Raw genomic sequence first — 43,528 nt, forward strand, 5'->3', positions numbered from 1 at the left:
ATTTTAATCATTCTGCTGGGGGGTGTTTTTGATTTTTTCTTAACAATACCCATTGTGGCACTGTATATTTCTTTTATCAAGCGTTTGATATCGTATTACAAGGTTACGCGGCAATTAAATGCAGCGCTGAAAAAGCGCATGTAGTGCTCGTGTCATGGGGGGAGGTGTGAGTTTTAGATCATGCCATTGCTTCATGACGTGGGAGGAGGGCATCGATTGTTTTTCTCATTTTACGCTGATCTCTGGGGGAAAAGGGTTGATGGCAATGAATAGGCTGATGGTAGGTTTGTAATAGGCTGGTGATAGGCTTGTATAGGCTTTAATGGGGCGGTTTATCGACAGTTTGCTTGTTTTCTGTAAATTTTCAAAATCGTAAAAGCGTGAAACTGTAAAAGCGGGTGTGGTTGGTCAAGGGCTGTGACGGTTGTGGGGCGGTTGGGGAGAAGAGGGCGCCAATGGAGAGGCGTAAAGGCTGGATTGTGAAATGCGTCAAAATTGGAATGTGGGAATGGGGGATTGGGGGAATGGAGGGTGTTGGGGGAAAAGGGCTGTTGGCAATGAATAGGCTGGTGATAGGTTTGTAATAGGCTGGTGATAGGCTTTAATGGGGCGGTTGATCGGAAGTTTGCTTGTTTTCTGTGAATTTGCAAAATCGTAAAAACGTGAAACTGTAATAGGGTATGTGGTTGCTTAAGGGCTGTGATGGTTGTGGGGAGGGGATAAGCCCGTGTGAGGAGGAAAAAAGTTTGGTTCTGAAGCTGTTGATATAAGGATGCTGTTTAGAGGCGTAAAGGAGGGGAACTGTTCGTTCTCAAAGCTTATGATGTAAGAGAGTATGGGCTATTCAAGAGGATGTTTGGGTATGGATAGAGATTGAGGGGGCTCGGCTTCTTTGCATGGCAAGAGGTATTGATCATAAGTTTTGTTTATTCATATGTGTTTTTATGGCATCCAGTACCTGTTGGCTTATCTCCTGTTGGGGCAGCCTTCGTGAACCTTTTGTCATTGTTTTTTGTCCTAATTGAATGGGGATAAAATCAACCTTGTTTTTGCGCGCGCACTCGAGGATCATTTGATCATGCGTGTTGGAACCAAAAATATGAAGAATACATGGTGGTTTAGGTAAAAGAGCTAACTGCTCAATTAATGCGCAAGAAAATGCATGGGCGGGTGAATGAATCCATAATATGCAATATTTTAGATTATGCCATTGCTTCACAGCTTCTAAAAATTGTGCCTTTGATGCCGCACAATCATAATTCAATGGCACACACATATGCTGTTTTTGCAATGCCTCAAGCTGAACTTTATGGGAAAGAAAGCGTGCAGCAATAATCACTTCTTTTGGCTCTAGTGATTGACACAAAGGGGCTAGCATCCCTGTGCCCCCTACCACTAAATAACGATAGTGTGCTTCCTTTTTTTTCATGCTCCCTCCCTCTTTGCTTTAAATCCCACCTCTTTGCTTTAAAAATGTGTACATTTCATCAGCAAGTCTTTCACAACGTGTTTGTACCTCTTCACTTATAACTTTCCAAGTACGACCTTCATCATCTGAGGAAAAATCTTCGTTGGAAGAGGCGATTTGACATTGGAGTGCATAACCATAAAGCGTGCGCACCAACGGCAATAAATGTTCACACGGTTGTGCGCATTTTTTGGCGGTACTTCCATGAGAGATAAGCCCAACAGGTTTATTTAAAAAGGCATTATAGCTCAAATTATCAAGAGCATTTTTTAAAACACCCGAATAAGACCCTTGATAAACGGGGCTTGCTAGAATAACGCCATCAGCCGCTGCAATGGTTTTTACAAACTTACGAACCGCAGCACTTGGATTAGCCTCAACCTGCTGATGATAATCTGGATCTGTCATCGGCAAGGGCTGTTCACGCAAATCAACCCAATGAAGTGATGCACCCCGCTTTATGAGGCAATCGGCTAAATAATTGGCTAAAGTTCTTGTTAAGGAAGGTTGACGCACAGACCCCAAAATAATTGCTATATTCAACAGGATTCTCCTTTATCTTTTCCCCACAAGCCTATAACGCAAGGCTTATAAAGAATTGTGAGTAAAATGGCGCGTATTATTATGCTGTCCATAAAGAGCAATTGTGATGATATCGCATCATCATAGAATCAGTCCATGCTAACAAGATTGTTGACAAAACAACACCTCAAACTTGTAAGGGAATGTTAGTGCTTTCATTAATATTAAAATGCTTGATCTCAAGAATCGCGGCTGTCTCTCTGTCTTAGAAGCGCTTTGATGAATATATTCTAAGCTATTGGCTTGCAAGATCCCCAATGAAAAATGGAATGTATCGTCATATTTTGATTTATAATGATCATTGATCCTTTTTAATTGGAATAAGAAAGTTGTAAGATTTTCTCATTTCAAATGCTCTTATTGCGCGATCATTGGCAAATCAATGGAAGTTCCTTTTTTTATGTCTTAAGTGGGCGGAAAACAATTGAGAAAAGAATAAAAATGCTTCTGTCTTTTCAAGGGATAAAGACTATCGTAGAAGCTAGATATGCCTGTTTTTTGGGCAGGGGTGGGGTTGTCGTAGGAGCCTTAGGCTAATGGGGTTATCCGTGTTGAGGAACGGGGTTATGGCGTGGCTTGTCGCAAGGGGAGGATAAGGCTATTGTAGAGGACTCAGGGGGCGTATATGAATGGTGCCGGATTACATTTTTTATTGAAACAATGGTGGTGATAGAGTTTATAGTAAGGGGATATATTTATGGGGGCGCTATTGTTATCCCCTTCATGGGGGCTGTTCATGAAATGGAGGTGGATGCGCATTGGTTTGGAAGTGTTGAGAGATGTTTTTTTTTAAACAGGTACGTGAATTGGTAAAACTATTGGCAACATAAATATGCAATACAAGTGTTCTCTGGGGTGTTCTGTTTGACGATAATGGATGCAATTGTGCTTTGAGAGATTATGCGTGTCGTTATAAAGTTAGGGACAAACAGTTGCATAAAAGGGAAGAGCAAATGAAGGGGGAAAATTCCACATTTTATAACAAACGGTGCTCTCTTTTTTTTGGAAAATCATTTCGTTCTTATAAAGATCATATGATTATTTGTCTTATTTCTATCCTTGTTGGGATAGGTTATAAAGTTCTTTTGATCCCATTAGAAGCCAAGTGGCCGTTGAGTGTATCACAGGATAGCACTCTTTTGGCGCTCTTTGTGCTGCGTGAAGTCATCATGGTTGTTGTTGTTGCCTTGATGCCTGTTTTATTGGTGCTTTATCTCATCTTAATGTATTTGTTGAAAAAAAAGATTCAGCAGTTAGAAGAGGCTATCCAGCAACGGGGTCACACAATCGATCAACAAAATAATCCAGTAAAAAACAATAGAGAAAAAATAATCTGTTTTTTTATCGTATACTTTTGGTTGATATTTCTGCTAAACGTCTTTTTTCCTGCGGGTGTTGTCATGCTCATTTTAGAATTTTATTATTTTGTTTTCAAGCAGGTGAGAACGTATCGTAAAGTGAGACGGGCATTAAAACGCGTAAGATAAAGAGAGTGACAAGGCGCTTTTGTAGCTATCGTGAGGGGTAAGAGGCAATGTTTAGAAGCTCATGACACAAGAAGAGGGGATGGTTGGAAAATCATCAGGTAAAGAGGATAAAGAGGCCTATCAGGTTTGTAATGAGGAGGATGCTCTTAATCATTTGGAAAAGCAACAGCGCTTTTAGAAAGTTGGGGTTTTTTGTTGAAAACAAGGGAAGCGCCATGCATCGCACTTTTCGTGGTTCTTAAAAAAGCGGGCATGAGATAAAGAAATGCGTTTTTCATAAAAAAAGGAAGAGCAATGAAGGGGAAAAATTCAGCATTTTATAATGGACTGCGCCATTTTTTCGAAAAAAGTGTTTTTTCTGAGAAAGAGCGTGTTGTCATTTGTTTCCTCTCCCTCATTATTGAGTTGTGGAACAGGATTTTCTTTCTTGAGCTGTGGAACAGGATTCTCTCTCTCTCATCCTTGGATAGAAAAGAGTACAGCTTTTTCTCTCTTGAATTGTGGAGCAAGATTTTCTTTCTCCCATCCTTAGGCAGCAAAGAGAACTTGACAGGGTGGCAGGATACACCCCTTTTTCTCTCTTTGTGTACGTTTTGGCAAATTATTACAGTGTGTGTTTGGGTCTTGTTCCCAGTTATGTTGATACTCTGCATAACATTGTGGCTTTTGTTGAGAAAAAATACTCAAAAATTGAAAGAAATAAACAAGCAACGGGGTAAAATAACCGATCAAAAGGATTGGTATAAAAAAGGCGATAGAGAAAAAAAGGGTGATATTCTTGTCATGATATTTGTTCTCGTGCTTATGTTCGTGACAGTGTGGGTTGCTGTTATTCCCATGATGATTTTGGAACTTTATTATGGTGTCTTTAAGCAGGTGAGAACGTATCGCTGTTTAAGAAAAGAACTGAAAAACGTCTTGAAAGAACAGGATACAGCGCTTGAGAAGTCATGAGAGGGAAAAAATAATGAAGAAATTATGAGAGATTCAGCCTTTATAGGGATTGCTCTCTATACCATTTTGCCTCTGAGATGGTTTGGTGCTCTTTATGGGTTGTCCGTAAACATTGCTTTAAAGGAGCAGTGTTGGGTGGCATTGAGTGGAAGAAAAGCCGATACTGGATCAGTGTTGATTAAAGGGAATAAGAGCCCGTGGGGTTTAGAGCCTAGAGTGAGTGCTTGGGACTTACTTTATCGTTTGAGGCGTGAGGAAGGAACGGTTTTGCTTGTAGGGGCACGCGGTATATGGGTTGTTTTCGTATTTTTAGGAGCCTTGTTCATTCAAGCTTTGAAATGAATCCTATTGAAGTGGGGTTGCAGGGTCATTTTCTTGAAAATAGGAGAATTTTTAGGAAGAAAAAGCTGAATTGTGACTATTGTTTATAGATTGGTGTGGTTTGAAAATCTTCACTATTTGAGATGTGAGGAAGGTAAGAGGGGGGCAAGGTAGCAAGAATATTATAATTTTTATTATTATGACGTAAGCCATAACGGCCTGTGTACTTTTCTTTATTCCGGTGGTATTTGGGTTTTGCATCATCATAATGCGTAAATTGGAAAAAAAGATCCAGAAACGAGAAGAGGCAATCTCTGTGTGATAGCAAATAAGCTCTCTGTCACACGGGTCTTTTCAAAGAGTGAGAGGGGAATACATGAAGGAGCAAAATTGGACATCAGAGCAAGAAACGCATAAAGGAGCGCATTCTTTTTCGCTCCAGCAAGTGTTGCTCTCAGCAAAGGATTATAAAATTATCTTTGCTATTGCGGTTCTCATTGTCATCTGGAGAATGGTTCTAGAAATACCAGGTGTATTAAATTGGCAGCTGACAGGGTGGCAATATGTTGTGCATGCCGTTCTCTTTAAAACGACGGTCGCCATAACGGTCTGTGTCATTATTTTTATTCCGGTTATGTTACGGCTTCGCACCAAAGTGACGGGTGAGTTGTACAAAAATATTCAGAAACTAGACGAAGCGCTCTCTGAGCGAGAGCAAATAAGCTCTCTGTCGCACGGGTTGTGTAAATAGTGAGGGGGGAAAAATGAACAGTGATCCTATAGCCGTATTTCTATTAGATCCCCTGTTTTGGGTGATGATTGTTATTTGCATGATCATTATCATGCTTGTTTTAGCTCTTTATACCTCTGTCTTTAAACGGATGAAAATGAATTTCCAAGTGAAAGGCGCGTTGGAACGCGTGCTTAAAGAAAATGATCTTGCAATGCAGCAGTTTTGGAAAGATGAAGCCGTGCTGCAGAAGAGGCGTTTGCAACTAAAGGAAAAGGAAAAAGAACCCTTTGTCGGTTATGATGATGATGAAATTCTCACGATAGAAAGTGCAACAGCGCTTTTAAAAAGCTTGGGGTGGTCTGTGGACATCGAGGGAAAAGGAGATTATTTGGCAACCCTCTTTTTACCAGATCGCGAAGTGCAGTTTCTTTATAACGAGAAACGAGTGGAAGAGTTTTCGCCTTTTGATCGCGGACTTTTAATTATGAGCGGTATTTTTGCGGCGGCTTGTCAGACGATTAATCCGTATAATTCTGGGGTTTTGCCAACAGTATTTATAAATTTTGTGTTCAATGGATTGGAAATTTTTGAAGAAAAAGTGAGCGCCAAGCTTTTAAAGAAAGCTCTCGATAAAACTTTAAAATGGACAATGGAAGATGATTCTTTGCTTGAAATGTTTCGCTCTCAATATAGTATTCCCCCTTGGGAAAAAGACTCTTTATCTTGGGCACCGGATGGAGACGTAGAGTTTGCACCTTATGCTTTGCTGCATCTTGCTGCTCTTGCCTTGCTGGGCGATGTTGAGACTTTAGCTTCTTATGACGAAAGTTTTACGGCAGGGGAGAAGCTTGGCTTTGATGAAACCATTGAAAAAGTCCATTTGGAACGCGCGATGGTGATCGCTCAAGAAGTGAAAAGGGAAGGAAAGTTCAGTTACGATCTACTGGAACGGGTTGCTGAGAAGTGGTCTATAGCCATGGACTATCAGTTTTTCAGAGTGAGACCCCCTAATACGTGTAATCAAAAACGCGCTTTTCATAAAAAATTAGTTGAGGAGAAAAAACAAGAATTAAGGGAACAAGGGTTTGAAGGGGTGAGTGATGAACAGTTCGTGTTTGAAGCAGAGGGGGTAAAACATGCTCCTGATATTACTTATATTAAAGATGGTAAAATCGCATTTATGGATATAAAAATTGATTAGTGTTGTACTTTCCTGTTGAAGGAAAGCACTCTTATTTAAAAGATGTGAAAGCGCCATGATTGAGACGCTTTCACATCTTTCTTACCAGAGCCAAATAAAGGGCTCAAAAAATCAAGAATAATAGCCAAGATTTTAAAAAATAGACTGGAAATGGCTTGATCCTCAAGAATAGGGGAGAAAAATCAATTATAAATTCTACTCTCTTCTTTAAGACTGTTCTGTTGTTTTGTTAGAAAATGCTCATAAATCATTGCTTATTCAAGCGCCTTATTTAAGCGGTATGAGGGGAAGCTCCATTGACTAAAGCGCTATGGGGAAGCTCTATTGACTAAAGTGCTATGGGAGGGAAGCTAGGGGGTAGAGCCTTTGTCATTTGAGGTGAGAGGAAGGCAAAAAATGGCATTTTTGAGCAGTGTTAAGCTCTTTTGCCTTTGAGGTATTTTTTGTCTTTTTAAGAAGTCCTTGCCAATGAAACAGCGCTTGTTAAGCTTCAACAGTGTTTCAGTATGGTGATATTGATATAAAAAGTTATGGTGTTTTTGTGTTTTTCAGTCTGCTTCATGGAGATCTGTAAGCCAATCCGATGACAGAGGAGATGCATGGTCATTTTCTTGAAAACAGAAGAATTTTTGGGAAGAACAAGAAGATTGCGGACCCTTATTAACGAAAGCGCTATGGGAGCGAAGCTAGGGAGTTAGAGCCTTTGTCATTTGAGATGTGAGACAAGTAAAAATGGCACTTTTGAAGGCGATGATATTTGGCCAATAAAAATAAAAACACAATAAAAACTAAACTAAAACAAAGGAAAAATTAAACTAAAAAAGGCCCCATTTTATAAAGGGCCTTTTTATTTAAATTTTACAATATATACAAAATGTATATAACCTTACTTTAAGAACTTTTTGTATCTTATATTCTAGTAGCAACAAGTTGTACGAAATATATAATAAGTGATCCTAAAAAACCAGCTAGTGCATTCAATAAATTTTCTGCTTTATCGTATATATCGTCGATTGATGCTTGTTCTGATGCGCTTCTATTACTGACTCTCAGTATATTCAATGTATCCGATGTGTCCCTTACTTGTTTAACAAAATGTAAATTTGTTTTCTCAATAGTATAAGGAGCAACAATAGGAGAGGGTTGTTTATTGACTATACGATCAGATTTTTGAATCGCGAGAGCTAAACCACTTGTAATAGCCCCAGCTATGAAAAAATATCTGATATTCATAGTTTTTCTCCTATATTTATTTCGATAAATAAATATCGATACGTATCATATATAAATACGATTTAAATAACTATAGTAAAAATACAACAATCACAAAAAAGAATAAACTTTGCCTACAAATTGACAAAATTTACCCTTAATTGCCTTAATGAATTCTTTCAGATTTGATTTTATGAAGGCGTAAAAAAGTTTGAAAGCTCTGTAGGCAAGTGGAATCCCATAAGGTGGGTGATACAATAGTTGCTAGCAAACTTCTTTTTGTGCCTTTGACCAAGGATTCATAAAAATGAGGGTTCATAAAAATGAGATGCGATGAAAATTGAGTAAAACCCTTGAAGGGAAGGATGCACTCTTTTTAAGGCGCGGAGTGCATCCTCTTATGGATTGGATACTGCCTTATGAGGGTTTGGCAGTATCTGTTGAGGGGAAGGATGCACTCTTTTTAAGGCGCGGAGTGCATCCTCTTATGGATTGGATACTGCCTTATGAGGGTTTGGCAGTATCTGTTGAGGGGAAGGATGCACTCTTTTGAAGGCTAGAGTGCATCCTCTTATGGATTGGATACTGCCTTATGAGGGTTTGGCGGTATCCGTTGAGGGGAAGGATGCACTCTTTTTGAGGGCTAGAGTGCATCCTCTTTATGGATTGGATACTGCCTTATGAGGGTTTGGCGGTATCCGTTGAGGGGAAGGATGCACTCTTTTTGAGGGCTAAAGTGCATCCTCTTTATGGATTGGATACTGCCTTATGAGGGTTTGGCGGTATCCGTTGAGGGGAAGGATGCACTCTTTTTGAGGGCTAGAGTGCATCCTTTCCATGGATTGAATGCACTCTTTGGAGGCTGAAGTGCATCCATAGGGAAAGGCATATTCCATAAGAAACAGAGATAACCAAAAGATTTGTTTTTATATTTTATATTGATAGGTTGCTGTATTTGCGAGGGCTATTCATTCTTTATTCTCAATATTTAAGATGATTATGTGATAAGGGTTGTTCGTCAATACAATCGTAAAAGACGCTGATTATTTTTATAAAAATTGAGATATTTTTGTGCCTTTTTCTTGTTTTTTTTGTGTTTACACAAGATATGCACGGCTTTTCAACAGTTTGTTTTTTTAGCTTTGCTAATGGCGATGGCGTTGGCTAAACACTTCAATTGTTTTAACTGCTTCAATACCGCCTTAAAAAACAGTGCTTTATAATATGACAAAATAAGTTGTATAACTTTTGCTTCTTAAGCGATGCTAGAAAAAGGGGAATGTTAGGAGAGATGTTGTCTATATTCTTAGTTTATCTCTTAAGGTAGGAAGATTAACATATTTTCCGGATCTATTTTTATTCGGTTTGACGGTTAAAGAGCAATATCTGAATGGAATCACACTTGTCTCATGTTTTTATCTTCACGCTTTAGATTTTTTCTCATAGGGATTTTGTTTTTAATGGGAGTTTACGCGACTCACATAAAACAGAATGTTCTAAATGGAATATATTTGTGTTGCACACTTACCTACTTGTTTAAAAACATTATGTTATCTTATCATCACAATTATATTGGTGATTGGGGATATTGGTAAATCTGATAATGGAGAAATCTCTTGTGAAGTGGATAAGCCTTTCTTTAAATTCTCATAAGGAAAAGCCAGCACATTATCATACTATTCGCGCCTCATATGATGACAGCCTTTGGCTCTTGAGCGTGTTCATAAGAGGCATTTTGATTCTTTATCTTTGAAATCTTTGAAGTGCGTTATTTCATATGTCTCTCATGTTTGTAATGTGGAAAAGACAAGGTGTTGATTGATGCAACATGAAATAAATTTAAAATGAGAGAATCCCTATGATATCAGCGTCTCTTAATTTTATATGGATAACGGGATATGATGATTATAAATCAATATGTTGTCGTGATACATCAACCTGTTGGGGGGGCGATAAAGAAAGTTATCCAATAGTTAAGTCATTCTGTTATGCCGTAAACTGTTATGCCGTAAAACACTGTCATGTGAGGTTTGGTGATATGAAGCAAGCTTCCTTGGATATGTTTTAAGTGTTTTTTTAAGGGCGTGGTGAATTTTTGAGACAGAGCAAGCTTCTGTTGCGCCTTGAGTTTAGCGGAAAACCCTGAATAGAAGCCAAGAGGGAATGGCAAACCAAGAGGGAAGTGTATCCAAGCTGTTTGTAAATCAGATTGAGTTAAGAATCTTTGTTCTTTAAGAATGGAACGCAAGTCAATTTGACAAAAGAATGATCTATTTTGCGGGTAAACCTTATGGAGGAATTATCACAAAGCTCATAAGGAAGTGATTTAAGACAATACAGTTATAAAAAAGTACAGTCATAAAAAAAAGTCCTCCGTCGCAATCAGAGGACCAAAAAGCAGGAGAATTTTAACATTGACTCGCAGGACGTGTCAAAAAAGAATAAATTTAAAAGGCCGTACTAAATACAAAAAAAATCGTACTTAAAGAACCTACCACATTATAATTAGCAGAGAATTGAAAAAATAGCAATATAAAAAAATACTTTTTACAAAAAATTTTGTCATTTTGCATTAAAACTTAATAATTTTTTCAATTGAATATTTATTTTAAGACTCGATATTAATTAAACTATATTTAAAAATATTATGATGCATGCATGCATCGTGATAATATTCTTCAATCAAAAACGAATTAAGAGCCCCTCATGATTATAGGATTGATATGGGGGAAGGCTTTTTGTTTTTAAGAGTGTGGAGTGTATCTTAAGTATGTGAGGGGGGTGAAGTATTGTCCTTTTGGGTGGGGGCAAGGTAATGGAAATGGGGGCGAGAGCTGCTCAATGCTTGAGCCCGTGTGTGAGGGAAGTGCTTTAGAGGGGGCGGGGGCAACATGGGAGGCCGCTTAAAATGGCGAGGAGGGGATTATTCAAAATGTTTATGGTTTGCATATCCCCAATGAAATGCGAGCAAGTCTAAACAATCTCGTAAATGATCGGCAAGAGAGTTTTGTTTGCGTTTTGAAGAACTTAATTCTTTTATCGCTTGTCCATAGCCGATAACGCGTTCAAGCAGTGAATAGCCAAGAATACCCAGTTGAACTTTGATTGTTCTTAAATGATTGGATGCTTCTATTTGACGTTCAATAGGGTGTGTGTACCCTTGGCTACAGGAAACCTTTTCACGGGTGTAGTCAAGGCTCATGTGGAGATCGGCTTGGCTTTGACGCCAGTAAAAATAAAAACGTTCTGCTGCTTTATATTGGGCTTTGCTGAGATGTCCTTTCGCATATAAAAGGGCAATGGGATGGCTTTGTGCATTGGCAATGGCATTGATAGTGCGCGGATTGCTGGAACTTTCTGGATGATTGGGTTTAAAATAAGGATTACTTGTTTCAACAGGGATTTCTTGCGTCTTTAAATGACCAACGTGCTTTCCTTGATTTTGATGATCAAGCGGGCAGGTTTGCGTATTTTTTTTCTGCTTATGGGTCATAGCATCTCCTTAAAAATTTTAATTTTGCTTCTCGTTTTTAAAAAATGTTGCTTGCTCTAGGCAAAAGAGGGGGATGAGAGGAAGACATGTGTTGGAGTGTGCCGTGTGGGTATGCGCTCTTGGGGGTGACTTGGACTGTTGCGCTTGTGTGTGGGAGCCCCATGGATTTGGCTCTTGAAAAGAGGGGTGTTTTGTCGCATGGTGGATTTTCCTTGAATGACTTGATGAGGGAGGTGAGTGATGGCGCGCGGGCTTTTGTCTCTGAAGGGATTGGTGTTTAGCTGTATTGTGGCCTATGTCTCTGTGGCTGTTTATGTGGAAATGAAGGCGTTGGGGATGACGTGGGGCGTATTTTTACGGGCTGTGGCGTTTTATGGCATTCCCGGTATTTTCCTTATGTTGGGTTATGAAGTAATGCAGCGGCGTGGTGTAACGAAGGGTTTGTTCCTCAAGATGGTGTTGTTGAGCTTCATTTTGGCTGCTGTCATTGATTTTATTTATAAGCAAGCTGAGCACTTTGGTTTGACTTGGGTGTGGTTCTCAAACAGGTGGGTGTTTAACATTCTTTTTGGCGTTGTCTTTGGTCTTGTCCTTGGTCTTATTTATCGTGGGGCAAGGCGTTTGGGGTTTAGGCTTTCATTCTTTGAAAAGGATTGATCTTTTGCTGCATTTTTGGCATGGTCTCTGATTTTTACTTAATAAAGGAGCGGGGCGTATGGTGGTTGCGCGGGACATGTTTTTGAAGGGGCTGGCGTTTTTCTGCGTTATTGGCTTGGTCCTTGGTTTTGCTTATGAGGATGCGGGGCGACCGGTTATGACGTGGGAGGTGTTTTGGCAGGGGGTGGTGATTTCTTGCATTGCTGGAGCGACCTTTTGTTTTATTTTGGTGGGAGCAAACAGTAGAACTGTATCGTGGGGCGTGTTTTTCAAGGCTGTGGTGTTTTGCGCCATTGCTGTAGTGGTTCTTGGCTTTGCTTATAAGGGAGTGAAGCGTTTTAATATATCGTGGGAATTTTTAGTGATAGGAGCGGTGTTTGTTGCATTGCTGGACCTGTCCTTGGTTTTGCTTATGAGGGTGCGGGGTAAGGGGATATCGCGTGGGGTGTCTTTTTTGAGGTTTCTGGTGTTTTGCTGCGTTGTTGGAGCTGTTGTTGGATTGGCGTATAACGGAGCCAAGCATATGGGGGTTCGCTGGTTTGTGATCTTTAACAATGGGGTGTTTACGGGCACTATTGGACTTGTTCCTTTTTTTGCTCTGGAGGGGATACGGTGTATGCGTGTACTGTTGGGGGGCTTAAAAAGAATGAGCATTTCTCTTCTCCACGGGCGTGATCTTTGATGTTCTTTCTGAGAGGGGTATTTGATGTCGAACGATGTGATGTTTTGGCAGTGGTTGGGGTTTTTCTGCCCTTTGGCTCTCGCCTTTGTTTCTATTTATGTGGGAATAAGGTTTTTCGGGTTTACAAGGAAGGACTTTTTTAAGGGTGGGGTGCTTGCATTCTTTGTTGGCGTGACCTCTAAGTTTGTTTATGCGAAAGCTGAGCATTTTGGTTTGGCTCAGGTGTGGTTTTCAAACAAGTGGGTTTTTTACATTCTTTTTGGCATTGTCTTTGGTCTTATCCTTGGGCTTATTTGTCTAGGGGCAAAGCGTCTTGGGTTTAGGATTTCATTCTTTGTAAAGGATTGATCTTTTGCTGCATTTTTGGTTGTTCCTTGGTTTTGCTTATGAGGGTGCGGGGTGTATGGTGGTTGCATGGGACATGTTTTTAAAGGGGCTGGTGTTTTGCTGCGTTGTTGGAGCTGTTGTTGGATTGGCGTATAACGGAGCCAAGCATATGGGGGGGCGCTGGTTTGTGATCTCGAACAATGAGGTGTTTCTGGGCACTATTGGACTTGTTCCTTTTTTTGCTTATGAAGGTATAAGGTGAGTGCGTGTACTGTTGGGATGGTGCTTAAAAAAATGAGCATTTTTCTTTTCCACGGGCATGGTCTTTGATGTTCTTTCTGTGAGGGGTATTTGATGTCGAACGATGTGATGTTTTGGCTGTTGTTGGGGTTTTTCTGCTTTTTTGCTCTAGCCTTGGTTTTTCTTGATAAGATTGCCAAGCGTCGCTCTGTTACAGGGTGGATGTTTTGGAGATGGGTGGTGCTTTATGGCGTTGTTGCCACCTACCTTGGTTTTATTTATGTGGGCGTGGGCAGGCGCGCTGTTGACGGGGAGCTGCTCTTGAAGGGGGCGGTGTTTTCTTGCATTTTTGCAACTGTCCTTGGTTTGCTGCATCTGGGTGTCAAGAGTATGCCTGTTGCGGGGCAAGTGTTCTTAAAGGCGGTCATGTTTTGTTGCATGATGGGCTTTATCCTGTGGTTTGCTGCTGTGGGCGTCAGGGATATGGATAGCATAAGGGCGGTATTCTTAAAGGGATTGCTCTTGACTGTATTGTTGAAAGTGCTCTTGGGGTTCTTTATACGCGAGCAAGGTGATACGGTGTTACAGAGGTTGTTGCGTGCTTTGAATTTTGTGCTGTTTTGCTGCATTTTGGCACTAATCCTTTTTTTTACCCGTCTGGGAGCAGAGAATCTAGGGTTGAGCTGGCTTTGGTTTGCGAAGGATTGGGTGTTTTCCTTTATTGTTGGATTTCTTTTTCCTTTGATTTATCAGGGTGTAAGGCGTGCGCGTGTTCTATGGGCTTGGTTCTTAAAGTAGGGGGTGTTTTTTGTCTTATGGGTGTGATCTTTAATGGGCTTGCTGTGAGGGGTATTTGATGTCGAACGATTTGTTTTTTTTTGCTGTTATTGGTGTTTTCCTACCTTTTTATTGTTGTCGTTATTGGTACTTATAAAGTTTCCAAGCGCTTCGATATTCCGTGGTGGCGGGCGGCGTTTTATTGTATTTTTGGTGTTTCCCTCTTTTTGAAGGAAGTGCTGTTTTATTGCATTTTAGGAGTCGTTCTTTTTTTAGCTCTTTGGGGGATGGAGAGTATGGACATACCATGGGGACTCCTGTCCTTGATGGGGATCGTGTTTGCTGCACTGTTGGAGTGGTTCTTAATTTTGCATATGAGGGGGCGGCGAGATGGGGTGGTGACGCGTTGTTTGTGGTTATTGAAGGGGGTGGTGTTTTGCGCCGTTGTTGGAGCGACCTTTTTTTGTTTCCGTCTGGGAGCAGAGAATCTAGGGTTGAGCTGGCTTTGGTTTGCGAAGGATTGGGTGTTTTTCATCATTTGTGGATTTATCCTTCCTGTTGTTTCTGTGGGAGCAAGGCGTGCGCGTTTGAAGGCGGAGGCGTTTTTAAAGAGAGTGGGGTTTATGGGGTATTACAGATAACGTCGAGGGAATGATTGTTCAAAAGAACAGCGATAGCGGTAGGTTTGGGGATCAAACCAAAGCCCTATTTTGCCTTCAAAATCACCAGAACGTTGTTTGGCAATATTCATAATGACGCCAGGGCGTTTGGCTAAATCTGCTTTTTCTTGTGCGAGAGAAGCGGCAAAGATTTTGTCTTCTAACGGTCGATTGCGCCAAATGGTGATAATGTTAAAGGCATTGGCACCAATTTCTGAGGCGCCTTTAATGTCTTCTGTGCTGGGGATGTCTTTATCCAGACCGCCTTTGCGGGCATGGGCTACAAGATGAATGTGTACACTGTTTAAAACAGCCCAATCAACCATTTTATAAACGGCTTGTTCTTGTCTTGCATAATCATCAGAGGCAATGCCAAGCCGCATGAGACTGTCGATGATAAATTGATCGCAGCCATAGCGTGCACGACAATAGTCAAAGACATCAAGCAAGGTGTCAACGCTTGATTTGCCAACATGCTCATAAAGAATAAGCCCTTCGTCTAAAAAATGAAGAATCCGTTCAATTGTCTCTTTTGTAGGCTGTTCTAAGCCGCCCGTTTGTTTGGTTAAACGGCGAAGTGATTGTTCTCCTTTCATTTCTAGAGACGCTAAGCAAAGGCGACTCTTTTGTGCAATCCAATGGGGAATACAGTCTGATAATAATTGGCTTTTACCTGCACCACTCGCACCACTCCAGAGCGTTAATTCTGCTGGGCGGAAATGCAATTTGTCCTTCAGTTTAGGATAGGGAACCGTATAACCAAGATGTTTTTCAGGCTCTGGCCAAAAAAGCCCAATCACTTGATCTTTATAGTCTGAGGCGCGCCGTAAACCTTCTGGGGCAAAGCTTTGTGCTGAGGAAAAGGCGGCTTTTATGGTGGCTTTATCAATCCCTGTGGTTAAACAGTCATTGGCATCTTTAAGGGGTAAACGGACACGGTAGCAACGGTGGCGTCCAAGCCTGCTGGCAATCTCACGGGCTGCTTCTTCTCCGGGCTTGTCCATATCGGTGGCTAAAAAAATCGTTTCAAAAGATTCTAAATGATCAAATTCATTTTCAATCCAGTTGTGTTTTCCTCCACTGCCTCCTCCAAAGGGAACAGAAACTGCCGGATATCCATAGGCGGCTAAGGATAGCGCATCAATTTCTCCTTCAGTGATAACAATGATACGGTTTGTTGAAGAAAAAATGGGGAATGGTGCCTGTTGGTGTGTGTGTGTAGAGGCGGGGTTGGTTGAGGGGGTATTTTGGGATGCCTGTGTAGAGGCGGGGTTGGTTGAGGCGGTGTTTTGGGATGCCTGTGTGGAGGTGGGGTTGGTTGAGGCGGTGTTTTGGGATGGCTGTGTAGAGGCGGGGTTGGTTGAGGCGGTGTTTTGGGATGCCTGTGTGGAGGTGGGGTTGGTTGAGGCGGTGTTTTGGGATGCCTGTGTAGAGGTGGGGTTGGTTGAGGGTCCCTGCTGCTGAGGTGTGTGTTGGAATGCTTGTTGGGGCGTGTGCGTGGCGGGGTAGTTTGTGGGGTAAAGGGCTTGCCAACCAAATAAAATCGGTTCACATTGGGAGGCTGTTGGTTTGGTTTTGGCTCCTGCTTGTGCGAGCCGTTCTTTGACTAAAGCAAGGGTGCCGTCGGGTTTATAAAAGGGAAAAATGATTTTTTCACCATCTTCTCCTATGCGGTAACGCTTTATAATCTCTAAAGGAATGTGGCGTTCTTCGTGGAGATAGTTTTTTACAAGATTCTGCGGGCTCTGCCCTGTAGGAACCGGTGGACGGCGATAGGAACGATGGGGCGCCATAAAGGGTTTGGGTCGTGTCAGATTGAGAGTCGCGCGTGCTTCTTCTAAGGCTTGAGAAAGGCTAATGCCTTTGACTTCACACCAAAGGTCTAAAAGATCTCCTCCAGTGCCTTCTGCAAAATCATACCAAAGTCCTGCTTTACTACCACTCAAGCAAATCGATAAACTTTGACCAGCTTCACCACGTGTGTTGCCTACAATCCAATTGTTGCCTCGTTTGTGCCCTTGGGGAAGAAGCATTTCTGCTATTCTATCTGCTTGTGAGATAAGTTTTTGTTTTATTTCAAAAATTGTGCTCATGGTCATTCGTGATATTATTGTCGTTTTTCTCAAGATGTGGGAGGTGAGGATTCTGTTTTTGCTGTTCTCACCGTTTGATCTGATCGTAAAGTCCCGTAGTGCTATGGGGCTTGCCAGTCTACTTTGAGAGCTTCTTTGCCGCTCTTTTCTTGCCAATGGTCGCGAAACTTCTTGGCTTGCCAATGGGCTTGGCTCTCACTCAAACCTTCTGAAATGGCTGTGTTGATGTTTGTTTGCCAAGAGCATGGGAAGTGGCGCCTTGGGAAAAGGAGGAAGGGGGTGCAAGAAGGGTGGGGTGGATATGCCTGTGAGGGGGTGGTGCATGCTGGAGTGTCCTGTTGGGGGGGCATGTGTTGGGATGCCTGTGTGGAGGGGTGGTTTGTTGCCAAAGAGTTTGCTTTTCATTGAAGTTTTTTGAAGCTGCTCTGTTGATGTCTGTTTGCCAAGAGCATGGGAAGTGGCGCCTTGGGAAAAGGAGGAAGGTGGAAAGGAGGAAGGGGGTGCAAGAAGGGTGGGGTGGATATGCCTGTGAGGGGGTGGTGCATGCTGGAGTGTCCTGTTGGGGGGGGATGTTGGGGCATGTGTTGGGATGCCTGTGTGGGAGGGGGCCAAAGAGTTTGCTTTTCATTGAAGTTTTTTTGAAGCTGCTCTGTTGATGTCTGTTTGCCAAGAGCATGGGAAGTGGCGCCTTGGGAAAAGGAGGAAGGTGGAAAAGAGGAATGATGCAAGAAGGGTGGGTGTGGATATGCCTGTGAGGGGGTGGTGCATGCTGGAGTCCTGTTGGGGTGTGGTGTGGGGGGTGTGTATTGGGGGGTGCCTGTGGGGGTCCTTGCGTGGGGAAAATGCTTTTGTGATGAGAGCAAAATGGTCGATGTTGTCTCGTTTTGCTGTGTGAAGAGCTTATTTCATTGTTGTTTTGCCGTCTTTTGTTTTGTTCTGTGTTGTTTTGTCCGATGCTGTTGTGGTTTTGAAACATTTTTATCCCCGCGCGTGCTTGAAAAATACGTTTTTTTTGTGATGTCAAAAATTGTCGCTATAGTTGATCAAACTGCGGTAAAGCGTGTCGTTGTTCTCAGAGATGAAAGATGAGGATCCTCCCTGTTTTTGCTGTTCTTGCCGTTCGATCTCACGGCGAAACCAGTTGCGCCATGTGGCTTGCCAGTCTACTTTGAGAGCTTCTTTGCCGCCTTTGGCTTGCCAATAGTCGCGAAACTTCTTTTCTTGCCAATGGGCTTGGCTTTCACTCAAGCCTTCTGAAACTGCCGCCTTGATGTCTGCTTGCCAATGCTCAGGAAGACGATGCCCTTTGGTAACTGAGGTTGTGTTTTTTTTGTTGGAAGAAGGAGGGACGGAGGTAGGAAGATTGCTGGGGGGAAGAGTGGTGGCGGATTTTGTTTTTTCCCCCGTGACAATTTGTGCGATAGGGGCGGGAGTGAACTCGGCTTGGGGAGCGTTTAAAGGGGAGGCGTTTTTTTGCTCTGCTTCTGCTTGGGCAGGCAAAGGGAGAGGTGAATCAAGAGCCGATAAGGGTGATGGATGATCGCTTTGTTCAAAACTCTCTTCGCAGGAAAAACAAGGTTCTGTCTCATCAAACAAAATTTTCTTTTCTAAAACACCGTAAGGTGTTTCCTTTTCTTCTGCCTTTTGAGCTTTTGAGTTTTGTGCAGCATCTTTTGTACTTTCGTTAAGCAGTTGTTGCATCTCTGCATTGATTTTCTTGCGTTTTTTTGCCGAAGAACGACCCGCAAAGGATTTTTGTTCAAGCAATTTTTCACGCTCTTGAAAAACATTTTCGCAACGCTTGTTCCATAATCCATTGGCTAAATTTAAAATCTTACCCTCTTGGATGAGCATCTCTAAAACATTAACAAAAGTTCGCTTGTCACAACCACAAAGACGCGCTAAACGTTCTTTCGATATTTCTAAAGGTCGGCCACGGGCATACATTTCATTGAGAAGAATCGTATAGATTCCAATTTCGTGTGCGCGCATCCCACGTACACCTCCTAGAAAGTCATTTTGATACCAACAAACATATGGAAGCCTAGACGATTCATAATGAGGAGTTTCTTGTTGATTAGCGTGTTTCATACTGCAATCTACTTTCTTCTTTTTTATACATTTTTATTGATGATAAAAGCTCAAATAAGGATTTAACTTGTGTTGCTTTTGGCTCTGTTCGATGATGACTAGAGGCTTCTTTACGATGCTTATAAATGATTGGCTGTGCTTGAAGCGCATGCAAACTTACGATTTAAGATTGCGGTGATGGAAAAAATAAAGAATACCACACATTCTCAACGTACTTGCTTTTGGGCAGAAGCTTTGGAGGTGGTCTTTTATATCCGGTAGGGTGGTTAAAGTGTTTTTATGATCTAAAAATAAAAAAAAATCCCCCTAAAAAGTAAAATTTGTTTCCTTAATTTTATCCTTTTTAGAGGATATTGCAAGCCCGTTTTATAAAAAGGACGTGTTTTTTTAAAAAGACGCGCTATATGGTGAAATTATGAATATCGATGGTTGGCGTCAAAGATTAAGAATCGCTTTGGAAAAAAGTGGGCGGTCAAAAAGATCTATCTCCCTCGCTGCCGGTAAAGGCGCGGGGTACCTTCATTCTATTCTTTCTGAAGGAAAAGAACCAACAATCGAATCTCTCTCGCGAATTTGTCACGAAATTAATATCAGTATGAATTATATTCTTTACGGGAAAGGGGCTAGCCCTGAAGATAAAGAATTTATAGAGCTTATTTCGAAACTCTCTCCGCAAGAGAGACAGGCGATTTTGACTCTTTTGCGGCGACCAATTGACGAAGCTTCAAAATAACTTCCTTCTGTGCTTTTGAATCAAGGCGACTCCAGTGTTTTATTAATATTATGTCACTCATTTTATCTCTCCTGTGTGTTTATAATTGCAATTTTGTAAGAACAAATAGAGAACAACAAAGGGGCATGAGAGGAACAAAGAATAATAGATTTTTCTTTACATATGTCATTTGAACCCCGTAGATATTTAAAATATATCTTTTATGAAGGATAAAATGGTTGACATCTCTCCTATAGAGGAGATAAGACTAACGCTATATTTAGTCTTGTCAAGACAAGGCTATGCTTTATCAACTATCTAAAGGGGGAAATCATGAAAAATATTTCATTCGTTAAAGAGGATGAAATCATTGTCGTTTTATGCGAAGAGGAAAATCCTTGTACTTATGAAGGACCAATCGACGAAATCGAAGAAGTGCTCGAACTGATTGAAGAATGTGAAACTGTTTATAGAGTTTTACGACTCGATCTGACAACTTCTCATGCTGAAGATGTTACCGAACAAATGGCGGATTTTTATGTCGAAAATCATGAAATAAATGAAGAAAATACACAATTGCAGCCCTTCATTTTGAATAGTGAAGCGTATCATGCTTTTTTAAATGAAAGAGTGGCGTGCGATTATGACGATAATCTCTATGGCTCTTATGAAAAACAGCATCGTTTACGCCCATGTGATGTCTTGACAGATTATTGGTGGTAAACATGCCAAGTTATCTCAAGACTTCGTATCAAGGGATTCCGCTTTATTATGCTGGAAATATGCGAAATTTAATCAGACTCGAACCACAAAAACACAACGCTATACTTTTTATATCGCAAGAAGTGGCTCAGTCTATGGCAAAAAAATTGGAGGAAGAATATTGCCGCCATGATTTTTCCGTCGTGCAGTAGCAGGGTTGAAAAAGAAACCGCAATGATGGGCCAAAGTGCTTTTTCATTGCGGTGACAATGGTGCACGTTATGCTTTCGTTCTTGGAGGGAAGCTTAGGGGAGAAGCTTAGGGGAGCCGCTTGGGGGGAGAGCTTTGCGGGAAAATTTTTAGCCGATATGAGACAGAGGGGGGTGAAGAAAAGAGCCTATATATGAGGAATTGTGGGCGCTTGTGTGGGGGAAGTTGCCGGCTGGTTCATTAGGGGGATAAGGCAATGGTGGGACAGATCGTCATTCAGTGACTTGGAGTGATACGAAAGCATGTTGGAGAACAAAAATGAAGGCTTAGGGGGAAGAAAAGCAGCAGTACAGACAGGTTCCAACCTATAAAAAGGCACGTTCAAGGGGGAAAGAGCCGGTTTTTGTGTTTTGCGGCACGCAAGTAGGGAGCTTGGAATGATACGTAAAGCATGCTGGAAAATGGAAGGAGGTGTTTGACGGGGGAGGTCGTTAAAGCTTGTTTAGACGTATTGGGACACGTGGGGGGCTTCTGGGTGCTTTTGTGTTGAGTGCTGGGGGGGGCACCGCAATGATGGGCTCAAGTGCTTTTTCATTGTGGTGACAATGGTGTGCGTTATGCTTTCGTTCCTGGGGGGAGGAGCTTTGCGGGAAAATTTTTAGCCGATATGAGACAGAGGGGGGTGAAGAAAAGAGCTTCTGAATGAGAAATTGCAGGTGCTTTGCGAGGGGAAAAGGTGTCGGCTGGGTTTCTTTGGGGGAATTGAGAAACCTGCGGGGGGAATGTTGAGAGGGGGCAGCAGTTTTTTTGTTTTTTTAGGGCACAATATTGAAGGATGTTGTTGTCTTTAGTCCGTGTGAGGGAAACAGCTTAAAAAAAGGTGAATGCTTTAAAGAGGATATATTACAAAACACCTTAAAGATGAAGGGGAGAAATACTATGCCAATCATTATCGATTGTATTCAAGGAACAGAGGAATGGCAGAAAGTGCGTAATGGTTTGATTACGGCTTCGTTGTTTGAGATGGTTATGGCACGAACAAAACAGGGGCAAAAAACGTCGCGCTATCAGAGTGTGATGATGAAATTGGCGGGAGAAAGAATTACCGGAAAAACCGTTGATGAAGGGGCAACACTTTCTATGCGACGTGGGACTGAATTAGAACCAAGCGCGCGACAGCTTTATGGGAAACTGACACATACAGAACCTGAATGTATTGGCTTTGTTTTGGCTGATGATCGCGGACAAGGATTTTCTCCCGATGCTTTTGTTGGAAAAAATGGATTGTTGGAAATTAAAACAAAAAAACCTGAAATTTTAATTCCTCATTTCATGCAAAAGGGCTTTCCAGCAGAACATAAAGCACAATGTCAAGGGGGATTATGGATTTCTCAACGCGAATGGGTGGATTTAATGCTCTATTGGCCGGATATGCCTCCTTTGATTAAACGGGCTTATCGTGATGAAGCGTATATTTGCAAACTTGAAAATGAAATTAGCCGTTTTAATGAGGCGTTGGAGAAGATGGTACAGCAAATTAAATCTGTTGGGACAGGTTTTCATATAAGAACAGAAATTGCTTTGAAGGAGGGGAAAGAAAGGGTGCTTGGAATGAAGACAAGGCGTATGCTGGAGGGGAAAACGAGAATGAGACGGGGTGGGAAGGGATCTTGTGTAGCGTTGAGGAGAGGCAAGCTTTAGTCATAAGGCAAGAAGTAAGCGGAAAAGCAGGTGGGTTTGAAGGGAGAGAGACTTCGCGTGACAGCTATTGCTTGGGAAAATGGAAAAAGGTGTTTCAGAGGGGCAGTCAAGTGAAAAATAAGAGAGATAAGGAAGTACTTTGGGGGAAGATGTTAGGGAAGTGAGATAGGGGATGTGGGGTGCGGTTCTGGCCGCTTTTGTGTTGTGCCGTGTTTGGGGGCGCGATGAAAGGCCCCATGATGGCTAAGTTGCCGGACAAGTGCTTTTTCATTGGAGAGGAAATGGTTCTTGTGGTGCTTTTGTTTTTTGGGAAAGAGTCGTTTGAGGGGCGTTTTTTAGCCAATATGGGAAAAAGGATGTAGGGACATGAGAAAAAGCCTGTGTGGAGTCAAGTAGGCTCGTTGGGGAAAGGTTGGGGGGCGGATTGTGGAAGAAAATAGAAGAGTAGGGAAAACGGGAGAATAGGGAAAGAACGGATAGAGATATTATAATCTTTATGTTTTTCTACACTACCTTGTTATAGAAAATCAAAAATGACCACATTTTGTGAATTCACTGTGGGGCTGATCTTAAAGCTCTTCAAAAGCACTGATCAATAGATACTTCTCCATATAAATTTGATAAATGATATTAGTATGAGCCCGAAGATAAATGCACCAATCTTTACCAAATATCCTTTTATGCTTATGAGAATTAATAACCCTATACTTATTTATTCAGAATATCTTCCATGTAAAATAAAATTATAAAATACATTACAGGTATTATTCCACAAATAATGAAAATTACATACGCGATACTATCAATTACACGCTTGGTATTATCTTGTCGTCTGTTCTCTTGGTTTCTACTAATTTCAGAAGCCTTGTGATTATCTTTAAAAGTTTTATGATAGAACTGATTGTAAGCAGCTCTCTTTTGAGGATCTTTAAGAACTTCATAGGCTTCACAAATTTTTCTGAATTTTTGTTCTGCTTCGGTACTAGAATTATGATCAGGGTGGTATTGCAGAGCTAATTTACGAAAAGCAGATTTTATCTGTTTATCGTTGCATTCGTAGCTTACACCAAGAATTCCATAATAATCGTCTTCATTGACTATCATTAAATACAGCCACTTTGTGTATTGCTCTTATTTTACAAGATCATTTAATTGATCTCTTTTGAATGTATCAACATGTGTTATTTTTATGTTAGAAATATAGTTAAAATCGTATTGAATGGCATGGCTGTACTTGGGGCTATTGTCTCTAAATGAGAGGAGATACAGTTCAAAACGCTTAAAAATGCAGGGTGTTTTTAATATTTTAGAAATATTTTTTTACAAAAATAGATTAAAAGAGAGACGATAAATCAAATGTAAAAGGGACGGCAATAATAGCCAAGGTTGTCATTATTGTAAATAAACAGGCAGGAACCTTAAATCTAAAACGCCAAAGTAAACTTATGGGAACAGACATTATCGTTGTTATTACGAGTGCTACGATAAACCATTGCAGGAATAAGTTCATTATATTAATTTCATTATTAAAACGATTTTGTTTTAGTTCTTCCTCTGAAACACAATCGATAATAGAAACGCCATAATAAACAGGAAATTTTCCACTTGGACAAGCGCTAACAGAAAATTGTTCAAGCTCTAACCATTCTCTTTCGCGTTCTTTTTCTAATAGCTTCTTTTTTATTTTCTGTCTTATATATTCTTTTGAAATACAATTGATCGGAGAAGTACTTCCAACAAAAAGACCATCTGTTGTACATCCACTCGTTGTATGATGCGTAAATAAAACAGTGCTTATTGCTATAGCAAATAAAGTGTTTAAACAGAGGGTATTTATTGGCTTTTGTTTCTAACAAGCTTTTATAAGTCATTTCTGTTAAATAAATCAATATGTGTTATTTTTGTGTTGAAAATATATGTAAAAACGTATTTAATAAAAATGGTTATAATAATCATAATGTGTCTAAATAAAGGTGTGGTACTGGCTAAAACCCCGCATATGTGGGGTTTTAGCTTATTGGAGGAGGTATGACAGCAGAAAATATAAGGGGATCTGTAGCCAAAATGGTTGTCCTAGGGTGGGGGGAGTAGGCAATATCCAAAATACTCCAAATGAAATATACTTGTTGTTGTACATTCACGCACTTGTTTTAATAAAGATATCTCGCTCTAAGCTCATTTCACACCCATTTCATGCCGGCGTTCGTAAATTTCATACTGGCGCCTGTGAATAATATCGTGAGGGGTATAACGGTCAAGCCCCGTAGATTATAAAGTCCGTAGATTATACCCCCAGAGATTATAAACATTGCGCACCCTATCTTACTTTATGAAAAAGTAAGTTGGTACTATTTGGGGCCCGTTGCCAAAATTGCGGCATGGGCTGTAGCTCTTGAGACGATTCATAATCTCGTTTACTGGGAGGCTTCTTACGAAGAGATATGCTTTTCTTGGAAAGTTTCTCGCCATACGGATCTTTCTGCTTGTGAACTGTAAGCGAAGAGGGGTGATTGATTTCAATAGAATAGAGGGGGAGAACTTTTCGCTTTTGGGGCTCTTATGCAAGAGGAATAACGCTATCTGTATCAATCAAAGTATTCGTATAAAAAAGATGCGTGTTGAAAGAGGGATGGCTTAGAGCACGTGGAAAATCATAGTGTATAAAATTGGCAATGAGGGATCTTCTTTGAAACGGCGGGCTATCAATTTTCTGGTATATGGGATGCCTAGTATATGGGGATGTCTGTTATATGAGATGTTTGCCATATGGGAGAGTGGGGTGGCTTAGTGAAAGCTTTATTGAGAGGGACTTTATCACTGTTTGGTTTTTGCTTTTGGTAAGGGGTGGGGAGAATGGGGAAGGAATTGAGTTGAGAGGAGGTTCTGGAAATGGCTCTGTTAGATCTGTTGTAAATGACGAATAAGATCGATGAAGCTTATTCTAATTTTTAGAGGGAATGCTTGTGTTGCTTGAGGTGGATAGAGAGGTTAGAAAGATAAGATTATTCGTTTTTCGGCGGATAAAGGTATCAATGGGATATGTTCAAACAATGAGTTTATAATAATTCATTATTGAGATTCAATTTGAATTTCAATGAGAGCCCGAAATAGTGTGAGATGTTTTTAGTTTTCTTATTCAAACGCTCTTATATTGAATCAAGTAAAATCGTTTGTTTGCATATTACAAACAGGGTGAGCTTGTGGGGAAAAATATTCAAGAAATAAAATATTGAAAAAATAAAAATGCTTATATCGCACTCAAGCGCCAAGAGCTGTTGCAACAGTGAGGCTTGGTAAAGAGAAGGATAGGGGGACAATCTTACAGAAATGAAAGAGGGGGGAGGCAAGGGGTGGGGGATATTCTTTGGGGGGCGGTCAATTTCAAAAGCCGTTCGTAAGGCATTTTAGAGATTAAGTGTGTCATTGAGGCTCTTGATTTTGAAGCCATTGATTTTGAAGCTACTGATTTTGAGGCTATTGAAACGCATGGTTTAAAGGATGGAGGACTTGATGAAGCCGATGAAGGTTGGGGGAAAAGATTTAGGCTTATAGGGAAGACTTATAAGGGCAAGAAGAGAGAGGCAAAAGAAGAATAAAATGGTGCTGCGAGAGAGGATTGAACTCTCGACCTCTCCCTTACCAAGGGAGTGCTCTACCACTGAGCTACCGCAGCCCTTTTCAATCTTTGCGCTGTCTTGTGCCATATTGTCAGAAAATAGGCAAGAGAACATTTGTATATTCTTGCAAGAAAACGTATCTTATGTCATGACGTATGTTTCTTATATGCTTAAATATTTAAGGTTATGAGTTGCTTGGATAGAAGCTCAACACTGTTTAAAAGGTTGCGCAATGACACAAATGCATCAAAAACAAAAACAAAATGAAATTAATCATCAAGATGAAAAAGCAAAACGACGTCAAGAAAGATTGGCACAACAATTGCGTCAAAACCTGAAACGTCGAAAAGAGCAAAGCCGAAAAAGAGCACAACCAGAGCTCTAAAATGCAAAAAGCTCTAAAATGCAAAAAAATGTTTTTTAGTAAATTTTTGCAACCAAACTTCTCAATAATTTGTTCTCATAGTTAGAATGCGTTCTAAAACGATTAATAAAGCATAACTTCCCGAAGGGGGACAATCCTTTGGAAGGGCAGGCACAAAGGAAAAGAGGGAAAATACGATGGATTCTATTCAAATTGTTGGGGGAGAAAAACTTAAAGGAACAATTCCTATTTCTGGGGCAAAAAATGCTGCATTGCCTCTTATGATTGCGGCGCTTTTAACAGAAGAAACGCTCACTTTAGAAAATATTCCGCATCTGGCCGATGTTGAATTGCTTATTCGTATTCTCAATAATCATGGTGTTGGATATGCCGTTGATGGACAAGAGTTTAACGATGAATGCGTGAATTCAAGAACAATTCATTTTACGGCGCAAAAAATAGCTACAACACGGGCACCATACGAACTGGTGAAAAAAATGCGTGCAAGCTTTTGGGTTATTGGACCTCTGCTTGCACGATGCGCAGAGGCTTATGTTTCGCTTCCTGGAGGATGCGCTATTGGAACAAGACCTGTCGATTTTATCCTTGAGGGACTTAAAACTTTAGGCGTACAGATTACTATCGAAAATGGATATGTTCATGCAAAAGCGCTAAAGGGGTTAAAAGGTGCTCACTATCGTTTCCCTAAAGTCACTGTTGGTGGAACCCATGTGCTGCTGATGGCGGCGACAATGGCAAAGGGAACAACCACTCTTGAGAATGCGGCTTGTGAGCCAGAAGTGACAAACCTTATTCGAACCCTGAATGCTATGGGGGCTCAAATAACCGGTGAAGGAACAACAACGCTTACAATTGAAGGGGTTAAAAAACTCAACGGTGCTAGAGTACGCGTTATTGCTGATCGAATCGAAGCGGGAACATATGCAATGGCTGTTGCTATGACGGGAGGAGATGTCTTTCTTAAAAATGCAAATCCTAATCATCTCACAAAAGTGCTTAAGGTGCTCCAAAAAACAGGACTTGAGATTCAAATAGAACCTCAAGGAATTCATATTAAGCGAAATCCAAAGAACACCAAAATTATGCCCGTTGATATTAAAACAGGACCTTATCCTGCTTTTCCAACCGATCTCCAAGCGCAATTCATGGCGCTCATGACACGGGCTGAAGGAATCGCGCATATTACAGAGACGGTTTTCGAAAATCGTTTTATGCATGTTCAAGAACTCAATCGCTTAGGGGCAAAGATAAAGCTTGATGGGCAGACGGCAACTGTCTATGGAACAGAGAATTTGCAAGGGGCTCCTGTCATGGCGACGGATTTGCGTGCTTCTGTTTCTCTTGTGATTGCAGCATTGGCAGCAAAGGGGGAAACAATCGTCAATCGTGTTTATCATCTTGATCGTGGATTTGAGAGATTAGAAGAAAAATTAGTCCGTTGTGGTGCAAAAATCCAACGTATCACAGTGTAAAGCTTTCAAAGATATGCTCCAAAGAATGGCTTTGAGAGGTTGCTTGGGGGGTGGCTGTTGTGTGGGGGCATGCTTTCATGACACGGGGTTGAGGGAAGCGCGCGAAATTACAGAGACGAGATTTTCGAAAATCGTTTTATGCATGTTCAATAACTCAATTGCTTGAGGGCGCAAATAAAGCTTGATGGGCGAGAGGGCAACCGTCTCGTGGAACAGAGAACTTGAAAAGGGCTCCTGTTAAGCGCACGGATTTGCGCGCGCTTGTTGTTTCTCTTGTGATTACAGCCCTCTTATCTTGTTACATTGGCAGCAAAGGGGAAAACAATCGTCAATCGTGTTTATCATCTTGATCGTGGATTTGAGAGATTAGAAGAAAAATTAGTCCGTTTTGGTGCAAAAATCCAACGATTAACCGTGTAAATCCCTTTGAGGTGTTCTTTAATCTCTCTCTCTTCGGAGGGCTTAATCTCAAGAAACAAGGTTTGTTAATCTCCTCAATGAACGTGGGGTTTATCTCATAGTTTTGGAGTTTTTACGAGCGGGCATAAAAGTTTGAGAGGCGGGGGTGGAGCTCATAAAATAAAGACTGTTTTAAATTTTATTGCTAATTTCCTGAAATTACTTTATACCTTAAAGGGTGACTTTGGTCGTTTACGCAGCGATCAGTAGGGTCTGAAAGCCCTAAAGTTCAGTACATAAGATTAGCCTACTTTTGTGGGTGTCCCGGGATTCCGGGAGTTTTTGCCATGTCCAGGTGCTCTCTAGCACTAAAAGCAAAAAAAGCTGACTGAACTCAGTACTTTCAGACTCCCGGAATACCAATGCGAGGGCGCTCGCAACCGGCAGGGGAGCTTGAAGTGAAAGCTAAAAATCCACACTTTAACGATATTTCGATTGGCAGAAAAATTCGCTTTAAAAGAATAATGATCGGAATGTCGCAAAAGAAATTAGGCAGCCAGTTAGGTGTGACTTTTCAACAAATCCAAAAATACGAAAAAGGCTCTAATCGTATAGGCGCGGGGCGTTTACAAGAAATTGCTGATATTCTCAATGTTCCCATTTCCTTTTTTTACTCCGGTCTCTCAACAAAAGAAGACGTCTTGTATTGCTGTGATGAAAGGATCGCAAGTAAAGAAGAGCACATCCTTTTGAAAAGTTTTAGAGAGCTCAAACCTCAAAAACAGAAAGCATTTTTGTGTTTGATTGTCTCATGAGATAAAAACATTGTTTTAATTTTTATTGCTAATTTCCTGAAATTACTTTATACCTTAAAGGGTAACTTTGGTCGTCTACGCAGCGACCAAGAGGGATTCAAAAACCCCTAAAATCCGAGCGTAAAAATGAACCTACTCTTGTGGGTGTCCCGGGATTCCGGGAGTTTTTGCTATGTCCAGGTGCGATGAGCACTAAAAGCAAAAAAGCTGACTCGGATTCAGTGTTTTTGACTCCCGGAATACCAATGCGAGGGCGCTCGCAACCGGCAGGGGAGCTTGAAGTGAAAGCTAAAAATCCACACTTTAATGACATTTCGATTGGCAGAAAAATTCGCTTTAAAAGAATAATGATCGGAATGTCGCAAAAGAAATTAGGCAGTCAGTTAGGTGTGACTTTTCAACAAATCCAAAAATATGAAAAAGGCTCTAATCGTATAGGGGCGGGGCGTTTACAAGAAATTGCTGATATTCTCAATGTTCCCATTTCTTTTTTCTATATGGATCTCTCGACAAAAGAAAATGCCTTGTATTGCTGTGATGAAGGGATCGCAAGTAAAGAAGAGCACATCCTTTTGAAAAGTTTTAGAGAGCTCAAACCTCAAAAACAGAAAGCAATTTTGTGTTTGATTGTCTCATGAGATAAAAACACTGTTTTAAATTTTATTGCTAATTTCCTGAAATTACTTTATTGGTAAGAGAATGTTTTGGTCGTCTACGCAGCGATCAACAGGGAATGAAAGACCCGAAACTTGAGACACGTATTTATCCAGCTTTATGGATATCCCGGATTTCCGGGAGCTTTTGTTATGTCCAGGTGCTCTCTAGCACTAAAAGCAAAAGGCTGAGTCAAGTTTCAGCTCTTTCAACTCCCGGAATACCAATGCGAGGGCGCTCGCAACCGGCAGGGGAGCTTGAAGTGAAAGCTAAAAATCCACACTTTAACGATATTTCGATAGGCAGAAAAATTCGCTTTAAAAGAACAATGATCGGGATGTCGCAAAAGAAATTAGGTAGCCAGTTAGGTGTGACTTTTCAACAAATCCAAAAATATGAAAAAGGCTCTAATCGTATAGGAGCTGGGCGTTTACAAGAAATTGCCGATATTCTTAATGTTCCCATTTCTTTTTTCTATACGGATCTCTCGACAAAAGAAAATGCCTTGTATTGCTGTGATGAAGGGATCGCAAGTAAAGAAGAGCACATTCTTTTGAAAAGTTTTAGAGAGCTCAAACCTCAAAAACAGAAGGCAATTTTGTGTTTGATTGTCTCATGAGATAAAAACACTGTTTTAAATTTTATTGCTGGTCTCCAGAAATTATTTTATGAACAAGCACCAAGGTTCTCGTCGTACAGTGTGGTTGAATGGTGGAACCCAAAGCCTGAAAATCCAAGATGAAACATTAGCCTGCTTTATAAGTATCGCGAGATTCCGGGAGTTTTTGCCATGTCCAGGTGCGATGAGCACTAAAAGCAAAAAAAGCTGATTCGAACTCAGTACTTTCAGACTCCCGGAATACGCATAAGAGGCGCTCGCAACCGGCAGGGGAGCTTGAAGTGAAAGCTAAAAATCCACACTTTAACGATATTTCGATAGGCAGAAAAATTCGCTTTAAAAGAACAATGCTGGGAATGTCGCAAAAGCAATTAGGCAGTCAGTTAGGTGTGACTTTTCAACAAATCCAAAAATATGAAAAAGGCTCTAATCGTATAGGGGCGGGGCGTTTACAAGAAATTGCTGATATTCTTAATGTTCCCATTTCTTTTTTTTACTCCGATCTCTCGACAAAAGAAAATGCCTTGTATTGCTGTGATGAAGGGATCGCAAGTAAAGAAGAGCACATCCTTTTGAAAAGTTTTAGAGAGCTCAAACCTCAAAAACAGAAAGCAATTTTAAGATTAAATTTTCGTTAGAATCAAAAAAAAGATTAAAGAGGCTCTTGCTAAATAATAAATTATTATATAAAGCTTTTTCTAGAGAAGGGGGTTAGCATTTCTCCTCCCCCCCCCCGCAGAAATGTCCAAATAAAACCTCCTTCTCATCGTTTAAAAAATCACGAAAAATTTTATCCTTTATTTTTTTAAAAAGAGTGACTTGTTTGTGCTAGAAAAGTTGCTGTATTAGGTAAATTGGAGGGCGGGGTGTTTTTAGTAGGGATTTGGGAAGGGCTGGAAAAGTCGTCTTGCCAAATAGAGTTCTCAAAAGAAAATCTTGGAAAGAAACTATCAAAGAGGTGGCTTAAAAGAAGCTACCAAAAATCCGGAACTTCAGGCTTTAAATGAGGACCAATCCGTACCGCTGAGACCTTTTCTGCTAAACCGGTGCGATCTGAAATCTCAACCGCTAAACCACAAAGGGTGGCAGGACCACATGCCGGTTCAAAACGATCTTGCTTCGTCTTATAAAGAAAACGGTGTAAGGGTTCTTCTTTATCCATTCCAAGAGATGAATTATAATCTCCACACATGCCTGCATCTGTTAAATAGGCGCTCCCACCTTCTAAGATCTGCGCGTCAGCCGTGGGAATATGCGTATGTGTGCCAACGATAACACTTACACGACCATCAAGAAAATGGCCAAAACATTGCTTCTCGCTTGTCGTTTCTGCGTGAAAGTCAAAAATAATCGTATCGGCTTGCTCCATCAACGAACAGGCAAGCAGAATATTTTCCGCTGTTTCAAATGGATCTTCTACTTTACACGGCATAAAAACGTTGCCCAACAGATTGGCGACAAGAACACGGGCGCCATTTTTTGCCGTAAAAACACCAGAACCTTTTCCGGGAGTTTCTTTCGAAAAATTGGCAGGGCGTAAAAAACGATCACTCTCATGGGCATATTGCAATGCTTCTTTGTGAGAAAAAGCATGATTACCTGTGGTGACAACATCAACACCGGTTATCAAAAGATCTTGATACGTTTCTTGTGTGAGACCAAAACCACCAGAGGCATTTTCACCATTTACCACAACAAAATCAAGATGCCATTTCTCAATCAGTTGAGGAAGGTATTCAAAAACAGCTTTACAGCCTGTGTTACCAACAATGTCACCTAAAAATAAAAAACGCATAGGCACTTTAATCACATTTTAACATTTTAAGAAACCTTTTTCTGTAAAAATTCCTTGTACCTGTAGATCATGTTCTGCTGCGGGAATAGAGGAAACCTCCTGACATGAAAATCCTATGCCCCATAATGTCATTTGATGCCCTTGTTTTTCAAGAGCTGCAACAGCACGGTCATAGTATCCTCCTCCATAGCCAAGACGGTGACATTGACGATCAAACGCAGAAAGCGGAACAATAATATTATTGGGGGCAACAACGCCATTGTCTGCACCCGGACCAAAGGTGCCAAAACGCATGGGCTCTAAAATCGTGCTGGGCGAAAATGCACGGAAAATCATGGTGGTGGAATCAAGAACTGCTGGTAAGGCTAAATGCCCACCGCGTAACGCTACAGCATCCAGTAAAGGACGCGGGTCAATTTCCGATTTAATGGGCCAATAGCCTGCTAAAATGAGGCGTGAAAAATCGGTTCCCTTCTTTTCAAGGTATTCAATAAAGTGGCAACAAGCACGCTGTGAAAAGAGTGCACGCTCTTCTGTTAAAAGAGCATCACGACGCGATAAACCGCTTTTGCGTTGCTGTGTGCGAAGGGATGAAGCAGATTCATAGAGGGGATTATTTGTCATTGTCTCGTCAATTATTTTATAAGATGCTGGTATTTTATCCATTGTTGGCGTTTTGTAAATCTCTGTTAGGACAAGAGCTGTGCTCATGAAAAAAAAGCATGAAAAAAGTGTGTGCTCTTTAGGGGGTATCTTGGTGCAACAAGCCGCTTTTGCGCTGCTTGCGTGCGAAGGGATGAAGCAGATTCACAGAGGGGATTATTTGTAAGTGCTGTCTGTTCTACAAAATAAAGCCTATCGTAATTTTTATTTCTTGAAAAGAGTATCGTCATTGGTCTTATGTAAAAAGACGCTCTCAATTTTAGCTGGAAAAATTTGATGTAAAAAAGGGTGATCCACAACAGCCGATGGAAAAAGCTAATCCCGGGAACCTATACAAATAGGTGGGCGCCATATGAAAAAGCCCACGGGCTTGATCAGGGACAGCTCCCTTGGAGATCATTAAGGTCTCAGGAATACGTTATTTCCTGTCGAGAAGCGCAGAACACCCTCCTTAATATAAAACAATTTCAGAGCTTCTGCTAGAGATAAAATAACCTCGCTCTCTTCTTTTTCAAAAAGTATTTCAGGAGAGTTTTTATAACCTTGCTGGTGGCTGCTCGAAATGGCTGTATGATGGATGGCTTATTCAAAGTAAAAAAGCAAAAAATATGAGTGGGGGTGGGTGTTTGAGTGACGCAGAACGATTTATTGGCAATGGCTTGATTGGCTCTTTTGGGACAATGCTTGATTTTTATGTTTCGCGGGAATACTTGGAGGAGGTTTGAAGGGAAATATTTCTTATTCAAGGATGTTGGTTGAATTGGTGTTGCGTCTTTGAAGTTTTTGCTTTGTGAATCCATATTTCAGGGCTGTTTTATCAACTTTGAGGGGTGAAGGAGAGCCGATACGGTATGTGCTGCTATGGTTGAAGCTTAAAAATAAAAAACAGATGATGATAGTTTATCAGAGGCGCTAAGCGATGTTTTAAGCTTTTTTCAAAAAGTATTTTTTGAGGATCGTGTTTACAAATTTTTTTTATCCATGATGGAAGGTGTGAAAAGAAGAAACGGCGTGAAGAGGACTCCGGCGTGGAAGCGTTTGCTTGCTATGAGAAGAAATTCTGTAGGGAGTATATTGGCAGTGTTTGGAAGATGCCTTCAATACAAAAAAGTCAAAATTCAAAAAAAGTACTGTGAATTGTGTGGGGGGTGATGGTGTGGTTATAAGCAGGGGCAGTTTATTGAGTGGAATGTGAAGCCGGCTTGTGTCTTATCTAGGTTTGAAAGGATGCCGTAAAGCGTCTCGTTTTTGAATGGTTTCAAAGAGCTTGTGGTGATTGTTCGTCTAATAGAGCTTGCACGCGCTTTTGAATCCTGCGCATTTGTGGATAATAATCCAATGCTGTTTCATAAGCTTTAAGAGCAAGTTTTGGACGCTCCGTTGCTTCCATGACAACGCCAAGTTCAAAAAAAGCACTATAATTGCGCGGCTCAAGTTCAAGAGCATGGTTGAGATCAAGCAGGGCAAGTTTGAAATCGTTCAGTTGAATGTGAATCCAAGCGCGTCTTATCCAAGCTTCAGCATGAGTAGGTAAAAGTGCAAGAGCATTATCAATATAATCAAGCGCAAGTCCATAATCGTCGCTGTTGAGTGCATTTTCAGCCCATGACATCAAAAGATCAATCGTCTCGCTCCCCGATTGGGACCATAAATGTTGAAGCTGTTGACTGATCTTTTTCGCTTTAGCAACATCAGCACAATATTTCAATTCTTTGAGTAAACGTGAAATTTCTGCTTCTTTGCGCTGCTTAACTCTGTCAACATGGGAAAGCTGCTCTTTGTCAAGATCTTCAAGAATAACCGCCGAAGAATCAGAATCGGAGGGCGTTGAGGAGGAGGGAGGAGAATTGGGAATAAGATCATCTAACGGTAAAAGCGATTGTGGAGAAGGCCGATCTTCAGGAAGAGAAGAAGGATTTTGCCCATAGCTTGAGGGAACAAAACAAAAAACGCCAACAAAAGAAAGAAAAAACGCGCGCTGGAAAATACAGAAAAAACGCAGCTGAAAAAATCGAAAGGCTTTTAAAAAAATAGAAGAATCCATAAAAACAAGCCCCCAAAAGATAAATCACCAAATATTATCAAATACTAGACTTGTAATCAACGGACTTATAACCAAAAAAACGCAAGAAAAATTTTTTAAGCCTACAATCAAAGTAGGCATAAAAACATTGACCCTAAAGAAATTAGCCCTGACGTGCTCTAAAACGTGGGTTCGTTTTATTAAGAATATAAACACGACCCTTACGACGCACCAAACGATTGTTACGGTGGCGCTCTTTTAGTGCTTTAAGCGAATTTTTAATTTTCATCATATTCACCGTTTAAATAGTTTACGTAACACAATACTATAATACAATATTAAAATACGAAAATACAATACCACAACCCCAATAGACTGCTCACTTTAATGAGCATTGCATTGCGATATCGTACTTGCATCATAACATCACACGATACACTTTTTCACTGTGATCACAAAAAGAAAAGCGTACTCTTAAGGTACGCACTAACCACTTCATTAGCACAACGATAAGTGAAAATTGCAAAAAAGTAGGAGAGATCTAACAAGAAGTCTTATTCTTGTCAAGGGTATATCCCTTACAAATTCCTATAGTGTGTGTTAATGGTTGCCTTGGAGGTAAAAATTTTCTCGTAAAAAGAAGGACACAAAAAAGCACAAAGAGTGAAAAAAAGTAAAAGCTTCCTATTTGTGAGAAAATAATCCTGTTTTTTCGTAAAATATCATCGTTTAGTAAGGCTCATGTAAAATTTATAACATGAGGTGTTTTTTGTTCGTGTGTGAGGATATTCTTAAGGCTTATTCTTAAAACCTAAAAAATAAACCGCATGATGATGACGAAGATGATGAATTGATAAGGATAAATTTCTATTGTTCAGAGAAAACATAGTAAAATAAGAGTTTCGCATAGTCTTAAGGTTTTCTCATTGCAAATCTGTGTATCTTTAAGCATAGCATTCGCTGCTTGCATATCACAAGCGGGATTGATTTATGGTAAAGATACTTGAAGATAAGGAATAAAACGGTCTTTTATGAATGCTTTCAAATGCTAAGAGTGTTGTAACATTGGAGACTGGCAAAGCGGTATGATGAGGTTGGCGTTTACGCTTCATAAGTTTAAAGAGGGTGGTGCACTATGAATGTTTAAGTTATTATCGAGAGTTTTTATGCTCTATGACCGGGGCTGCTGTTGTGAAGTGGTGGGGCAATGTGCATTGGCCAAATGTTTCTTTAAAATAAGCGCGTGGTAAAACAAGTGCGTAAATTGGCAACACAAGTGTCTTCTGTTTGAGGCTTTTTATTTTACGTGAGGGGTGAGAGGATATTTGGTTTGGGAATGGATAAGCTTAGTGCTGTAATCATATCCTGTAATTATATCTTTGACGTGGAGATCAGGGACGGAGCGCTCTGTACTTTTAATGAGGGATTAAATCTGTGCGGTTAGAGTGAAAGATTATGCATAAATTTCTCTTTTAAGGCAATAGTTTATGATTCTTTGCAACCCAATTATTTCTACGTGGGTGGAGTGCTGGATATTGTCGAGCAGATGGGGAATTCAAATTATCCAATAAGGGAGCCAGTATACTGAGAATACACTTTGGCTCTTGAATGTGGATAGTTTGAATTCCTTTTAATATCCATGTTGCAGAAAAAATTTGACCTTCCCAAGGGTGGTCTATGATGATGTTTATTGAAAGAGTGAAAGCTTCACATTGTCTGGCGATAAACGTAATAAAAGCATGTCATAATACCAATTTATATACATGTTGCAAATGCCAAAGAGAGCTGACGTAATGATCATTGGTATCCCGATCGATAGGGGCAGTGTTTCTCTTCCTCCTGTGAGGTATATTAGACAAAGAATTCCTGTCATTAATAAAAAGCCTATCGACAGGATTTTCGTTACGAAAACAATGGGTTTACGAAAAGTTAAAAGAAAAAGGAACAACATATGTCTAAATGGACCCCCTTTACGTTTTTGGGGAGGAACAGACTGTGCCTCATTTAAAGTTTCTTCTTTATTTTCATTGTTTTCATTTTTGAGTTTGTTTGAAGAGATCCCCTCCATTATTTTCCCCTTTTGTATGGTATTTTTGCTATAAAAAGATCTAAGTTTGTGCTGAACGTTAATCACATATTAAGATAAGATACAAGCGAAATTATTTTATTATTGTTAGAAATGAAGTATTTTTTCGCACAATGAGCGTTTTAAAGGCACTGATAGTGTTAAAATGATAGTATTAAAAAGTATAGTTTAGCTTTATCAGGATAATAAAATAAACATTTATATTTATAAATTATTAGGTGCTCTTGAAAGAAGCTTGGATTGAGAAAAATTGTGGGAACTTCATGAAGCGCTGGTCTGTTGGGGGTGACGAATGTTATTGCTGAGCAGGATTAGAGAGTTACAGACAATCTCTTATGGGTGGTTAAGAATATGCGTAAACAAAGTGCGTTTACGATAAGGGGAGTTCATAAAGAATTGTGCGAGATGCAATAAAAAGATGCCATAAAATCAATGCGCATTATACGGTGGTGATGTGCCTTATAATTCATTATCTTAACAGGATTAAAAGGTGAGAAAATTGATGCACTAAAAAAGGGAGGGTTTTGTGAGAGAAGAAAAATTGATCTGAAAAGAAGAAACTTAAGCCTTTGGGGTGAAGTTCAGGAAACCTTTTCGAGGAATGTGTTGGGGGGAAATTAATGAAAGAAGAAAATCTTCTATCCGTTGAAGGAAAAAGAGAGAGGAGAAAAAGAAGAAAGTTGCTATGCTGGAGGGGGCTATCGTCTGTCCGATATTGGGCTGCGTTTGCGAGAGTTGTTTCGGGAGAGTAAAATGTTTTACCTCTCAGCGATTTTATGGAAAACAAAACGATGCTTTTGTGAAAATGCTTTTGTGAAAAAATGAACATAAGAAGAGAAGCTAGAGACAATAAAAGCGCAATCATGGGGATTGGTATCTATGGGGTGCAATAGATCAGTCTATTTCTTAAAGATTGGCATTAAAAGAAAAATGAAGGGGCTGCGTATGTTATGGGGGAATATTTATGCTGTGGGAGGTATCCGTTGAGGGGAAGTTGAGGGCTGGTGGATTGTTTTGAGCCTTGGGGGGGATATTTTTGAGAAAAGGAAGGGGAGAAGAGCTAGGGGGTGGAGTTGAAGGGTTGGGAGCGCTTGTTGTACTGCTTGGATATCGGTGTGTGGGGGAGAGGTTGTTTTTGAGGGCGGATGAGATGTTCGTGTAGGATGAAGCGGTTTGGAGGGGGAAGAGGTGATGTTTTTAAGAGAGAAGGAGCTTGTAGGAGGGCTTCACGCCCTTTCAGGGGCGAATTAAAAGGTTAGGGGCGCTTTGGAGCCGCTGGATATCGGTGTGGGGGGAGGTTGTTTTTTCAGTTCATTTTGGGGAAAAGTGTGAAAAAGTATTTGTATATATGTGGGCTTAAGATTTGTTGGCTGGTCCCAGTAATTGGATGATATGCCCCATTTTGCGGTTGGGGTGAGCAGTGCTTTTGCCATATAAATGGATCGAGGTGCGCTCTTGCTTCAGAAAATATTTTAACGTGCTAAAATTGTTACCAATAAGATTGGTCATTTGGCAATCGCTGTGGCGATAGGGACTGCCTAAGGGAAGTCCGCAAATAGCACGGATATGCTGTTCAAATTGTGAAGTTATGCATGCCTTTTGTGTCCAATGACCAGAATTATGGACACGCGGTGCTAATTCATTCACTAAAAGATGACCATTCGTTAAGACAAAAAGTTCAATACAAAGAACACCAACATAATCGAGGGCATCCATGACTGTTACACTGATTTCTTGAGCTGCTTTTTGCACGTCAAGTGGAATATGTGATGGAACAAAGGATTTATGAAGAATTCCGTTTTTATGTTGGTTTTCAGGGCAATCATAAAAAATATGTTCTCCTTGTTTTGTGCGGGCCGAGAGAACCGAAATTTCCGATAAAAAAGGAACTATTTCTTCCAAAATACAAGGCTGTTCTTGAAAAGTCCTTAAGGCTTCGTCAAGGGTTTGTTCATCTGGGTGATCAAGCTTGATCTGGTTTTTTCCGTCATAACCAAAACGACGCGTCTTTAAAAGACCACGTCCGCCTAAGGTATCAAGAGCGGAAAGAAGAGAAGAAGAATTGTCAACAGCGTGCCATAACGCGGTGCCAATCCCTTGATCACGCAAAAATTGCTTCTCAAAAAGTCGATCTTGCGTGATCTCTAATGCTTTGGAAGAAGGATAAACAGGCTTACTCTTTTCTACATATTGAACCGTTTGAAGCGAAAGATTTTCAAATTCATAGCTGACAACATCACACTGAGAAATAAAATGATCTAAAGCTGATATATCGTCATAGGAGGAAACAATATGGTTGTTTGCTGTTTGAGCGGCTGGGCAATCGGCTTCAGGGCAAAAAATAACGGTTCGAAATCCTAATTCTGCAGCCGCTATGGCGAGCATCCGTGCTAATTGTCCTCCTCCGATTAAACCAATGACGCTGCCTGGAGGTAACATGGTGAAGGGAGTGGTGTTGGAGGGGGTGGCGTTGGCTAAGGTGTTGTTGGCTGAGGTGGTGTTGGAAAACGGTGCCATTTTAAACCTCCGTTACAGGCGTTTGGGCGACATTGGCTGTTTGTTGTTGACGCCAATCTTCTAATCGTTGGGCGAGATCATGGTCATAAACGGCCATAACGGCTGCGGCTAAAAGTGCTGCATTAATTGCGCCTGCTTTGCCAATTGCTAATGTGCCGACGGGTATCCCTGCTGGCATTTGCACGATTGAAAGCAAAGAATCTTGACCAGAAAGAGAGTGAGAATGCACTGGAACGCCAAAAACAGGAAGAGGAGTAAGGGCTGCTAACATACCTGGAAGATGCGCTGCACCCCCCGCACCGGCAATTAAAACTTTAAACCCTGCTTCTTTTGCTTCTTTGGCAAATTGATAAAGGCGTTCAGGAGTTCGGTGTGCTGAGACAATATGCGAACTATGAGAAATACCAAGATTCGTCAAAATATCTGCACTATGGCACATCGTTTGCCAATCCGATTGGCTCCCCATTAAAATCGCCACATCACATGATTTTTTCATCATTCTCTATCCTTTTCAAAGGTTCAATGCGATTCTTTATCATTATTTTTTTAAAGTTTTATATTCTTTTTGCAAAGCCAATTGATGACAGAGAAACAGTTATTTTTCAAATAAGGCGGAAAGCTAAAAATTTAAAGGGGATCTCGAGAGATGAAAAACTAAAGTATTGAAGGCATGAAGCACTTCTTGTGAGGGGGAGGGTAATGTCACGGGGTGGCGTGGGACCCATGAGGCTGTTGAGCTTGCGGTATTGTCTTTTATTTAAGATAAGAGGGAAAAATGTATTGGGGAAAAGCCATTGATTATAAGTTTTTTTAAAAAAATGTCTTATTTTTTATTTGCTAAAATAAACAAGATCACCATATGATATAAAATCTGTTGCAATTTGAAACATTGCTTATGAGAAAAAGATATTTTTATGTCAAAAATGTGTTGCAAAATGAGGATATTCTTTTGAGAAAAAAAGAGATGTATATCTCTCGATTTCAAAGCCTATTTATTTTGTTGTTCAAGTGATTCTTTTGTGAGTGGGGGATATAATCTTTATAATTGTCGATATATCTTTAACAATGGCTGATATAAGGGGAAGCGAATAATCAATGCTTTTGTGCTTTTAACGCTTTTGTTGAGATGTGCTTCTGAGCGATTATATCGTTTTTTCACTTAAATATAATGGCAATATCAATCGCGAGTGACGAATTGTGAATAATAAATCCATGGTCTCTTTTTTGCCCAATTTTGTAATATGGTGAACGCTGAAATAAATAAGAGTTAAACAACGGATGTAAAGGAGATTTAAAAGCTATGTTTCTTCCATTTTTAATCGCTTTAGGTACTGCAGTAACGACTATGTGTGGCAAAAAAAATATAAGTTATGCTTTGTGGGCAATTTTATTCGTTGTCATTCTTCTCACTTTCAATCATCACGCAACTTCTACTTTAAATTTATCTTTTTGAGAGAATAGCCATGGAACATGTTGAACAAAAAAATCCTCACTTCGTCATCTTTATGAATACGCTAGGACTCTTTGGGTTATCTATTGTCTTGGTGGTGGCTTTTTATTATCAATTGGTAAAGTTTGAGTTACCTTGTCCCCTTTGTTTGCTGCAGCGCGTTGGATTGATGCTGGCAGGTTGTGGGTTCTTACTCAATATTCACCATAAGGTGAAAAATACCCATTATGGTATGGTTATTCTTGGTTGTATGGTAACCAGTGCTGTGGCAGCACGGCAAGTGTTTTTGCATATCACACCCGATGATTTAGGATATGGTTCAACATTCTTTGGATTGCATTTTTATACTTGGGCTTTCATTATTTCTGTCCTTTGTATCTTTGCTGTCTCATTTGTCATGATTTTAGGCGAGTTGGCACACAAGTTCAAAGAATTTTCTCCTTTTCCAGTCTTGAGTAAAGCGGCAAGTTTCTTATTTGTGTTTTTGATTGCGGCAAATTTGATTTCTACCATACTGGAATGTGGTGGTGGGCAGTGTGCCGATGATCCTGTAAGGTATGAATTGTTATCAAATTGGTTCCCTTCACAGTCTTGAAATTTTTTAATAATCCCTCATCATAATTTTTATTGTTAAAGAGGCGGAAATATTTAAGAATCCGCTTCTTTTTTATTTATTGGGAAGACATTTTAGCAAGATTGTTCGATAATCTGATCTTTTATACCAACGCTGGCTTTTATGAGCGCTGGCGATTGATATTTTTTTAGCGAAGACTTGTACTGTGAACCTTTTATGCTGTCTTTTGAGAGAGATGAAGGGATTGATTGGCTTGGAGGCGTTTGTAGAGAAGCCCCGGACTTTTGAGCCGCGTGGGTTAAAAAGCCTCGTTTTTTAAAGGTGCATTAACGATAAAAATTTTTTGTTCTTGATTTTTCTTAACGTTGTGTTAAATTGATCTTTGTATTCATTTTGGTGCTTCTAAAGCGTTTTTATTGCTTCTAGAGGGATTAATTTAAAATTTTGAAAGTTATGTGAATAATTTTCTGCAGAGGTTTGTTTATTAGAAGCAAACCTTTTTTTTTATCTAAGTTTTAGATGTTTTCTTTCAGTGTGAAGCCTTTTTTTAGAAAAAGGTAAGCGTCTTGATGATGACTCTCTTCTTTATTAAGATATTGATTTATAATAATAAATAACCATTTTTTACCGTGAAGCGCGTTGCTGAATATAATAAAATTTCTCATCACCAGTTCTCTCATATTAAATCAATTAAAATTACTTGGCTTGTACATCATAAGTGGTGGGGCGTGCATGTGGGTCAAAACTGTACAAGAAAGGCAAGCCTTTAATGAATTATCTCTTGAACCGAAGGCTGTCTGCAACATTGGGAGCTGGCAGAGTTTTTGTGATGATGCCGGCCTTGTTCTTCCATAAGCGTAAACGTGTTTTTCCATAAGCGTAAAGATAGGGGAGGGCTGAATGGATTTTATACACTTCATGGGGGCTTACCATTTCTTTACGGGCGGCGTTTTGCAAAATGGGTGTGATGAGCGTTGAGAGATCTTTCTTTAAAACAAACGTGTGAATATGCAACGCAGGTCTATTCCTTTTGGTGCGTTTTGTATTACGAAAAAAATTGATTTATAAGAATGAGTTATCGTTGTGGATGTTGAACGAGAAAAACGAAAAGCTTCTCTTATTTCAAACTTTCTTATAGTCAATTAATTAAATGTACTCTTCTACGTTACAAAAAAGCACTGAATGTAAATAAAAATTCTTTTAAAAGTCGTAAAATGCTTCTTATGCACCCTTTTGATCGCTAGAATTTGTCGAAAAATTTTATGCTGCTCAATACAATAATAGGGCGGTTTATATCTATGATTTAAGTGAAAATAGGGGGATTTAGATGAAAAGGAAGGCGAGATTTTAATGACAGTTGTTGAAAACGTTATTGTGTAATGCATTTTTTACAGATTTTCTGCTTTCTGTAAATATGTAAAAGCGTAAAAACGGAAATGTGCAAAAAAGGAAGCTGGGACTTTATGTGGGGTGTATGATTTTATCATGGCATGGAATGTGGAGAGAAGATTGGGGTGTGGGGATGAAGAGTTTTATGAAGGGAGGGGGAAGTTTGGATGAAGAGGCGGGTGTGTTGACAAGAGAGGAGAGAGGGTGTAGGGAAAGTTGTTTTTGAAGTGGGATTGACCGGTGCTTTGCGTGTTCTTACTTTAGGGTGGTGAAGGGGCAAGAATATTTTAAAATAGGACGTATCTGTCGCGTTTGATGCAACATTATCCTTTGTGGTGTCGTGATCTGAAATCAGCAGGGGAATTGGCTAGAGTAAGAAGCTGTATTGTTGACAAACCTATGTTTACAAAGTGATACGGGGGGAATTTGAAAGTTTCGTTTGGCTGCTTTCTGTAAATGTGGAGAAGCATCAAAACGTTGATCCGTAAAATAAAAACGTATGTCCGTAAAATGATGCGGAGGATTTATGCTTTGTGTGCACTTTTGCTTAATCAGAAATCAACCACAAGATTGCTTTTTGTTTTTTCGGCTGGAGCTCTCTAAAATTTTTCAAAAGTGAATGTTCTTTTTCGCTGTATGTTTCTTGATCATAGTGTGCGGCATGTGTTGAAAGATTTTCTTTTGTGGCAATATCTGCATAAAAAAAGCTTATGGGAACTTCCAGTTTTTGGGCGATTTTGAGTAAACACCCTGCGCTTACACGATTGA

Annotated in this window: 51 protein-coding genes, 1 tRNA gene, 1 other RNA gene and 3 pseudogenes; 38 read left to right on the plus strand and 18 right to left on the minus strand. The window is 40.3% G+C overall.

What is annotated here, in order from left to right; genetic code table 11:
* Window positions 1-404 precede the first annotated feature (404 nt).
* Window positions 405-584 (plus strand): hypothetical protein, encoded by a 180-nt coding sequence (locus tag ACFIK2_RS06370; protein WP_375677012.1) that lies wholly within the window; start codon window positions 405-407, stop codon window positions 582-584.
* Between the two features lie 329 nt (window positions 585-913).
* On the opposite strand, the gene ACFIK2_RS06375 is transcribed toward ACFIK2_RS06370, so the two are convergent.
* Both ACFIK2_RS06375 and ACFIK2_RS06380 read right to left on the minus strand, forming a co-directional pair.
* Entirely contained in the window at window positions 914-1,429 is a 516-nt protein-coding gene (locus tag ACFIK2_RS06375) for a short-chain dehydrogenase (RefSeq protein ID WP_375677013.1), read from the minus strand.
* Window positions 1,430-1,447: 18 nt separating this feature from the next.
* Window positions 1,448-2,011, minus strand: a complete 564-nt coding sequence (locus tag ACFIK2_RS06380) for an NADPH-dependent FMN reductase (RefSeq protein WP_375634512.1) — start codon at window positions 2,009-2,011, stop codon at window positions 1,448-1,450.
* Window positions 2,012-2,626: 615 nt separating this feature from the next.
* Between ACFIK2_RS06380 and ACFIK2_RS06385 the strand changes: the two genes are divergently transcribed.
* From ACFIK2_RS06385 to ACFIK2_RS06410, 6 genes are all read left to right on the plus strand, one after another.
* On the plus strand, window positions 2,627-2,863 hold the full coding sequence (locus tag ACFIK2_RS06385) for a hypothetical protein (protein WP_375677014.1): 237 nt from the start codon (window positions 2,627-2,629) through the stop codon (window positions 2,861-2,863).
* A 140-nt stretch (window positions 2,864-3,003) separates the two neighbouring features.
* Window positions 3,004-3,537 carry a hypothetical protein gene (locus tag ACFIK2_RS06390; RefSeq protein WP_375677015.1) on the plus strand — a complete coding sequence of 178 codons (534 nt, stop codon included), beginning with the start codon at window positions 3,004-3,006 and terminating at the stop codon, window positions 3,535-3,537.
* A 546-nt stretch (window positions 3,538-4,083) separates the two neighbouring features.
* Window positions 4,084-4,491: a hypothetical protein gene (locus tag ACFIK2_RS06395; protein WP_375677016.1), complete on the plus strand. Its 408-nt coding sequence runs from the start codon at window positions 4,084-4,086 to the stop codon at window positions 4,489-4,491.
* 24 nt (window positions 4,492-4,515) lie between these two features.
* The gene (locus ACFIK2_RS06400; protein ID WP_375677017.1) at window positions 4,516-4,833 is read left to right on the plus strand and encodes a hypothetical protein; all 318 of its coding nucleotides are present in this window, start codon (window positions 4,516-4,518) and stop codon (window positions 4,831-4,833) included.
* A 355-nt stretch (window positions 4,834-5,188) separates the two neighbouring features.
* The gene (locus ACFIK2_RS06405; protein WP_375677018.1) at window positions 5,189-5,563 is read left to right on the plus strand and encodes a hypothetical protein; all 375 of its coding nucleotides are present in this window, start codon (window positions 5,189-5,191) and stop codon (window positions 5,561-5,563) included.
* A 13-nt stretch (window positions 5,564-5,576) separates the two neighbouring features.
* Window positions 5,577-6,746, plus strand: coding sequence for a DUF6990 domain-containing protein (locus ACFIK2_RS06410; RefSeq protein WP_375677019.1), 1,170 nt, complete (start codon window positions 5,577-5,579; stop codon window positions 6,744-6,746).
* A gap of 909 nt (window positions 6,747-7,655) precedes the next feature.
* On the opposite strand, the gene ACFIK2_RS06415 is transcribed toward ACFIK2_RS06410, so the two are convergent.
* Window positions 7,656-7,979, minus strand: a complete 324-nt coding sequence (locus ACFIK2_RS06415) for a hypothetical protein (RefSeq protein WP_375630071.1) — start codon at window positions 7,977-7,979, stop codon at window positions 7,656-7,658.
* A 319-nt stretch (window positions 7,980-8,298) separates the two neighbouring features.
* Between ACFIK2_RS06415 and ACFIK2_RS06420 the strand changes: the two genes are divergently transcribed.
* From ACFIK2_RS06420 to ACFIK2_RS06430, 3 genes are all read left to right on the plus strand, one after another.
* The gene (locus tag ACFIK2_RS06420) at window positions 8,299-8,511 is read left to right on the plus strand and encodes a hypothetical protein (RefSeq protein ID WP_375677020.1); all 213 of its coding nucleotides are present in this window, start codon (window positions 8,299-8,301) and stop codon (window positions 8,509-8,511) included.
* Window positions 8,508-8,642, plus strand: coding sequence for a hypothetical protein (locus ACFIK2_RS06425; protein WP_375677021.1), 135 nt, complete (start codon window positions 8,508-8,510; stop codon window positions 8,640-8,642). The genes ACFIK2_RS06420 and ACFIK2_RS06425 overlap by 4 nt, the downstream gene beginning before the upstream one ends.
* A 2,097-nt stretch (window positions 8,643-10,739) precedes the next feature.
* Window positions 10,740-10,865: a hypothetical protein gene (locus ACFIK2_RS06430; protein ID WP_375677022.1), complete on the plus strand. Its 126-nt coding sequence runs from the start codon at window positions 10,740-10,742 to the stop codon at window positions 10,863-10,865.
* A 16-nt stretch (window positions 10,866-10,881) separates the two neighbouring features.
* Here ACFIK2_RS06430 and ACFIK2_RS06435 read toward each other — a convergent pair whose 3' ends face one another.
* Window positions 10,882-11,451 carry a hypothetical protein gene (locus tag ACFIK2_RS06435; protein WP_375677023.1) on the minus strand — a complete coding sequence of 190 codons (570 nt, stop codon included), beginning with the start codon at window positions 11,449-11,451 and terminating at the stop codon, window positions 10,882-10,884.
* An 86-nt stretch (window positions 11,452-11,537) separates the two neighbouring features.
* Here ACFIK2_RS06435 and ACFIK2_RS06440 point away from each other — a divergent pair, with 86 nt between their 5' ends.
* The 7 genes from ACFIK2_RS06440 (at window position 11,538) to ACFIK2_RS06470 (ending at window position 14,775) form a co-directional block, all read left to right on the plus strand.
* Window positions 11,538-11,732: a hypothetical protein gene (locus ACFIK2_RS06440; RefSeq protein ID WP_375677024.1), complete on the plus strand. Its 195-nt coding sequence runs from the start codon at window positions 11,538-11,540 to the stop codon at window positions 11,730-11,732.
* Window positions 11,733-11,739: 7 nt separating this feature from the next.
* Complete coding sequence (locus tag ACFIK2_RS06445) at window positions 11,740-12,108, plus strand: hypothetical protein (protein ID WP_375677025.1); 369 nt, start codon at window positions 11,740-11,742, stop codon at window positions 12,106-12,108.
* A 58-nt stretch (window positions 12,109-12,166) separates the two neighbouring features.
* Window positions 12,167-12,790 carry a hypothetical protein gene (locus ACFIK2_RS06450; RefSeq protein ID WP_375677026.1) on the plus strand — a complete coding sequence of 208 codons (624 nt, stop codon included), beginning with the start codon at window positions 12,167-12,169 and terminating at the stop codon, window positions 12,788-12,790.
* A 24-nt stretch (window positions 12,791-12,814) separates the two neighbouring features.
* Complete coding sequence (locus ACFIK2_RS06455) at window positions 12,815-13,138, plus strand: hypothetical protein (protein WP_375642848.1); 324 nt, start codon at window positions 12,815-12,817, stop codon at window positions 13,136-13,138.
* Window positions 13,139-13,142: 4 nt separating this feature from the next.
* Window positions 13,143-13,379 (plus strand): hypothetical protein, encoded by a 237-nt coding sequence (locus tag ACFIK2_RS06460; protein WP_375677027.1) that lies wholly within the window; start codon window positions 13,143-13,145, stop codon window positions 13,377-13,379.
* 92 nt (window positions 13,380-13,471) lie between these two features.
* The gene (locus ACFIK2_RS06465) at window positions 13,472-14,155 is read left to right on the plus strand and encodes a hypothetical protein (protein WP_375677028.1); all 684 of its coding nucleotides are present in this window, start codon (window positions 13,472-13,474) and stop codon (window positions 14,153-14,155) included.
* Between the two features lie 92 nt (window positions 14,156-14,247).
* Window positions 14,248-14,775, plus strand: coding sequence for a hypothetical protein (locus ACFIK2_RS06470; protein ID WP_375677029.1), 528 nt, complete (start codon window positions 14,248-14,250; stop codon window positions 14,773-14,775).
* On the opposite strand, the gene ACFIK2_RS06475 is transcribed toward ACFIK2_RS06470, so the two are convergent.
* Window positions 14,766-16,886, minus strand: coding sequence for a toprim domain-containing protein (locus ACFIK2_RS06475; protein WP_375677030.1), 2,121 nt, complete (start codon window positions 16,884-16,886; stop codon window positions 14,766-14,768). The genes ACFIK2_RS06470 and ACFIK2_RS06475 overlap by 10 nt on opposite strands.
* A 123-nt stretch (window positions 16,887-17,009) precedes the next feature.
* Here ACFIK2_RS06475 and ACFIK2_RS06480 point away from each other — a divergent pair, with 123 nt between their 5' ends.
* From ACFIK2_RS06480 to ACFIK2_RS06490, 3 genes are all read left to right on the plus strand, one after another.
* Window positions 17,010-17,294, plus strand: a complete 285-nt coding sequence (locus ACFIK2_RS06480; RefSeq protein ID WP_375677048.1) for a hypothetical protein — start codon at window positions 17,010-17,012, stop codon at window positions 17,292-17,294.
* A complete protein-coding gene (locus ACFIK2_RS06485) occupies window positions 17,291-17,542 on the plus strand; it encodes a hypothetical protein (protein WP_375677031.1) in 252 nt (83 codons plus the stop codon). Before ACFIK2_RS06480 ends, ACFIK2_RS06485 begins: the two co-directional genes overlap by 4 nt.
* A gap of 110 nt (window positions 17,543-17,652) precedes the next feature.
* The gene (locus ACFIK2_RS06490; protein ID WP_375677032.1) at window positions 17,653-17,781 is read left to right on the plus strand and encodes a hypothetical protein; all 129 of its coding nucleotides are present in this window, start codon (window positions 17,653-17,655) and stop codon (window positions 17,779-17,781) included.
* Between the two features lie 125 nt (window positions 17,782-17,906).
* Here the strand turns inward: ACFIK2_RS06490 and ACFIK2_RS06495 are convergent, their stop codons facing one another.
* The gene (locus ACFIK2_RS06495) at window positions 17,907-18,977 is read right to left on the minus strand and encodes a DUF1376 domain-containing protein (protein WP_375677033.1); all 1,071 of its coding nucleotides are present in this window, start codon (window positions 18,975-18,977) and stop codon (window positions 17,907-17,909) included.
* A gap of 415 nt (window positions 18,978-19,392) precedes the next feature.
* Here ACFIK2_RS06495 and ACFIK2_RS06500 point away from each other — a divergent pair, with 415 nt between their 5' ends.
* From ACFIK2_RS06500 to ACFIK2_RS06520, 5 genes are all read left to right on the plus strand, one after another.
* Window positions 19,393-19,710, plus strand: a complete 318-nt coding sequence (locus tag ACFIK2_RS06500; RefSeq protein WP_273790852.1) for an XRE family transcriptional regulator — start codon at window positions 19,393-19,395, stop codon at window positions 19,708-19,710.
* 312 nt (window positions 19,711-20,022) lie between these two features.
* A complete protein-coding gene (locus ACFIK2_RS06505; RefSeq protein WP_375677034.1) occupies window positions 20,023-20,412 on the plus strand; it encodes a hypothetical protein in 390 nt (129 codons plus the stop codon).
* 2 nt (window positions 20,413-20,414) lie between these two features.
* Entirely contained in the window at window positions 20,415-20,603 is a 189-nt protein-coding gene (locus tag ACFIK2_RS06510) for a hypothetical protein (protein WP_273790850.1), read from the plus strand.
* Between the two features lie 937 nt (window positions 20,604-21,540).
* A complete protein-coding gene (locus ACFIK2_RS06515; protein WP_375677035.1) occupies window positions 21,541-22,302 on the plus strand; it encodes a lambda exonuclease family protein in 762 nt (253 codons plus the stop codon).
* A 224-nt stretch (window positions 22,303-22,526) separates the two neighbouring features.
* On the plus strand, window positions 22,527-22,664 hold the full coding sequence (locus tag ACFIK2_RS06520; RefSeq protein ID WP_375633335.1) for a hypothetical protein: 138 nt from the start codon (window positions 22,527-22,529) through the stop codon (window positions 22,662-22,664).
* Window positions 22,665-23,172: 508 nt separating this feature from the next.
* Here ACFIK2_RS06520 and ACFIK2_RS06525 read toward each other — a convergent pair.
* A pseudogene (locus ACFIK2_RS06525) lies at window positions 23,173-23,406 on the minus strand (DnaJ domain-containing protein); the annotation flags it as partial.
* A 229-nt stretch (window positions 23,407-23,635) separates the two neighbouring features.
* The gene (locus ACFIK2_RS06530; RefSeq protein WP_375633334.1) at window positions 23,636-23,812 is read right to left on the minus strand and encodes a hypothetical protein; all 177 of its coding nucleotides are present in this window, start codon (window positions 23,810-23,812) and stop codon (window positions 23,636-23,638) included.
* A gap of 842 nt (window positions 23,813-24,654) precedes the next feature.
* Between ACFIK2_RS06530 and ACFIK2_RS06535 the strand changes: the two genes are divergently transcribed.
* Together ACFIK2_RS06535 and ACFIK2_RS06540 are read left to right on the plus strand one after the other, a co-directional pair.
* Window positions 24,655-24,798 carry a hypothetical protein gene (locus tag ACFIK2_RS06535; protein WP_375653631.1) on the plus strand — a complete coding sequence of 48 codons (144 nt, stop codon included), beginning with the start codon at window positions 24,655-24,657 and terminating at the stop codon, window positions 24,796-24,798.
* Window positions 24,799-25,052: 254 nt separating this feature from the next.
* Complete coding sequence (locus ACFIK2_RS06540; protein ID WP_375617965.1) at window positions 25,053-25,226, plus strand: hypothetical protein; 174 nt, start codon at window positions 25,053-25,055, stop codon at window positions 25,224-25,226.
* A 674-nt stretch (window positions 25,227-25,900) separates the two neighbouring features.
* On the opposite strand, the gene ACFIK2_RS06545 is transcribed toward ACFIK2_RS06540, so the two are convergent.
* A tRNA-Thr gene (locus ACFIK2_RS06545) sits at window positions 25,901-25,975 on the minus strand.
* 176 nt (window positions 25,976-26,151) lie between these two features.
* Between ACFIK2_RS06545 and ACFIK2_RS06550 the strand changes: the two genes are divergently transcribed.
* The 7 genes and pseudogenes from ACFIK2_RS06550 (at window position 26,152) to ACFIK2_RS06575 (ending at window position 30,901) form a co-directional block, all read left to right on the plus strand.
* Entirely contained in the window at window positions 26,152-26,304 is a 153-nt protein-coding gene (locus tag ACFIK2_RS06550; protein WP_375607050.1) for a hypothetical protein, read from the plus strand.
* 176 nt (window positions 26,305-26,480) lie between these two features.
* Entirely contained in the window at window positions 26,481-27,776 is a 1,296-nt protein-coding gene (gene murA / locus ACFIK2_RS06555) for a UDP-N-acetylglucosamine 1-carboxyvinyltransferase (protein ID WP_375677036.1), read from the plus strand.
* A gap of 114 nt (window positions 27,777-27,890) precedes the next feature.
* Window positions 27,891-28,196: pseudogene (locus tag ACFIK2_RS10135) on the plus strand (UDP-N-acetylglucosamine 1-carboxyvinyltransferase); the annotation flags it as partial.
* 401 nt (window positions 28,197-28,597) lie between these two features.
* A complete protein-coding gene (locus tag ACFIK2_RS06560) occupies window positions 28,598-28,990 on the plus strand; it encodes a helix-turn-helix domain-containing protein (RefSeq protein ID WP_375677037.1) in 393 nt (130 codons plus the stop codon).
* 185 nt (window positions 28,991-29,175) lie between these two features.
* The gene (locus ACFIK2_RS06565; RefSeq protein WP_375640057.1) at window positions 29,176-29,628 is read left to right on the plus strand and encodes a helix-turn-helix domain-containing protein; all 453 of its coding nucleotides are present in this window, start codon (window positions 29,176-29,178) and stop codon (window positions 29,626-29,628) included.
* Window positions 29,629-29,723: 95 nt separating this feature from the next.
* Window positions 29,724-30,263, plus strand: coding sequence for a helix-turn-helix domain-containing protein (locus tag ACFIK2_RS06570; RefSeq protein WP_375677038.1), 540 nt, complete (start codon window positions 29,724-29,726; stop codon window positions 30,261-30,263).
* A gap of 281 nt (window positions 30,264-30,544) precedes the next feature.
* Window positions 30,545-30,901 carry a helix-turn-helix domain-containing protein gene (locus tag ACFIK2_RS06575; RefSeq protein WP_375627709.1) on the plus strand — a complete coding sequence of 119 codons (357 nt, stop codon included), beginning with the start codon at window positions 30,545-30,547 and terminating at the stop codon, window positions 30,899-30,901.
* Window positions 30,902-31,236: 335 nt separating this feature from the next.
* Here the strand turns inward: ACFIK2_RS06575 and ACFIK2_RS06580 are convergent, their stop codons facing one another.
* The 6 genes from ACFIK2_RS06580 to ACFIK2_RS06605 form a co-directional block, all read right to left on the minus strand.
* Complete coding sequence (locus ACFIK2_RS06580; RefSeq protein ID WP_375677039.1) at window positions 31,237-32,058, minus strand: TIGR00282 family metallophosphoesterase; 822 nt, start codon at window positions 32,056-32,058, stop codon at window positions 31,237-31,239.
* A gap of 18 nt (window positions 32,059-32,076) precedes the next feature.
* A complete protein-coding gene (locus ACFIK2_RS06585) occupies window positions 32,077-32,682 on the minus strand; it encodes a 5-formyltetrahydrofolate cyclo-ligase (RefSeq protein WP_375627769.1) in 606 nt (201 codons plus the stop codon).
* A gap of 325 nt (window positions 32,683-33,007) precedes the next feature.
* A non-coding RNA gene (ssrS, locus tag ACFIK2_RS06590) (6S RNA) lies at window positions 33,008-33,168 on the minus strand.
* Between the two features lie 811 nt (window positions 33,169-33,979).
* A complete protein-coding gene (locus ACFIK2_RS06595; protein WP_375633330.1) occupies window positions 33,980-34,765 on the minus strand; it encodes a tetratricopeptide repeat protein in 786 nt (261 codons plus the stop codon).
* A 142-nt stretch (window positions 34,766-34,907) separates the two neighbouring features.
* Window positions 34,908-35,033: a type B 50S ribosomal protein L36 gene (ykgO, locus tag ACFIK2_RS06600; RefSeq protein ID WP_004863016.1), complete on the minus strand. Its 126-nt coding sequence runs from the start codon at window positions 35,031-35,033 to the stop codon at window positions 34,908-34,910.
* 1,398 nt (window positions 35,034-36,431) lie between these two features.
* Entirely contained in the window at window positions 36,432-36,812 is a 381-nt protein-coding gene (locus tag ACFIK2_RS06605; protein ID WP_375677040.1) for a hypothetical protein, read from the minus strand.
* 1,054 nt (window positions 36,813-37,866) lie between these two features.
* Here ACFIK2_RS06605 and ACFIK2_RS06610 point away from each other — a divergent pair.
* Entirely contained in the window at window positions 37,867-37,992 is a 126-nt protein-coding gene (locus tag ACFIK2_RS06610) for a hypothetical protein (RefSeq protein WP_375627706.1), read from the plus strand.
* 194 nt (window positions 37,993-38,186) lie between these two features.
* On the opposite strand, the gene ACFIK2_RS06615 is transcribed toward ACFIK2_RS06610, so the two are convergent.
* Both ACFIK2_RS06615 and purE read right to left on the minus strand, forming a co-directional pair.
* Complete coding sequence (locus ACFIK2_RS06615) at window positions 38,187-39,347, minus strand: 5-(carboxyamino)imidazole ribonucleotide synthase (protein WP_375677041.1); 1,161 nt, start codon at window positions 39,345-39,347, stop codon at window positions 38,187-38,189.
* Window position 39,348: 1 nt separating this feature from the next.
* Window positions 39,349-39,846, minus strand: a complete 498-nt coding sequence (gene purE / locus ACFIK2_RS06620; RefSeq protein ID WP_375610656.1) for a 5-(carboxyamino)imidazole ribonucleotide mutase — start codon at window positions 39,844-39,846, stop codon at window positions 39,349-39,351.
* Window positions 39,847-40,647: 801 nt separating this feature from the next.
* Here purE and ACFIK2_RS06625 point away from each other — a divergent pair.
* The 3 genes from ACFIK2_RS06625 to ACFIK2_RS06635 all read left to right on the plus strand — a co-directional run bounded on the left by ACFIK2_RS06625 (window position 40,648) and on the right by ACFIK2_RS06635 (window position 42,226).
* Window positions 40,648-40,800 carry a DUF5993 family protein gene (locus ACFIK2_RS06625; protein ID WP_273790835.1) on the plus strand — a complete coding sequence of 51 codons (153 nt, stop codon included), beginning with the start codon at window positions 40,648-40,650 and terminating at the stop codon, window positions 40,798-40,800.
* 10 nt (window positions 40,801-40,810) lie between these two features.
* Window positions 40,811-41,392, plus strand: coding sequence for a disulfide bond formation protein B (locus ACFIK2_RS06630; RefSeq protein ID WP_375613594.1), 582 nt, complete (start codon window positions 40,811-40,813; stop codon window positions 41,390-41,392).
* 711 nt (window positions 41,393-42,103) lie between these two features.
* Complete coding sequence (locus tag ACFIK2_RS06635; RefSeq protein ID WP_375640052.1) at window positions 42,104-42,226, plus strand: hypothetical protein; 123 nt, start codon at window positions 42,104-42,106, stop codon at window positions 42,224-42,226.
* Window positions 42,227-43,307: 1,081 nt separating this feature from the next.
* Here the strand turns inward: ACFIK2_RS06635 and ACFIK2_RS06640 are convergent.
* Window positions 43,308-43,528 (minus strand): annotated as a pseudogene (locus ACFIK2_RS06640) (transcriptional regulator); the annotation flags it as partial.

The sequence above is a fragment of the Bartonella sp. AP88XZML genome (assembly GCF_042195565.1).
Lineage (GTDB): Bacteria > Pseudomonadota > Alphaproteobacteria > Rhizobiales > Rhizobiaceae > Bartonella.

Excerpts from the sequence above, each read along its gene's own strand:
- ykgO (WP_004863016.1), bottom strand. The coding sequence starts at position 35,033 with ATGAAAATTAAAAATTCGCTTAAAGCACTAAAAGAGCGCCACCGTAAC.
- ACFIK2_RS06415 (WP_375630071.1), bottom strand. The coding sequence starts at position 7,979 with ATGAATATCAGATATTTTTTCATAGCTGGGGCTATTACAAGTGGTTTA.
- ACFIK2_RS06435 (WP_375677023.1), bottom strand. The coding sequence starts at position 11,451 with ATGACCCATAAGCAGAAAAAAAATACGCAAACCTGCCCGCTTGATCAT.
- ACFIK2_RS06510 (WP_273790850.1), top strand. The coding sequence starts at position 20,415 with ATGCCAAGTTATCTCAAGACTTCGTATCAAGGGATTCCGCTTTATTAT.
- ACFIK2_RS06375 (WP_375677013.1), bottom strand. The coding sequence starts at position 1,429 with ATGAAAAAAAAGGAAGCACACTATCGTTATTTAGTGGTAGGGGGCACA.
- ACFIK2_RS06505 (WP_375677034.1), top strand. The coding sequence starts at position 20,023 with ATGAAAAATATTTCATTCGTTAAAGAGGATGAAATCATTGTCGTTTTA.
- ACFIK2_RS06455 (WP_375642848.1), top strand. The coding sequence starts at position 12,815 with ATGTCGAACGATGTGATGTTTTGGCAGTGGTTGGGGTTTTTCTGCCCT.
- ACFIK2_RS06625 (WP_273790835.1), top strand. The coding sequence starts at position 40,648 with ATGTTTCTTCCATTTTTAATCGCTTTAGGTACTGCAGTAACGACTATG.
- ACFIK2_RS06405 (WP_375677018.1), top strand. The coding sequence starts at position 5,189 with ATGAAGGAGCAAAATTGGACATCAGAGCAAGAAACGCATAAAGGAGCG.
- ACFIK2_RS06615 (WP_375677041.1), bottom strand. The coding sequence starts at position 39,347 with ATGGCACCGTTTTCCAACACCACCTCAGCCAACAACACCTTAGCCAAC.
- ACFIK2_RS06410 (WP_375677019.1), top strand. The coding sequence starts at position 5,577 with ATGAACAGTGATCCTATAGCCGTATTTCTATTAGATCCCCTGTTTTGG.
- ACFIK2_RS06595 (WP_375633330.1), bottom strand. The coding sequence starts at position 34,765 with ATGGATTCTTCTATTTTTTTAAAAGCCTTTCGATTTTTTCAGCTGCGT.
- ACFIK2_RS06570 (WP_375677038.1), top strand. The coding sequence starts at position 29,724 with ATGAAAGACCCGAAACTTGAGACACGTATTTATCCAGCTTTATGGATA.
- ACFIK2_RS06465 (WP_375677028.1), top strand. The coding sequence starts at position 13,472 with ATGTCGAACGATGTGATGTTTTGGCTGTTGTTGGGGTTTTTCTGCTTT.
- ACFIK2_RS06450 (WP_375677026.1), top strand. The coding sequence starts at position 12,167 with ATGGTGGTTGCGCGGGACATGTTTTTGAAGGGGCTGGCGTTTTTCTGC.
- ACFIK2_RS06565 (WP_375640057.1), top strand. The coding sequence starts at position 29,176 with ATGAGCACTAAAAGCAAAAAAGCTGACTCGGATTCAGTGTTTTTGACT.
- ACFIK2_RS06540 (WP_375617965.1), top strand. The coding sequence starts at position 25,053 with ATGAGATGTTTGCCATATGGGAGAGTGGGGTGGCTTAGTGAAAGCTTT.
- ACFIK2_RS06400 (WP_375677017.1), top strand. The coding sequence starts at position 4,516 with ATGAGAGATTCAGCCTTTATAGGGATTGCTCTCTATACCATTTTGCCT.
- ACFIK2_RS06550 (WP_375607050.1), top strand. The coding sequence starts at position 26,152 with ATGACACAAATGCATCAAAAACAAAAACAAAATGAAATTAATCATCAA.
- ACFIK2_RS06495 (WP_375677033.1), bottom strand. The coding sequence starts at position 18,977 with ATGAAACACGCTAATCAACAAGAAACTCCTCATTATGAATCGTCTAGG.
- ACFIK2_RS06490 (WP_375677032.1), top strand. The coding sequence starts at position 17,653 with ATGCTGGAGTCCTGTTGGGGTGTGGTGTGGGGGGTGTGTATTGGGGGG.
- ACFIK2_RS06440 (WP_375677024.1), top strand. The coding sequence starts at position 11,538 with ATGTGTTGGAGTGTGCCGTGTGGGTATGCGCTCTTGGGGGTGACTTGG.
- ACFIK2_RS06580 (WP_375677039.1), bottom strand. The coding sequence starts at position 32,058 with ATGCGTTTTTTATTTTTAGGTGACATTGTTGGTAACACAGGCTGTAAA.
- ACFIK2_RS06630 (WP_375613594.1), top strand. The coding sequence starts at position 40,811 with ATGGAACATGTTGAACAAAAAAATCCTCACTTCGTCATCTTTATGAAT.
- murA (WP_375677036.1), top strand. The coding sequence starts at position 26,481 with ATGGATTCTATTCAAATTGTTGGGGGAGAAAAACTTAAAGGAACAATT.
- ACFIK2_RS06520 (WP_375633335.1), top strand. The coding sequence starts at position 22,527 with ATGAAAGGCCCCATGATGGCTAAGTTGCCGGACAAGTGCTTTTTCATT.
- ACFIK2_RS06560 (WP_375677037.1), top strand. The coding sequence starts at position 28,598 with ATGCGAGGGCGCTCGCAACCGGCAGGGGAGCTTGAAGTGAAAGCTAAA.
- ACFIK2_RS06515 (WP_375677035.1), top strand. The coding sequence starts at position 21,541 with ATGCCAATCATTATCGATTGTATTCAAGGAACAGAGGAATGGCAGAAA.
- ACFIK2_RS06635 (WP_375640052.1), top strand. The coding sequence starts at position 42,104 with ATGTGGGTCAAAACTGTACAAGAAAGGCAAGCCTTTAATGAATTATCT.
- ACFIK2_RS06500 (WP_273790852.1), top strand. The coding sequence starts at position 19,393 with ATGAATATCGATGGTTGGCGTCAAAGATTAAGAATCGCTTTGGAAAAA.
- ACFIK2_RS06475 (WP_375677030.1), bottom strand. The coding sequence starts at position 16,886 with ATGAGCACAATTTTTGAAATAAAACAAAAACTTATCTCACAAGCAGAT.
- ACFIK2_RS06530 (WP_375633334.1), bottom strand. The coding sequence starts at position 23,812 with ATGAACTTATTCCTGCAATGGTTTATCGTAGCACTCGTAATAACAACG.
- ACFIK2_RS06585 (WP_375627769.1), bottom strand. The coding sequence starts at position 32,682 with ATGACAAATAATCCCCTCTATGAATCTGCTTCATCCCTTCGCACACAG.
- ACFIK2_RS06605 (WP_375677040.1), bottom strand. The coding sequence starts at position 36,812 with ATGGAGGGGATCTCTTCAAACAAACTCAAAAATGAAAACAATGAAAAT.
- purE (WP_375610656.1), bottom strand. The coding sequence starts at position 39,846 with ATGATGAAAAAATCATGTGATGTGGCGATTTTAATGGGGAGCCAATCG.
- ACFIK2_RS06390 (WP_375677015.1), top strand. The coding sequence starts at position 3,004 with ATGAAGGGGGAAAATTCCACATTTTATAACAAACGGTGCTCTCTTTTT.